Source organism: Kocuria sp. CH-021, from assembly GCF_049716185.1.
In the GTDB taxonomy this organism is placed as follows: Bacteria; Actinomycetota; Actinomycetes; order Actinomycetales; family Micrococcaceae; genus Kocuria; species Kocuria cellulosilytica.
Genome location: NZ_JBNAFK010000007.1, coordinates 113,554 through 169,440, shown reverse-complemented (window position 1 = coordinate 169,440; position 55,887 = coordinate 113,554). Strand labels below are relative to the sequence as shown.

Here is a 55,887-nt window from a genome sequence, read left to right as displayed (position 1 = left end):
CAGCCGGCGGCGCGGGCGGCGTCGAGCAGCGCGGGCAGGTCGGCACCGACGACCACGGGCAGGTGGAAGAGGGAGCCGGCGGTCGAGCGCACGGTCTTGGGGTTGTAGACGTCCACGCTGCCGGTCGTGAGCACCACCGCGTCCGCGCCCGCGGCGTCGGCCGCACGCAGCACGGTGCCGGCGTTGCCGGGGTCCTGCACCCGCGCCAGCACGGCGACCAGCCGGGGCCGGGCCGCCAGCACCGTTCCCAGGTCCGTGTCGAGGGGTCGGCACACGACGACGACGCCCTGCGGGGTCACCGCGTCGCTCATGGCGGCCAGCACCTCACGGGTCACGAGGCGGACGAACACGGAGCGGTCCTCGGCCACCCGCTCGAGGAGCGCGGTGATGTCCGGGTGGCGGTCCAGGGCGTCCTCGGTGACGTAGACGGCGTCCGCGCACGGGGACTCCAGGTGCCGGGCGAGGGCCTCCCGGGCGTTCTGCGGGCCCTCGGCGAGGAACAGCCCGCGCTTGGCACGCGCGGAGCGCCCGGCCAGTCCCGCGACGTCCCTGACCCGATCGGCTCGGGGGTTGGACATCGGCTGGGCGGCCAGGCGCTCCGTGAGGTTCACTGCTCCGACTGGGCTCAGGCGGCGGCTTCGCGCGGCGCGGAGGTGTCCTCGGGCAGCGCGTTCTTGGCGATCTCGACGAGTCCGGCGAACGCCTTCTCGTCGTTGACGGCCAGCTCGGCCAGCATGCGGCGGTCGACCTCCACCTCGGCGGCCTTGAGGCCCTGGATGAAGCGGTTGTAGGTCAGGCCGTTGGCGCGGGCCGCGGCGTTGATGCGCTGGATCCACAGCCGGCGGAAATCGCCCTTGCGCTTGCGGCGGTCGTTGTAGCTGTAGACGAACGAGTGGGTGACCTGCTCCTTCGCCTTGCGGTACAGGCGCGAGCGCTGGCCGCGGTAGCCGGAGGCCTGCTCAAGGATCTCCCGGCGCTTCTTGTGGGCGTTGACCGCCCGCTTCACACGTGCCACGTGTGTACTCCTTCGCTTCGGTCCCGGCCGGTCGGCCGGGAGGTCAAATCTGTGGGGGCGGGGAGGCTGGCTCCCCTGCGGATGCGGTGGGGGCTACTTGCCCAGCATCTTCTTGATGACCTTGGCGTCGCCGGGGGCCACGATCTGGTCGGAGGCCAGGCGGCGGGTCAGCCGGGAGGACTTGTGCTCCAGGTAGTGGCGGCGGTTGGCCTGCTGGCGCTTCACCTTGCCGCTGCCGGTGAGCTTGAAGCGCTTCTTCGCCCCGCTGTGGGTCTTCATCTTCGGCATCTGGGCCGCTCTCCTTGCGATTCTTCCGGTGGTGGTCACCGGAGGGCACGGCGACGTCCGCCGCACCTCCACGGTGCCCCCGGGCGCAGCCGGTCCCGGCTGCGCCCGCGGGCGCTGTCAGTTCTGCTCCGCTCGCGCGGAAGGTCGTGCGCCGCTCAGGCCTGGGGCCCGGGCTTGGCACCCGGCTTGGGGCCGGGCCGGGGGGCCTTCGGCGCCGCGGCCGGAGCCTTCGGCGCCGGGGCCTGGGGCGCCGGCGGCTTCGGGGCCGCCTGCGGCGCCGGGGTCTCGACGACCTCGGGCTCCGGGGCCTCGGCGGCCGCAGGCGCCTCGACGACCTCGGGGGCGGCGGGCTGCGCCGTCTCCGGGGCCGGCTGCTGGGCCTCGGGCGCCGGCTGCTGCACCGGCTCCTCGGTCCGGCCGGCCTGCTCGCGCAGCTCGGCCGGGAAGGCGTCCCCGATCGTCTGGGTCACGGGCGCCGCGGAGGACGTGTCGACCTTGTCCTTCGCCTTGCGCTCGTTCTCGGCCTTCGCCTCGTCGCGCTGCTTCTGGCGGCGCGCCTCGGCCTTGGCCTCGGCCTTGTTCTTCAGCGGGCCCACGACCATCACCATGTTGCGGCCGTCGACCCGGGGGCTCGACTCGACCGCGCCGACCTCGGCGACGTCGTTCGCGAAGCGCTCGAGCAGGCGGACACCCATCTCGGGGCGCTGCTGCTCGCGTCCGCGGAACTGGATCATGGCCTTGACCTTGTCACCGGCCCCGAGGAACCGCTTGGCGTGGCCGACCTTGGTCTCGTAGTCGTGGGTGTCGATCTTGAGCCGGAACCGGACCTCCTTGAGGACCGTGTTCGTCTGGTTCTTGCGCGACTCCCGGGCCTTGACCGCGGCCTCGTACTTGTACTTGCCGAAGTCCATGAGCTTGGCCACCGGCGGCTTGGCGTTGGGCGCCACCTCGACCAGATCGAGATCCGATTCGCGGGCCAGCCTCAGTGCGTCCTCGACGCGGACGATGCCGACCTGCTCGCCTGCGGGTCCGACGAGACGGACTTCGGGGACTCGGATTCTGTCATTGATACGTGGATCGCTAATGCCGTGCTCCTGATGTCTGGCGTGATCGCCCGGAGGTTTCCGGGGACCTCATGGTTCGGTCCGGTCCGCAACGACAAAAGCCCCCGCTGCGGTCGGCAAGCGGAGGCTCATCGGTGCGCCGCCCGAGGGTGGCGCATTGCGTGACGGTGCGGACGAGGGATGCCCCGGCCGTGCCGTCGTGCGGACGATGTCGTCGCGGACCCGGGGGCCGTGCTCCGGTCCTCCGAGAGGCTCGCAGGACCGTGGCCGGCGCGGGTGGGAGTCTCCTCCACTTGCACACTGCCGACCAGTCTAGCCCATGGGCCGCCTGTTCGGGAAACGACGGCCGCGCCGGCGTCTCACTCGTCCTCGGTGCTGTGCAGGGCCCGGCGGGCCGAGAGCAGCTCCGTCTCCGGCCGGGCGGCGACGAAGCGCTCGACCTCGTCGAGGACCTCGACGAGGCGGGCGGCGTCCGCGGCGACCACGGCGGTGCCCACGAGGGCGCGCCGGTGGAGCTCGAGGTGGCCGACCTCGGCGGCGGTCACCGGGAACCGGCGGCGCAGCTCCGCCACGAGGGGCCGCACCACGGAACGCTTGGCCTTGAGGGAGTGGACGTCCCCCAGGAGCACGTCGAACTCGATCCACCCGATCCACACGGTGCTCCGCCTCCTTCCGGCCGGCGCCCGGCCTCCCCTGCAGGATAGTGCGCAGGGCCGCTGGGACGGTCCGGGCGGCGACCGGCGGTGTGGCAGAGTTGGGCCATGACTTCCGAGAACACCTTCCGCTTCGACGACGACGCCGCACGGTCCGGCCAGGAGATCCCGCAGGAGACGGTCAGCGCCGTCGACGAGCAGATGCGCGACATCGCGGAGGTCCCCGCCATCGAGGTCATCACCACCGCGGCCGTGCACCTCATGAGCGCGGCCGCCGTGAAGTGCGGGCTCGCCGCCGGCGAGGACGCCGAGGAGCTCAAGGACCTCGACGAGGCGCGCAAGCTCATCACCGCGCTGGCCGGTTTCGTCACCGCCGCGGCGCCGGAGATCGGCTCGCAGCACGCCGCTCCCCTGCGCGACGGCCTGCGCACCCTCCAGCTCGCGTTCCGCGAGGCCTCGCGCTTCCCGGACGCCCCCGGCCAGGGGCCCGGCGAGCGGTTCACCGGCCCGGTCAGCTGAGCACCGCCGCCTCCGTCCGTCGCGGGCTGGTCCGGGCTTCCCGGGTCAGCCCGCCGTCGTGAGGCGCAGCTGCATCGAGTCGACGTCCTCAGCGAGGGCCGGCTCGACGCTCAGCCGGGCCTGGAACCGGGCGACGACGTCGTCCAGCTGCCCCTGGTCGAGCCCGGCCTGCAGGGACAGCACGACGGCGAGCTCGGGGCCGGCCCCGCCGCCCCGGACGAGCGTCCCGTCCGCGACGCGCACGGCCACGCCGTCGCCGGGGGCGGTCCCCACCCCGACGACCCCGGGCAGCCCGGTGGCGCAGCGCCGGACCGCCGCCTCGACGTCCGGGCTGCGGTAGGAGGGGGTCCAGGCCCTGCCCCGGGCCAGCGCCCAGAGGGCCGGGCGGCGCACCACGAACGGGAGGTCGGTGCCGGGGTCGAGCACCAGCAGCTGGGTGCCGTCCTTGACCGCGGCCACGGCGGCCCGGCGGAGGTCCGTGGCCACCGGCCGCGCCCGGGCGTGCCAGTCCGCGAGCGCCGCCGTGGAGCTGAAGACCGGCAGCACCTGCCGGCCGTCCGCGGCGCGCAGGGACACGAGCGCCATGTCGGCCTCCTTGTCGGCCACGAGACCGGCCTCCGTCACGGTCGAGGACGAGACCTCGGCCACGACGGGCACGAACACGCGGGTGCCGGCGAGCGCGGCGACCACGGCGGACTCGTCCCCGGTGCCCGCCCGCAGGGCCCGGAGGGCCTGCAGCACGGCGGGGGCGGCGGCGCCGTCGTCCCCGGGGAACCGGTGGGTGTGGCTGGTGCCCTCCCCCAGGTTGCGCCCGGCCCAGGCCTGGCCGCCGGTGTCCTCGGTGCCGCCGGCGCCCGCGAGCTGGGCGGCGATGTGCTCCGGCAGGGGCCGCTCCGTCACCGCGCTCCCGGCCGGCCCGCCACGTCGAGGGCCTCCTCGAGGGTGAACCGGCCCGCGTAGAGGGCCTTGCCCACGATCGCGCCCTCGACCCCCGAGGGCACGAGCGTCCGCAGGGCGGAGAGGTCGTCGAGGGAGGAGATCCCGCCCGAGGCGACCACGGGCTTGTCGGTGCGGGTCGCGACCTCCTTCAGGAGCTCGAGGTTGGGGCCCTTGAGGGTGCCGTCCTTGGTGACGTCGGTGACCACGTAGCGGGCGCAGCCGTGGTCCTCGAGGCGGTCCAGGACCTCCCAGAGGTCCCCGCCCTCCTCGGTCCAGCCGCGGGCGGCGAGGACGGTGCCGCGCACGTCGAGGCCCACCGCGATGACGTCGCCGTGCTCGGCGATGACCTTCTGCGTCCACTCCGGGTTCTCGAGGGCCGCGGTGCCCAGGTTGATCCGGGCGGGGTCCAGGGACAGCGCCCGCTCCAGGGACGCGTCGTCCCGGATGCCGCCGGACATCTCGACCTTCAGCTCGAGCTCGGCGGCGACGCGGCGGAGCACGTCGATGTTGTCGCCGCGGCCGAAGGCGGCGTCGAGGTCCACGAGGTGGATCCACTCGGCGCCGGCCTCCTGCCAGGCGAGGGCGGCCTCCAGCGGGTCACCGTAGCCGGTCTCGGAGCCGGCCTCGCCCTGGACCAGGCGCACGGCCTGGCCGTCCGCGACGTCGACGGCGGGCAGCAGCTGGAGGCGGGGGGTCTCGCTCAAGGGCATGGGATCTCTCTTCTCGGGTTGCGGGGTCTCGGACGGACGGACGGGCGGACGGGACGTGCTCAGCGGCCCTGGAACCAGGCGTACCCGCCGTAGCCGATGAGGGCCGCCGCGACGGCGGCCAGGAGCACGACCGTCCAGACGGGCTTCTGCTGCTGCTGGAAGGAGATGGCCCCGCCGGCGAGGAACGCGCCGAGGACCATCACGAGGACGGCGGCGCTCACGCCGCGCCGTCCCCGGCCTCCAGGGTCGGCCGGCCGGCCAGGGTGTCCCCGCCCAGGGGGTCACCGGCCTTGAGGTGGTCCAGGCGTCCCGTGCGCGGCAGGGTGCCGAGCCAGTTGCGCAGGAGCTGGATGCCGGCCTCGGAGGACTTCTCCGGGTGGAACTGGGTGGCGCACAGCGGCCCGTTCTCCACGGCCGCGACGAAGCGGCCCCCGTGGTCGGACCAGGTGACCTGCGGCGCCCGCATCTTCTCGATGTTCTGCGGGAAGTCCCACTCCTGCACCCCGTAGGAGTGCACGAAGTAGAACCGCTGGTCCTCGATCCCCCGGAACAGCACCGAGTCCTCGGGCGGCTCGACCGTGTTCCAGCCCATGTGCGGGACCACGTCGGCCTTCAGCCGTTCGACGACGCCGGGCCACTCGCCCATGCCCGCGGTCTCCTGGCCGTGCTCCACGCCGGAGTCGAAGAGGACCTGCAGCCCCACGCAGATGCCCAGCACGGGGCGGCCGCCGGCGAGGCGGCGGCCGATGAGGCGCAGGCCGTCCACGGAGCGCAGTCCTTCCATGACGGCGGCGAACGCGCCGACGCCGGGGACCACGAGGCCGTCGGCGTCGAGCACCGCCTCGGGGTCGGCGCTGAGCACCACGTCCGCGCCGGCCGCCTCGAGGGCGCGCACGGCCGAGCGCACGTTGCCCGCGCCGTAGTCGAGGACGGTGACGGTGGGCCGGGAGCCGCCGGGGCCCGTGGTGCTGTCCTCGGTGCTCACAGGGCTCCCTTCGTGGACGGGATGCCGTGCACCCGGGGGTCGGGCTCCACGGCCTGGCGGAGGGCTCGGGCCACGGCCTTGAACTGGGCCTCGGCGATGTGGTGCGGGTCCCGGCCGGCCAGCAGCGTGACGTGCAGGCAGATCCCGGCGTGGTGGGCCAGGGACTCGAAGACGTGCTGGACCATGGAGCCGGTGAAGTGCCCGCCGATGAGGTGGTACTGCTGGCCCTCGGGCTCGCCCGTGTGCACCACGTAGGGCCGCCCGGAGATGTCGACCACGGCGTGGGCCAGGGCCTCGTCCAGCGGGACCGTCGCCTCGCCGAAGCGGCGGATCCCGGCCTTCTCGCCCAGCGCCTGGCGCAGGGCGTCCCCGAGGACGATCGCGGTGTCCTCGACGGTGTGGTGGACGTCGATGTGGGTGTCGCCGGTGGACCGGATCCGCATGTCGATCAGGGAGTGCTTCGACAGCGCGGTCAGCATGTGGTCGTAGAACGGCACGGAGGTGTCGATGTCGTTCTCGCCGGTGCCGTCGAGGTCGATCTCGACGGACACCGAGGACTCGCTCGTGCGCCGGTCCAGGGCCGCGCGGCGGGGCGCGCGGGTGCCGGTGGGGGTCTGCTCGCTCATTTCGGTGGGAACTCCTCGCGGACGCGGCGCCGCCCTCGGCGGGCCGCGGTTGGTCCGGGCCGGGCCGCGGGCGGCGGCTCGGGCCCAGGGGTGGTCTGCTTCCATGCTATCCGGGCCGGGGCACGCCCCGGCCCGGGCTGCTCAGGCGCCGGAGAGGATCCGCTCCAGGCTGGTCAGGAACGCTGTGGTCTCCGCCTCGGTGCCGGCCGTGACCCGCAGGTGGCCGGGGATCCCGACGTCCCGCACGAGCACCCCGTCCTCGAGCAGCGCCTCCCACATGCCCCGGGAGTCGGCCATGCCGCCGAAGAACACGAAGTTCGAGTCCGACGCGGCGGGCTCGAGCCCGAGCCGGGTCAGCCCCTCCACGATCCGGTCGCGCTGGACCTTGATGTCCTCGACGTTGGCCAGCAGCGACCCCGAGTGGCGCAGCGCCGCGAGGGCCGTGGCCTGGGTGACGGCCGAGAGGTGGTAGGGAAGCCGGACGAGACGCACGGCGTCGGCGACCTCCGGCGCGGCCGCGAAGTAGCCGAGGCGGGCGCCGGCGAGCGCGAACGCCTTGCTCATGGTGCGGGAGACGATCAGGCGGGGCCGGCCCTCGAGCAGGGTGAGCGCGGTGGGGGTGCCGCCGTGCGAGAACTCGGCGTAGGCCTCGTCCACCACCACGACCGTGCGGAACTCCTCGCCCGCCTCGTACACCGCGGTCACCACGTCCGCGCCCAGCGCCGTGCCCGTCGGGTTGTTGGGCGAGCACAGGAAGACGACGTCCGGCCGGTGCCGGCGCACCTGCTCGGCCGCGGACTCCGGGGACAGCCCGAAGTCCGCCGCCCGCTCCCCCGCGACGAAGGCGGTGTGCGTCCCGGAGGCCAGGAGCGGGTACATCGAGTAGGTGGGGACGAAGGTGAGCAGGGTGCGGCCGGGGCCGCCGAAGGCCTGCAGGATCTGCTGCAGGATCTCGTTGGAGCCGTTGGCCGCCCACAGGTTCTCGGCCCCGAGCCCGTGGCCGAGGTACGCGGCGAGCTCCTCGCGCAGGGCGGTGAACTCGCGGTCGGGGTACCGGTTGAGGGCCCAGGCCGCCCCGGTGACCTCCTCGACGATCGCCGCGTGCACGTCCGCGGGGACCGGATGGGTGTTCTCGTTGGTGTTGAGCGCCACGGCGACGTCGAGCTGCGGGGCGCCGTACGGCGTCCTGCCGCGCAGGTCGTCGCGGAGCGGGAGGGCGTTGAGTCGGTCCAGGTTCTGCGTCACCCGGACAGTTTAGTGCTCCACCCGGACCCTCCGGCCCAGGAGCCGGTCACGGGCCCGGGGCTCCCGCGGCGACTCGGGGCCACCCGCGGCCGGCCGGACCGGGCGGGCGGCTCAGGCGGCTGGGACCTCGAGCAGCTGGCCGGCCACGAGCACGGAGCTGTCCAGGTCGTTGAGCTCCACGATCTCGTCCATGACCTCCCGCGGGTCCCGGTCCGGGTCCGCGGTCACGGCGAGCTCCCACAGGCTCTGCCCGGGGAACACGGTGGCCTGTTCGGTCCCGGGGCCCGGGACGGGCTCGCTCGTGGCCGTGGCCGTCGAGGGGACGAGGAAGATCACCGCCAGCACCACGAGGGCGGCGGAGCCGGCGAGGACGGGCAGGCCCAGGAACACCAGGCGGCCGCGGCGGGTCAGGGTCAGCGGGGTGCGGAAGCCGGAGCCTGCGGGGCGGGCCCGCCGGGCCGCACGGCCGCGGCCGCCCGCCGCCGCGGTTCCGCGGCGGCGCTCGACGACGGCGCTGAGGGTGGCACTGGCACTCATGACATGAACTCCTTGACGTTCCCGCACGGGCGGGCGATCTCGAACACCGGTCCGGTCGACGGCCCGTGCGGGCCTCCATTCGATCGAACATACTTTCGAATACCGATGACCCATGTCTAGCACGTGCCTGCGAACGCTGTCGACACCGGCTCGTACATATGTTTGAACACCCACGGCGTGTCGCCTAGGCTGAGGACGTGTTCGGGCCTCGGGCCGGCGCGCGCTGCGGACCCCCTGCGCGTGCCGACCGGGATCCATCGAACCACCCGGGTCCGACATCGGAACCGGGACCGTGAGGACCGGCGGCACCGGCAGCCGGACGGGAAAGGACGACGCTCCCATGGCCCAGCCCCCCACTCCCGAGGAGCCCCGCGCCCGGGGCGCCCGCCCCGGGGCGCGCTCGCGCAGCCGCGGGCTCAGCGTGCGCCAGCGCACGATCCTCGAGGCCATCCAGCGCTCCATCGCCGAGCACGGCTATCCGCCGTCCATGCGGGAGATCGGTGACCTCGTGGGCCTGGCCTCGCTCTCGAGCGTCACCCACCAGCTCTCCCAGCTCGAGAAGCTGGGCTACCTGCGCCGCGACCCCAAGCGGCCCCGGGCCATGGAGGTGCTCACGCCGCTGCAGCTGCGCGGGACCGCCGGCGCGGAGGCCCCCGAGCCGCCGGCCGAGACCGCGGCGCACGCCCGCCGCGCCGCGGGCCCAGCGGTCCACGATCCCGTGGCCGAGCTGTCCACCTCGGCCGACGTGACGATGGTCCCGCTGGTCGGCCACATCGCCGCCGGCGGGCCGATCACGGCCGAGCAGGCCGTCGAGGACGTCCTCGCGCTGCCCCGCCAGCTGGTCGGGCACGGCGAGCTGTTCATGCTGCGCGTCAAGGGCGACTCGATGATCGACGCCGCGATCTGCGACGGCGACTGGGTGGTGGTGCGACGGCAGAGCGCCGCCGACAACGGGGACATCGTGGCGGCCCTGCTCGACGACGAGGCCACGGTCAAGACCTTCCGCCAGCGGGACGGCCACACGTGGCTGCTGCCGCAGAACACCCGCTACGAACCGATCCTCGGCGACCACGCCACCGTGATGGGCAAGGTCGTCTCGGTGCTGCGCAGCCTCTGAGCCGCCGCGCTCCCCGGTGCCCGGGCCCCCGCCGTCGGCGGGGGCCCGGTCTCGTGCGGCCCGGCGTCGTGCGGCCCGGTGTCGTACGGTTCCCTGTCGAACGCGCCGGCCGGGCCCGGCCGGTGCCGGGCCTGCTCAGCCCGTGGCGAGCCGCTGCAGGGCCCCGAGCACCACCGAGCGGTCCGTGGTGGTCCACAGCGGCGGCAGGGACCCGCGGAGGAAGCCGCCGTAGCGGGCGGTCGCGATCCGTGAGTCCAGGATCGCCACGACGCCCCGGTCCCCGCCCGAGCGGATGAGCCGCCCGGTCCCCTGGGCGAGCCGCACGGCCGCGTGCGTCGCGGAGACGGACATGAAGCCGTTGCCGCCGGCCCGCTCCGCGGCGCGGCTGCGGGCGCTCGCCAGCGGGTCGTCCGGGCGGGGGAAGGGGATCCGGTCGATCATCACGAGCCGGCAGGAGGCCCCCGGGACGTCCACGCCCTGCCACAGGCTCATCGTGCCGAACAGGCTCGTCGAGGGGTCGTCGGTGAACTCCTGGACGAGGCCCGCGAGCGAGGACTCCCCCTGGCACAGGATCGGCAGGTCGGTGCGCGCGCGCAGGGCCTCGGCCGCCTCCTCCGCGGCCCGGCGGGAGGAGAAGAGCCCGAGGGCCCCGCCCCGGGAGGCCTCCAGCAGCGCCAGCATCTCGTCCAGCTGGGCCTCCGTGAGCCGGCGGCCGGGCTTCTCCAGGTGCTTGGCGAGGTACAGGATGCCCTGTCTCGGGTAGTCGAACGGGCTGCCGACGTCCACGCCCTCCCAGCGCGGGGCGCCCTCGCCGCGCAGGCCCAGGGCACCGGCGGCGGAGTCGAAGGACGAGCCGACGGACAGGGTCGCCGAGGTGAGGACCACGGTGCGCCCGTCGAAGAGCCCCTCCCGCAGGGTGCCGGCCACGCTGAGCGGCGCCACGTGCAGGGTCGCCGGATCGGTGTCCTCGGCGGGCACGTAGCCGCGGCCGGGCTCCCAGCCGCCCTGCCGGGAGATCCACAGCACCTCGCGGTGCTCCTCGGCGGCGAGGATCCGCTCGGCGAGGTCGAGGACGTCGCTGACCCGGGAGCGGGCCAGCTGCCGGCCGGCGTCCCCGTCCTTCTCCCCCGCACCGGCCTTCGACTCGGTCATCACGGTGCGGGCGGCGTCCCGGATCTGGGCCACGGCCGCCGCCTGGGCGTCCCCGAGGCCCCGGTGCAGCAGCTCGGCCGCAGCGCCCGTCAGCGCGGCCTCGAGATTGGCGGCCCCGGCCGTGAGGGAGTCGGCGCTCGCAGAGGTGTGCTTGCGCACGGACGCGGCGGCCGAGCGCACCATGGCCGCGGAGAGCTGGCCGGTGACCGCACCCGTCACCCGGTCCTGGAGCTCGTGGGCCTCGTCGATGACCACGACGTCGTGCTCGGGCAGCACGGTGATCCCCTCGAACGCGTTGATCGCGAGCAGGGCGTGGTTGGTGATGACGATGTCGGCCTCGCCGGCCCGCTGCTTGGCGAGCTCGGCGAAGCAGTCCTCGACCAGGGGGCAGCTGCGGCCCAGGCACTCCTTGGCGGTGACGGACACCTGGCGCCAGGCGCGGTCGCTGACACCGGGGAGCACCTCGTCCCGGTCCCCGCTCCCGGTGTCCCGGGCCCACTCGCGCAGGCGCTGGACCTCCTGGCCCAGCCGCCCGGGCTGCTCGGCGGCCTCCGGCTGCGGCGCGCCGGGGTGCGGGGCGGCGTCGGGCAGGGCGAACAGCGCGCCGGGGTCGTCGTCGGACGGATAGCCGCCCTCGATCTTGTGCAGGCACGCGTAGTTGCTGCGGCCCTTGAGCAGGGCCACGTCCACGTCGCGCTCGAGCTCGCCCTCGAGGGCGGCCAGCAGCCGGGGCACGTCCCGGCCCACGATCTGCGACTGCAGCGCGAGCGTCGCCGTGGCCACGACCACGGGCTTGTCCGCGTGCTGGGCGTGCTCGACGAGCGGTGCCAGGTACGCGAGGGACTTCCCCGTGCCGGTCCCCGCCTGGACCAGCAGGTGCCGGCCGCGGTCCAGGGCCTCGGCGACCTTCGCGGTCATCAGCCGCTGGCCGTCCCGGACCTGCCCGCCCATCGCGGTGACGGCGGTGTCCAGCAGGGCCAGGGCGTCCTTCGCCCCGGGCAGGGTCTCGGGGCGCACGTCCGGGACGGCGTGCCCGGACTCCTCCACGGATGCGGCGGCCACGCGCTCAGGCGCTCTCGGCGCCGAAGCCGGGAGCGCGCTCGGGGGCGAACTCCGCGAGCTCGGCCGCGAGGTCCTCGCGGACCTTCACGAGCAGGTGCGTGCCCTCGGCCAGGTGCTCGGTGCGCAGGATCTCGGCGTCCCAGTCGTGCAGCCGGCTGACCACGTCGCCGCGCTGGTACGGCACCAGCAGCTCCAGCACCGTCTCGGGGCGCGGGATGGACTCGCTGATCCGCTGCCGGAGCTCGTCGATGCCCTCCCCCGTGCGGGCGGAGACGACGACGACGTTGCGCTCGCGCTGCTTGATCCGCTCGACCACGAACGGGTCGGCGGCGTCCACCTTGTTCAGGGCGATGATCTCGGGGATGTTCTGGGCGTCGATGTCCGTGAAGACCTGGCGGACCGCGCGGATCTGGCCCTCCGGGTCCGGATGGGAGGCGTCCACCACGTGCAGGATGAGGTCGGAGTCGGCGACCTCCTCGAGGGTGGAGCGGAACGCCTCGACGAGCTGGGTGGGCAGCGAGCGGACGAACCCCACCGTGTCCGAGAGCGTGTAGCCGATGCCGTCCGGGGTCTGCGCGCGGCGGACCGTGGGGTCCAGGGTGGCGAACAGGGCGTTCTCCACGAGCACCCCGGCGTCCGTGAGCCGGTTGAGCAGCGAGGACTTGCCCGCGTTGGTGTAGCCGGCGATCGCCACGGAGGGCACGGAGTGGCGGCGGCGGTTGAGCCGCTTCGTCTCGCGCGCCGGCTTCATGGCGGCGATCTCGCGCCGCAGCTTGGCCATGCGGGTGCGGATGCGGCGGCGGTCCAGCTCGATCTTGGTCTCACCGGGGCCGCGGGAGCCGATGCCCTCACCGGCGGCGGCGCGGCCGCCGGCCTGGCGGGACAGGGACTCGCCCCAGCCGCGCAGGCGCGGCAGCAGGTACTCGAGCTGGGCGAGCTCGACCTGGGCCTTGCCCTCCTTCGACTTGGCGTGCTGGGCGAAGATGTCGAGGATCAGCCCCGTGCGGTCGATGACCTTGACCTTCACGACGTCCTCCAGCCCGCGGCGCTGGGAGGGGGCGAGCTCGGAGTCGACGACGACGGTGTCCGCGCCGGTCGCGGCGACGATGTCCCGCAGCTCCTTGGCCTTGCCGGAGCCCAGGTAGGTCGCCGGGTCCGGCTTGGTCCGGCGCTGGACGATGCCGTCGAGCACCTCGGAGCCCGCGGTCTCGGCGAGCGCGGCCAGCTCGCGCAGGGAGTTCTCGGCCTCGGCGAGCGTGCCGTCCGTCCACAGCCCCGCGAGCACCACGCGCTCCAGGCGCAGCTGCCGGTACTCGAGCTCGGTGACGTCCTCGAGCTCGGTGGACAGCCCCGCGACGCGGCGCAGGGCGCGGCGCTCCTCAAGGTCCTGCTGCTCGCCGTCGTGGACGGTGTGCCCGTCCTCGGCGTCGGCGAGCTCACGGGCCCGGCCGGAGAGCCGGCCCGGCGTGCTGGGGTCGTCCACGGGCGCGGCGTCCTGGCCGGCGGCCTGCTCCCGGGCGCGGGCCCGGGACAGCACGCGCTCGACGACGTCCTCCAGGTCCTGCCGGCTCAGGCCGTTCTCGGGCTCCGCGGCGGCGCGGGGCTCGGCAGGGGTTTCACGGGGGTGGGTCATGGTTCCTTTCGAAACGGGCTGCTGATCGGCCCAGTCTAGTGGCGGCGCCGGACATCCCGGCGGCGGAGGCGGTGGTCCCCGCCCGGCCCGCGCCGAGGGCCGGCCCGGCTCGCGGTGCGGGGGCCGGCGGGCACTGTCGGTAGCATGGGGCGCTATGGCACCGCGTCCCGACTCCCCCGATCCCGTGGCCGGCCCGGCGACCCCGAACCCGGGGACCGAGCACTACTTCTCCGAAGACCCCTCGGCGCCCGAGGTGCGGCGCTCCGTGGCCGTGACCCTGCGGGGGCGGGAGGTCGTGCTGCAGACCTCCAACGGGGTGTTCAGCCCGCGAGGCCTCGACAAGGGAACGTCCGTGCTGCTGGAAAATGTTCCCGATCCCGCCGGTGCGGAGCTCCTCGACATCGGCTGCGGCTGGGGTCCGATCGCCCTGGGCCTGGCCGCCGCCGCCCCGGGGGCCCGGGTCACGGCCGTGGACGTCAACGAGCGCTCGCTGGGGCTCACCCGGGACAACGCCGCGGCCCTGGGCCTGGCCGGCGTGGAGGCGCTGCTGCCGGAACAGGTGCCCGCGGACCGGCGCTTCGACACCATCTGGTCCAACCCGCCCATCCGGATCGGCAAGCAGCAGCTGCACGAGCTGCTGCTGCAGTGGCTGCCGCGGCTGGCCCCCGGCGGCACGGCGTGGCTGGTGGTGCAGAAGAACCTCGGCGCGGACTCGCTGCAGAAGTGGCTCGGCACCGCGCTGGGCGGCGGCTTCCGGGTCTCCCGGCACACGACCGACAAGGGTTTCCGGGTTCTGCTGGTCGAGCGCCGGGACTGAGCCGAGCGCCGGGACCGAGCGGCTGTCCCGGGCGGCACCCGCGGCCGGGCCCCGGCGGCAGCCCCGGTCCGGGTCGAATCCTGGGCAATGGCGGACGGGACCGGGCGCCCGCTCCGGTGCGGGGCGCCGGGCCGGACGCGTCAGACGAAGGTGCCGTCCGCCACCAGCACGGCCGGTCCGGCGAGCACCACGTGCTCGGCGCCGTCGGGCGCCGGCACGAACGTCACGGAGACGACCCCGCCGGGCACCTGCACGAGCCACTGGTCGGGCGCCGTGGCGCCGCCCCAGAAGCGGGTCGCCGCCGCCGCGGCGCACGCGCCGGTCCCGCAGGACTGCGTCTCGCCCACGCCGCGCTCGTGCACGCGCATCCGCACCCGGCCCACCCCGTCGTCGTCGCCGTCGGCGGGGACCACGAACTCGACGTTGGTCCCGTCCGCGGGCTCCGGGCGCACGACCGGGGCGGTGTGCAGCTCCAGCTGGTCGAGCTTCTCCCCCTCGGCGAGCGCCACGACCGTGTGCGGGTTGCCCATGCCGATCGACAGCGCGGGGCGGGACACCGTCAGCCCGCCGGCCGTCACGACGGCGTCCGAGCCCCGGGTCCGGGCGGCCTCGCCGTCGAGGAAGGTCCACGGCCCCATGTCCACGGCCCAGCCGGAGTCGGTCCGGGCCACGGTCTTCACGCCGGCGCGGGTGCCGATGCGCAGCACGTCCCCCTCCGGGACCTCGGCGAGGCCCCGCTGGACGAGGTAGTGGACGAACACCCGCACCCCGTTGCCGCACATCTCGGCGACGGAGCCGTCGTTGTTGCGGTAGTCCATGAACCACTCGGCGTCGGGCGCCTCCGCGAGGACGGCCCTGCCCTCGGGGATCGCCTCGGAGCGCACGGCGCGGATCAGCCCGTCCCCGCCGATGCCCCGGTGCCGGTCGCACACCAGGGTCACCAGCTCCGCGTCCAAGGCGAGCTGGGCGTGCGGGTCGGTCAGCAGCACGAAGTCGTTGCCCGTGCCGTGGCCCTTGGCGAAGCGGCGGCCGCCGAGCTCACCCCACGGGCCGGCGTCGGCGCCCGGAACGGCGTCCGGGGCGGGGCGGGTGTCGTGCGTCGGGGCGGGGCTGGTCCGGGCGGAAGTCACCCGACCATGATACGCGGCCCCGGACGGGGTCCTGGGCTGGGTCCTGGGCTGGGTCCTGGGCTGGGTCCTGGGCGGGGTCCCGCCGGCCGGGCCGCACTCCGGGACGCGGAGGGCGCCGCGGGCCGGGGCGCGCTCGGTGCCGTGGGCCGGGCCACGGGGCGGGCAGCGGCTCAGCGTGCGGCGCCGGTCCGTTCGACGGTCCGCACAGCGCGCTCCACGAGGCCGGGCTCGGCGGGGTCCAGCCAGTGCACCCGCGGGTCCGCGCGGAACCAGGTCCGCTGGCGGCGGGCGAACCGGCGGGTGGCCGTCACCGTGGCCTCGACCGCCTGCGCCACGGTGGCGCGCCCGTCCACGACGTCGAGGAACTGCCCGTACCCCAGGGCCCGGGACGCCGTGCGGCCCTCGCGCAGCCCGCGGGCCGCCAGAGCGCGCACCTCGGCCTCCAGCCCGGCCTCGACCATGGCCCCGACCCGCCGGGCGAGCCGGTCGTGCAGCGCGGCGCGGTCGACGTCCAGGCCGATCTGCACCGTGGGCTCCACGTGCTCGCGGCGCGGCATGAACGCGGTGAAGGGGCGGCCGGTCAGCTCCCACACCTCCAGGGCGCGCACCAGCCGCCGGTCGTCCCGCAGGCGGGCGGCGGACTCGGGGTCCACCTGCCGCAGCCGCTCCCGGAGGGCACCGGGGCCCTGCTCGGCGAGCTCGTCCTCGATCCGCGCCCGCACCGCGGGATCGGTGCCGGGCAGCTCGAGCACGTCCAGGGCCGCGCGCACGTAGAGCCCCGAGCCGCCCACCAGGACGGGGACCCGCCCGCGGGAGCGGATCCGGGCGAAGCACGCCCGGGCGTCGCGCTGGAAGTCCGCGACCGAGGCCTCCTCGGTGACGTCCAGGACGTCCAGGAGGTGGTGGGGCACCCCGCGCCGCTCCGGCACGGTCGCCTTGGCGGTGCCGATGTCCATGCCGCGGTAGAACTGCATGGAGTCGGCGTTGACCACCTCCCCGCCCAGCCGCAGCGCGAGCTCGACGCCCAGCGCCGTCTTGCCGGTGCCCGTGGGACCGACGACGGCGACGACCGGCAGGTCCGCGCCGGTCACCGGACGGGCAGGCCCGGCATGCCCAGGCTCACGGGTCCGGGGCCGGTGGCGGTGCCCGGGGCGGCAGGAACGCCGCAGGACGCGGCCTGGCGGCGGTCCCAGGCGTCCCCGGCCCGCGAGCGCCGCAGCGCGTAGTCCTGCGGGGAGCGCGGGTCGGCGACGAGGTGGTAGGCGGCGGCGCCGGTGACCTCGACCGTCACGAAGTCGCCGGGACGCGGGACCTCGGCGCCCTCGGGCACGGAGAAGTGCACGAGCCGCTGGTCCCGGGCGCGGCCCGAGAGCCGGTGGGTCTGCTCGGACTTCTTGCCGGCCTCCGCGGTGACGAGCAGCTCGACCTGCCGGCCGACGACCGCCCGGTTCTCCTCCGCCGCGATCCGGTCCTGCAGGGCCACGAGCCGCTCGAAGCGCTCCTGCACCACGGCCTTGGGGACCTGGTCCGCCATCTCGCCCGCCGGGGTCCCGGGCCGGACGGAGTACTGGAACGTGTACGCGGAGGAGAAGCGGGAGGCGGCCACGACGTCGAGGGTGGCCTGGAAGTCCTCCTCGGTCTCCCCCGGGAAGCCCACGATGATGTCGGTGGTGATGGCGGCCTCCGGGATCCGTTCGCGGACGGTGTCCAGGATGCCGAGGAACCGCTTCGAGCGGTAGGAGCGGCGCATGGCCTTCAGGATCCGGTCGGAGCCGGACTGCAGGGGCATGTGCAGCTGGGGCATGACGTTCGGGGTCTCCGCCATGGCGTCGATGACGTCGTCCGTGAACGCGGCCGGGTGCGGGCTCGTGAAGCGCACGCGCTCGAGGCCCTCGATCTGCCCGCACGCGCGGAGCAGCTTCGCGAACGCCCCGCGGTCCCCGAACTCGACGCCGTAGGAGTTCACGTTCTGCCCCAGCAGGGTGACCTCGACGGCGCCGTCGTCGACGAGGGCCTGCACCTCGGCGAGCACCTCCCCGGGCCGGCGGTCCTTCTCCTTGCCGCGCAGGGAGGGGACGATGCAGAACGTGCAGGTGTTGTTGCACCCCACGGAGATCGAGACCCACCCGGAGTAGGCGCTGTCCCGCTTGGTGGGCAGGGTCGAGGGGAAGACCTCGAGGGCGTCGAGGATCTCCAGCTGCGCCTCGGCGTTGTGCCGCGAGCGCTCCAGCAGGGCGGGCAGGGAGCCGATGTTGTGGGTGCCGAAGACCACGTCCACCCACGGGGCCCGCTCGAGGATCGTGTCCTGGTCCTTCTGCGCGAGGCAGCCGCCGACGGCGATCTGCAGGCCCTGGTTGCGCTTCTTGGCGGGCACGAGCTGGCCGAGGTTGCCGTAGAGCTTGTTGTCGGCGTTCTCGCGCACGGCACAGGTGTTGAACACCACGAGGTCCGGCTCGCCGCCGGCGGCGGGGACGTAGCCGGCGGCCTCGAGCAGACCCGTGATCCGCTCGGAGTCGTGCACGTTCATCTGGCACCCGAAGGTGCGCACCTCGTAGGAGCGCGGGGCGGGCGCGGCGGAGGACGCGGTCGGGGACGGGGCTGCGGGGGTCGACATCACCGGACAATTGTACGGGCCCGGTCCGGTCACGGGGTGTCCAGGTGCTCCTCGCCGATCCCGTCGTCCTGGACCGGGGTGCCCGAGCGCGCCTCGAGCTCCTCCTTCACCACGGCGAAGGCCAGGCCGGGCGGGTAGCCCTTCCGGCCGAGCATGCCGACCAGGCGCCGCACGGCCTTGTCCCGGGCGGCGCGATCGGCGGGGTCCAACCCGGCGGGGAGCTTGCGGCGCACCAGCTCGGCGGCGTCCTCCCGCTCGTCCTCGTCGGTGCGCTGCTCGAGCGCCGACTCCGCGATCTCCCCGGTCACGCCGCGGGTGGCGAGCTCGCGGCGGATCGCGGAGCGGGAGAGCTTGCGGGAACTCGCGCGCGAGCGGACGTAGAGCTGCGCGTACTGGGCGTCGTCGACGAGGTCGACCTCCTCGAACCGGTCCAGCACCTCCCGGGCCACGTCCTCGGGGACGTTGCGGTCGGCGAGCTTGTCCTCGAGCTGCTTGCGGCTCTTCGCGGAGGCGGTGAGCTGACGCAGGACGATCGCCCGGGCCACCTCGCGGGGGTCCGGCTCGGCATCCTGCGCCGGGGACGACGACGACGCCGGGCCCTCCGGCCCGCGGTGGCGGGCGGAGGACCGGCGGCGCCGGCGTGCGTACGGGCTCTCGGTCACGGGCCCGCTCAGAAGGCCGGGCCGGGGACCTCGGTGGGCAGGCCGGCGACCGGCGGCTCCGCCGCGGTCTCCTCGGCCGCCTCCGGCTCCTGGACGACCCCGAGCTTCACCAGGATCCGGCGCTCGATCTCCTCGGCCAGCTCCGGGTTGTCCTTGAGGAACCGGCGGGAGTTCTCCTTGCCCTGTCCCAGCTGGTCGCCCTCGTAGGTGAACCACGCCCCGGACTTCTTCACGATGCCGTGCTCCACGCCCATGTCGATGAGCCCGCCCTCGGTGGAGATGCCCTCCCCGTAGAGGATGTCGAACTCGGCCTGCTTGAAGGGCGGGGCCATCTTGTTCTTGACGATCTTGGCCCGGGTCCGGTTGCCCACCGGGTTGGCCCCGTCCTTGAGGGTCTCGATGCGGCGCACGTCCACGCGGACCGAGGCGTAGAACTTCAGCGCCTTGCCGCCGGTGGTGGTCTCGGGGCTGCCGAAGAACACGCCGATCTTCTCGCGCAGCTGGTTGATGAAGATCGCGGTGGTGTTGGAGTGCGAGAGCCGGCCGGTGATCTTGCGCAGCGCCTGGCTCATGAGGCGGGCCTGCAGGCCCACGTGGCTGTCGCCCATCTCGCCCTCGATCTCGGCCTTGGGCACCAGGGCCGCCACCGAGTCGATGACGATGATGTCGATGGACCCGGAGCCCACGAGCATGTCCATGATCTCCAGGGCCTGCTCGCCGGTGTCCGGCTGGGAGACCAGCAGGCTGTCCGTGTCCACGCCGAGCTTCTCGGCGTAGGCGGGGTCCAGGGCGTGCTCGGCGTCGATGAAGGCGGCGATCCCGCCGGCCTTCTGGACGTTGGCCACGGCGTGCAGGGCCACGGTCGTCTTGCCGGAGGACTCCGGGCCGTAGATCTCCACGACGCGCCCGCGCGGGAACCCGCCGATGCCCAGCGCGACGTCCATCGCGATGGAGCCGGTGGGGATGGTCTCGATCTTGGTCGCCGGGCGGTCGCCCAGGCGCATCACCGAGCCCTTGCCGTAGTTCTTGTCGATCTGCGCGAGAACGGTCTCGAGAGCCTTCTCGCGGTCGCTGCCGAACTGCTGGTCGGAGCTCTGCTTGTTGCCCTTGGCTGCCATGGTTCACCTCGTGGTCGGGGGGCTCCGCCGGTGCGGCCGGAACCGTTGCTGCTGGTCTTTTCGTGTTCCACGGTATCGCCGGGGTCGGACACCGTAAGGCGTTCGCGCGGGGTCTGGGGAGGATCGGCGAGCACCGTCCCGGACGGCACGGGCTGTGCAGTCCGCCCTCGGTCTTCGAATATACCTTCGAAGCGCCCCGGGGTCCACGACCGCGCCGGGGCGAGCCCCGCGCGTCAGTCCCGGGGCGGGCGGTCCACGCCCCACCAGCGGGTCTCGGGGACGTCCTGGGCCCGGCAGAGGGCGAACCACACGGTCCGCGGGTCGACCCCGGCCTCGATGGCCTCGGCGGCCGTGCGGTGGTCCAGCTCCCCGAGCACCAGGTCCCGGGCCAGGACCTTGCTGTAGCCCGCGCCGAACTCGTCGGCCATGAGCTGCCAGAAGCTGCTCAGCCGCATCCGCGTCCTCCTTCGTCGTGCCCCCGCCCGGCGGCGTGCCGGGCGTCGTGCCCGTCCATCCTGCCATCCGCGGCCCGGCCGCCGCAGACCGGAGGGCCCGCCGGTCCTGGGACCGACGAGCCCTCGGGGACGTCGTGGACGGGCGGCGGGCCGCCCGGGCGGATCAGCGGGCGCCGGCCGCGGCGGCCTCGCCGCCGTTGACCCGGCCGAACTCCCGCGAGTACTGCTCGGTGAGGTCGCTCGGCACGGTGTCCGGGACCAGGAGGCCCTCGGCGTAGGCCAGGCGGTCCGCGACCTCGCGCAGCATCTGGGACATCGGGATGTCGAGCGCGGCGCAGATCGACGCGAGCAGCTCGGAGGAGGCCTCCTTCTGTCCGCGCTCCACCTCGCTGAGGTAGCCGAGGGACACGCGGGCGCTGTGGGAGACCTCTCGGAGGGTGCGCCCCTGGCGCTGGCGAACGCTGCGCAGAACCTCACCGATCTCCTGGCGGAGTACACCCATCTTCATGTCCTTCGTCTCGGTGCTGTCGTCCTCGTCCAGGCCCACGTCCTTCCAACGGACGACGCCATTGACGGACACGGGTTGCTTGGTCATGTGAATCGCTTGTCTCCTCGTGTGTACGGCAGCTTCACCGCCTGGTGCGGGCGGTGCCCCGGCGCCGGCCGGTCGACGCCTTGACGTCCACCGGCTCAACTCGAGCCTGCGATCATTGCTAACCCCGCTGACGGTTCCATTCTTCCCCCCGGGAGGCCTTTTTTCACTGGGAGTTGGCTGGGAGCACCATCGCCGCGGTGAGCCGCTCCAGCGCGGCGTGCACCGCGGCCGCCCGGACCGCCGCCCGGTCCCCTTCCGCGGCCAGCTCGTGGACCGCGGAGCCGGCCGGTCCCGCGATGCCCAGGTAGACGGTGCCCACGGGCTTGCCGTCGTGCGGCTCGGGGCCCGCGACGCCCGTCGTGGAGACGGCCCAGTCCGTGCCGAGGCGGCGGCGGGCGCCCTCGGCCATGGCGACGGCGACGTCCGGGTCGACGGAGCCCCGCTCGGCGAGCAGCCGGGCCGGGACGCCGAGGACCTCGGTCTTGACCCAGTTCGAGTAGGACACGACCCCGCCCTCGAAGCAGGCCGAGGCCCCCTGCACGTCCACGACGGCGGCGGCGAGCGCGCCCCCGGTGAGGGACTCCGCCGTGGCGACCGTGAGCGCCCGCCGGACGGCCTCCTCGACGAGGGCCCGGGCCGCCGGCCGCGGTTCCGTCACGCCGCGTCCCGCTCGGCCAGCGCCCGGCGGCGCAGCTGCACGGCCTTGACGACGTAGTCCACGCCGGTCACGACCGTGACCACGAGGGCCGCGCCCATCACGGTCCAGCCCAGCCACGGCCACCACTCACCGACCAGCGGCACCAGCGGGAGCAGCAGGAGCAGGAGCGCCACGGTCTGCAGGACCGTCTTGAGCTTGCCGCCCTTCGAGGCCGCCATCACCCCGTAGCGGATGACGACGAAGCGCATCAGCGTGATCCCCCACTCCCGGACGAGGATCACCACGGTCACCCACCACCACAGCTCGCCGAGCATCGAGAGCACCACGAAGGCGGCGCCGGTCAGCAGCTTGTCCGCGATGGGGTCCGCGATCTTGCCGAAGCTCGTGATCAGCCCGCGCGCCCGGGCGATGTCGCCGTCGAGCTTGTCCGTGTACATCGCGACGGCGAAGACGGCCAGGGCCGCCCACCGCATGCCCAGGGAGTCCTCCCCCTGGGTGCCGCCCGCCCACAGGAACCAGACGAAGAAGGGCACCAGCACGATGCGCAGGGCGGTCAGCGCGTTCGGGAGGTTGAGGTTGGACGCCGGGTCGGCGGGGCTCATCGTGTGCTCGCTTCCAGGTGGGGTGGGGCCGGCTCAGCGGCCGGTCAGCTGCCAGGCGTCCTCGGAGCCCTCGGGGTCCTCGGCGCCGTCGCCGTGGTCGGCCGCGGTCCGGGCCAGCGAGGCCTCGACCGGGTCCTCGCCGTAGTCCACGGATCCGCCCTGCGGCGCGGGCGGGTCCTCGCCGCGGATCACGGCGAGGGTCGCGGCGAGGTCGTCCGGCTTGACGAGCACGTCGCGCGCCTTGGACCCCTCCGAGGGGCCGACGACGCCGCGGGACTCCAGCAGGTCCATGAGCCGGCCGGCCTTGGCGAAGCCGACGCGCAGCTTGCGCTGCAGCATGGAGGTCGACCCGAACTGGGTGGTCACCACGAGCTCGGTCGCCTGCAGCAGGACGTCGAGGTCGTCCCCGATGTCCTCGTCGATGGTCTTCTTGGGGGCCTCCTGCACCACGTCCTGGCGGTAGTGGGCCTTCATCTGGCCCTTGACGTGGTCGACGACCTCGTGGATCTCGGACTCGGAGACCCAGGCGCCCTGCACGCGCATCGGCTTGGAGGCGCCCATGGGCAGGAACAGGGCGTCGCCCTGGCCGATGAGCTTCTCGGCGCCCGGCTGGTCCAGGACCACGCGGGAGTCGGTGACCGAGGACGTCGCGAACGCCATCCGGGAGGGCACGTTGGCCTTGATCAGCCCGGTGACCACGTCCACCGAGGGCCGCTGGGTGGCGAGCACCAGGTGGATGCCGGCGGCGCGCGCGAGCTGGGTGATCCGCACGATCGCGTCCTCGACGTCGCGCGGGGCGACCATCATGAGGTCCGCGAGCTCGTCCACGATGACCAGCAGGTACGGGTACGGCCGGATCACGCGCTTCGAGCCGGGCTCGGGCTGGACCTTGCCGTTGCGCACGGCCTTGTTGAAGTCGTCGACGTGCTTGTACCCGTAGTGGGAGAGGTCGTCGTAGCGGGCGTCCATCTCCCGCACGACCCACTGCAGCGCCTCGGCGGCCTTCTTGGGGTTGGTGATGATCGGCGTGATCAGGTGCGGGACGCCCTCGTAGGCGGTGAGCTCCACCCGCTTGGGGTCGACCATCACCATCCGCACCTCGTCCGGGGTGGCGCGCATCAGGAGCGAGACGATCATCGAGTTCACGAAGCTCGACTTGCCCGCGCCGGTGGCGCCGGCGACCAGCAGGTGCGGCATCTTCGCGAGGTTGGCCACCACGTAGCCGCCCTCCACGTCCTTGCCCACGCCCATGACCATGGGGTGCTCCGTCTTGCGGGCGTTGTGCGAGCGCAGGACGTCGCCCAGGGACACGGTCTCGCGGTCGGTGTTCGGGATCTCGATGCCGATCGCGGACCGGCCGGGGATCGGCGAGAGGATGCGCACGTCCGCGGAGGCCACGGCGTAGGCGATGTTCTTGGACAGGGCCGTGACGCGCTCCACCTTGGTGCCGGAGCCGAGCTCGATCTCGTACCGGGTGACGGTGGGCCCCCGGGAGAAGCCGGTGACCACGGCGTCCACGTTGAACTGGTCCAGCACGCTGGTGAGGGCGGCGACCACGGCGTCGTTGGCCTCGGAGCGCTCCTTCGGCGGCGGCCCCTGCACGAGGGCCCCGGGCGCCGGCAGGGAGTAGGCGATGTCGCCCTCGAGCTTGAGCTGCTCCGCGCGGGCGGGGATGGGCGACTCGGGGGTATGGGTGCGGGCGGTGACGGCCGTGGAGCCGGTGGGCTCGGCGGCCACGTCCTCGAGCGCCGGCGAGCCGGAGCCCGCCGCGGTGTCCGCGGCCGGCTCCAGGCCCTGCTCCCGGCGGAGCCGGCGGGCCGCCAGCTGCTCCTGGGTGGGCCGCTTCTGGCCCGGCCGCGGAGTCCCGCCGCCGTCCTCCGCGTCCGCCGGAGCGGCGGCCGGTCCGGCGGGCGCGGCCGCCGGACCCGTCCCCGCCGCGGCGGCCCGCTGCCGGGCGGCGCGCGCGGAGTCGACGTCGAAGACCCGGGTGGGCGCCTGGCCGTCGGCGGCCTCCTCGTCGACGACGGCCCGCTCGAACGCCTCGTCCCCGCGGTAGCCGTCGAGGGCGCGCCGCTCGGCCTCGGCCTCCTTGCGCTCGCGGCGCTTCTCGCGGCGGGTCTTGGCCGCCTCGGCGCGCGCACGGTGCTCGTCCAGGTAGGAGCGGTCGTGCCGGGCGGCGGAGACGTCGGTCGCGGAGACCGGGCCGTCCTGGCCCATGAGCCGCCAGTAGCCCTGCCGCAGGCGCGGCAGGATGAGGTTGACGGGCGTCGCGGTGACCACGAGCACCGACAGGAACAGGGCCGCGACGAAGATGGCGCCGGCGCCGGCCGGGGTGATGAGGGCGCTCAGCGGGTCCGCGGCGAGGAAGCCCACGTAGCCGCCGGCGCTCCGCAGCGCCTCCTGGCCCTGGCTCGGGGACGGCCGGCCCAGGAGCACGTGCGCCAGGCCGGAGCCCGCGACGACGGCGGCGCCGAGCCCGATCGCGATGCGGTTGTTGGCCGAGGTGTCCTCGGGGTGGCGGAAGCGGCGCAGCGCGAAGCCCACGAGCGGCAGCGGCAGCACCAGGGCCGTCCAGCCGAAGGTCCCGGCGAGCACCTCGTGCACCGCGACCGCGGGGACCGCCAGCCACGGCGCCGAGGCGCCGGGCAGGTTCCACCACTCGACGGCGGCGGCGAGCAGGCCCAGCAGCAGCAGGAACAGGGCGCCGCCGTCCCGCAGCGACTCCGCGGGCACGTCGGTGCGCAGGGTGCCCATGCGGCGCACGGCGCCGCCGACCACGTGGGCGATGGCCGTCCAGAGCCCTCCGACGAGGCGGGCGCACCACGCCAGGGCGGCGCCCAGCCCGTGCAGCACCCGCGGGGAGGCCGGGGCGGGGGCGCCCCGCCCGGCGGACGCGGGACGGCGGGAGGAGGTGGACCGGCTGGATCCCGACGACCGCGCAGAAGACGTGCTGTTCTTGCCACGCGACGTCGAGGCGCCCTTGCGGGCGGGGGAAGTACGAGTCGCCATGCTCCCAGGGTAGACCACGGTCCCCTCCCGCCCGCGGTGCCGCACGGGCGGGAGGGGACCCGGCGCTCAGGCCTCGATGACGACCGGCACGATCATCGGCTTGCGGCGCAGCCGGCGGCTGACCCAGGAGCCGATGGTGCGGCGCACCACCTGCTGGAGCTGCTGGGTGGTGTGGTTCTTGCCCGAGTGGTTGATGGCGTCCTCGAGCGCGGCGGTGATCTTCGGCTTGATCTCGTCGAACACGCTGTCGTCCTCGGCCACGCCGCGGGCGTGCACGTCCGGGCCGGTGACGACCTTGCCGGTGTCCCGGTTCACCACGGTGATCACGGAGATGAAGCCCTCCTCGGCCAGCACCAGCCGGTCCTTGAGGTCGGCGTCGGTGATGGTGCCCACGGAGGAGCCGTCCACGTAGACGTAGCCGCACTCGATCTGGCCGGTGATCCGCGCCTGCCCGGCGGCCATGTCCACCACGGTGCCGCCCTCGGCCATGAGCACGTGGTCGGTGGGCACCCCGGTCTCCTCGGCGAGCTTGCCGTTGGCGATGAGGTGGCGGACCTCGCCGTGCACCGGCATGACGTACTCCGGCTCCACGATGTTGTAGCAGTACAGCAGCTCGCCCGCGGCCGCGTGCCCGGAGACGTGGACCCGGGCGGTGCCCTTGTGGACCACGGTGGCGCCCAGCCGCATCAGCCCGTTGATGATCCGGAAGACCGAGTTCTCGTTGCCGGGGATGAGCGAGGACGCGAGGATCACGGTGTCGCCCTCGGTGAGCTGGACCTTGTGGTCGCCGTTGGCCATCCGCGACAGCGCGGCCATCGGCTCCCCCTGCGACCCGGTGCACATGATGACCAGCTCCGAGTCCGCGTGGTCGTCGATCCGCTTCTGGTCGACCAGGGTGTTCGGCGGGACCTCGAGGTAGCCGAGCTTCTCGGCGATGGTCATGTTGCGCACCATGGACCGGCCCATGAACGCCACCTTGCGCCCGTGCTCGGCGGCGGCGTCGAGCACCTGCTGCACGCGGTGGACGTGCGACGAGAAGGACGCCACGACCACGCGCTTCGGCGCGCGCCCGATCACGTCCGCGAGGACGGGGCCGATGTGCTTCTCCGTGGGGGTGAACCCGGGGACCTCGGCGTTGGTGGAGTCGGTGAGGAACAGGTCCACGCCCTCCTCCCCCAGCCGCGCGAAGTGCCGCAGGTCGGTGATCCGGCCGTCGAGCGGCAGCTGGTCCATCTTGAAGTCGCCGGTGTGCAGGACGGTGCCGGCCTTCGTGCGCAGGAACACCGCGAGCGCGTCGGGGATCGAGTGGTTGACGGCCACGAACTCGCACTCGAACTCGCCGAGCCGCTCGACCTGCCCCTCGCGCACCGCCATGGTGTAGGGCTTGATCCGGTGCTCCTGGAGCTTCGCCTCGATGAGCGCGAGCGTCAGCCGGGACCCGATGACCGGGATGTCGGGGCGGCGCTTGAGCAGGTACGGGACGGCGCCGATGTGGTCCTCGTGGCCGTGGGTCAGCACCACCGCCACGACGTCGTCGAGCCGGTCGACGATGTGGTTGATGTCCGGGAGGATCAGGTCCACGCCCGGCTGGGTCTCCTCGGGGAAGAGCACGCCGCAGTCGACCACGAGCAGCTGCCCGTTGATCTCGAACACCGTCATGTTCCGTCCCACCTCGCCCAGCCCGCCCAGCGGGACGACGCGCAGGACGTCCTTGCCGAGGGCGGGCGGGGCCGACAGGTCAGTGTGCCACTGGGTCATGTGACCTCTTTCGTCAGTCGATGGTCTCGAGGAGGGTGTCGGAGATGACCGAGTCCGCCAGGTCCGCGCGGATCAGGGCGGCCTCGGCCTCCGTGGGCGGGACGTGCGGGAGCCGCACGGTGTTGTGCGGCAGGCGGCCCTGCCACTTGAGGATCGTCTTGGCCGCGACGGCGCCGGGGGCGCGGGTCATGGTCGCGCGGACCACGGGCTCGAGCTCGCTGTTGATCCGCTGGGCCGTGGCCAGGTCCTGGGCGCGGACCGCGTCGACGAGACGGCGGTACCGGGCGGTGGCCACGTGGGTGGTGACGCCGATGAGCCCGGCGGCGCCGATGGCCATCCAGGGCAGGGTCAGCCCGTCGTCGCCCGAGTAGTACAGCAGGTCGGTCTCGGCCAGCACCCGGGTCGCGGCGACCAGGTCCGCCTTGGCGTCCTTGACGGCCACGATGTTCGGGTGCCCGGCGAGGGAGACGAGGGTCTCCGTGGCGATCGGGATGCCGGCGCGGCCCGGGATGTCGTAGAGCATGATGGGCAGGTCCACGGAGTCGGCGAGGCTGCGGAAGTGGGCTTCGACGCCGGCCTGGGAGGGCTTGTTGTAGTACGGGGTGACGATGAGCAGCCCGTCCATGCCGATCTTCTCGGCGGCCCGGGAGAGGTACCGGGAGTGCTCGGTGTCGTTGGAGCCGGTGCCCGCCAGCAGGGGCACGCGGGAGCCCACGGCGTCCTTGACCACGCGGAACACGGAGAGGTTCTCGTCGTCGGTCATGGTGGAGTACTCGCCCGTGGTGCCGCACACCACCAGGCCGTCGCAGCCGTCGTCCACGAGTTGCTCGGCCATGGTCGCGGTGGCGTCCAGGTCCACGGAGCCGTCCTCGGCGAAGACGGTGATCATGGCGGTGAGCAGCGTCCCGAACATGGGCTCGGACCGGGTCGCGGGCAGGTCGGCGGGGGAAGGCGAGGCGTTGGCAGTCATGGGTGCCAGGTTACCGTCTTCGCTGCGGGCGCACCGCCGGGGGACGCGTCCGGGCGCACTGTGCCCGCCACGGGCTTCAGGCCCGCTCCCCGCCCGGGGGGTCGGCGGGCTCCGTGCCGCGGGCGGCGCGCCCGCGGGAGAGGGCCACGGCGTCGCGCATCGCGGCGCGGGCGCGGGTCCGGTCCCCGGCGGCCGCGTAGGCGAGGGAGAGCCGGTACCAGTTGCGCCACTCCCCCGGGTCCTCCTCGGTCTGCGCCCGGTACGTCCCGAACCGCTCGTCGGCGGCCTCGCGCACGATGCGCCCGCCGGGGGTGCGCGGCAGGTCGTCGGGCGGCAGCCCGCCCTCCTCGTGCAGGGTCCGGCCGAGCTGCTCGGTCCGGACGCCGAAGAGCACCTCGCGCACCAGCGCCCACACGCCCACGGCCGGCAGCACCAGCATGGCCACGCCGAAGGCCTTGGCGATCCAGCCGTCCGTGCCCAGCAGCAGCACGGCGCGGTGCAGGCTCAGCCCCAGGTAGACGACGAGCAGCGACACCATGGCCGCGGCGAGCAGCTTCGCCTTGCTCGTGGACTCCAGGAGCGTGAAGACGCCCGCGAAGACGAGCACCGCGAGGATCCACAGCTTCGAGCCGCCGGGGATCGGCAGCAGCCACAGGGTCAGCAGGGCCACCGCGAACAGGCCCAGGACCCAGGTCCGGATCGAGTCCATCGGCGCTACAGGCCCAGGTCGAGGTAGTCCTCGAGACCGTGCGTGAGCCCGGGGTGGGAGACGACCTGCCGGACGCCGAGCACCACGCCGGTCATGAAGGAGATGCGGTCGAAGGAGTCGTGCCGGATGGTGAGCTGCTCGCCGAGGTTGCCGAGCAGCGTCTCCTGGTGGGCCACCAGCCCCCGCAGGCGCACCGAGTGCACGCGGACGTCGTCGACGAGAGCCCCGCGGGCCCCGTCCGGGTCCTGCTTCGTGGCGTCGGGCGAGGGCGCGACCCCCGCGGCCCGCCGGGCCTCGCCGACGAGGGCGGCGGTGCGGGCGGCCGTGCCCGAGGGGGCGTCGACCTTGTCCGGGTGGTGCAGCTCGACGATCTCGACGGACTCGAAGAACCGGGCGGCCTGCGCGGAGAAGCGCATGGCCAGGACCGCGCCGATGGAGAAGTTGGGGGCGATGAGCACGCCCACGCCCCGGTGCCGCTCGAGCAGCGCCCGGGTCCGGTCCAGGCCCTCGTCGTCCCAGCCGGTGGTGCCCACCACGCAGTGGATGCCGTGCTCCACGGCGAAGCGCACGTTGTGCTCGGTGACCGACGGCACGGTGAAGTCGATGACGACCTGCGCGCCCGCCGAGACCAGGACCTCCAGGGAGTCCTCGTGGTCGAGCTCCGCGACGAGCTCCAGCCCCTCGGCGCGGCGGACCGCCTGCGCGGCCTCGCTGCCCATGCGGCCGCGGGCGCCGAGGACGGCGACCCGGAGCCCGCCGGTGGTGGTCGCCGCGGCGGTGGTGGTCTCGGTGGCTGTGCGCTCGGTCATGGCTCCAACTCTAGGTTACGGGCTCGCGGGTCACGGTCCCTGGGTCGCGGGGCGGGCGGGCCCCGGCGGCGGGGCGGGCTCAGCGCCGGGTGGGCGCCACGATGGTGGTCACGACGGGCCCCTCGGCCAGCCAGGCGGCGAGCTCCCGGACCTGCTCCGGCGTCACGGCGCGCACCCGGTCCAGGGACTCGTCGATGTCGAGGAACTCCCCCGACTTCAGTTCCGCGGAGCCCAGCCGGGACATCCGCGAGCCGGTGTCCTCGAGGGCGAGCACGGTGCCCCCGCCCAGCTGGCCCACGACCTTGCGCAGCTCCTCCGCGCCGATGCCGTCCCGGGCGAGCGTCTCCAGCTCGCCCGTCATGAGCGCCACGACCTCGTCGGTGCGCGCGGGCAGGCACCCGGCGTACATCCCGAAGTAGCCGGCGTCCGAGTAGGCCCCCGAGAAGGAGAACGTGCTGTAGGCCAGGCCCCGCTTCTCGCGGATCTCCTGGAACAGGCGGGAGGACATCCCGCCGCCCAGGGCCGCGTTGAGCACCGTCATCGCGAACCGGCGGTCGTCCCCGGACACGAGCCCGGGCCGGCCGACGACCACGTTGGTCTGCTCCACGGGACGCTCCAGGAAGTGCTCGCCCCAGTCGGGGGCCAGGGGCGCCGGGGTGCGCTCGCGCCGCGGGACGGGCGCCGCGGGGACGGCGGGGTCCCAGCCCGCCCGCTCGAGGGCCTCGGCGACGAGGGCGACGACGACGTCGTGCTCGAGCCCGCCCGCCGCCGTCACCACGAGGCCCTCGGGCCGGTAGTGGCGGCGGTAGTGCTCGACCACCGCGTCGCGGGGCACCTCGAGGATCTCCTCGGGGGTGCCGCCGATGGGCCGGCCCAGGGGGTGGTCACCGAGCACGCGCTGGGTGAACTCCTCGAAGGCCACGTCCTCGGGGTCGTCCTTGTCCATGGCGAGCTCCTCGAGGATGACCCCCCGCTCCCGCTCGAGCTCCTCCGGGTCCAGGGCGGCCGACGTCACCATGTCGGTGATGACGTCGATCGACATCGGCAGGTCCTCGGCGAGCACCCGCGCGTAGTAGCACGTGTGCTCCTTGGCCGTGGCCGCGTTGGACTCCCCGCCCACCTCGTCGAAGGCCTCCGCGATCTGCAGCGCCGAGCGCCGGGCGGTGCCCTTGAACAGCAGGTGCTCGAGGAAGTGCGTGGAGCCCAGCCGGCCCGGCTGCTCGTCCCGGGAGCCGACGCCGACCCAGAAGCCGACGGTCACGGCCCGCTGGGCGGGCATCCGCTCGGTGAGCACGCGCGTGCCGCACGGCAGGACCGTGCGGCGGACCACGTTGCCGCCCGCGCCCTCGTGGAGGGTGTGGCTGAAGCCCGCGGCGGCCGTGGTCAGGGCCGCCGCCGCGGCGGAGGGGGAACTGCGGGGAACCGCCGAGAGGCGGGCGTCCGGGCCCGGGGTGCTCCCCGGGCCGCGGTCGCCCGCCTCCAGCGGCAGATCGACTGCCGTCATCCAGCTGTGCTGCCTTCTCTGCTCGTGCGGTGCTGTGCGCGGGACGGGCCCGGCTCAGGCCTCGGTGTCGTCGTCGTCCTCCGGGAAGACGTTCGGCTCCTCGGCGACCACGGGGGCCAGCGAGAGCTTGCCGCGGTCGTCGACCTTGGTGATCTCGACCTGGACCTTCTGGCCGACGCCCAGGACGTCCTCGACGTCGGTGACGCGCTTGCCCTCGTTGAGCTTGCGCAGCTCCGAGATGTGCAGCAGGCCGTCCTTGCCGGGGGTGAGGGACACGAAGGCGCCGAAGGTCGTGGTCTTGACCACGGTGCCGAGGTAGCGCTCGCCGACCTCGGGGACCTGCGGGTTGGCGATCGCGTTGATCGCGGCCCGCGCCGCCTCGGCCGAGGGGCCGTCGGTGGCGCCGATGTAGACGGTGCCGTCGTCCTCGATCGAGATGTCGGTGCCGGTGTCCTCCTGGATCTGGTTGATCATCTTGCCCTTGGGGCCGATGACCTCGCCGATCTTGGAGACGGGGACGGTCACGGAGATCACGCGCGGGGCGAACTCGCTCATCTCGTCGGGCTGGTCGATGGCCGCGTTCAGGACGCCGAGGATGTGCAGCCGGGCCTCGCGGGCCTGGGTCAGCGCGGCGTCGAGCACCGAGGAGGGGATCCCGTCGAGCTTGGTGTCGAGCTGGATCGCGGTCACGAACTCGGAGGTGCCGGCGACCTTGAAGTCCATGTCGCCCAGCGCGTCCTCGGCGCCCAGGATGTCGGTCAGCGCGGCGTAGCGGGTCTCCCCGTCCACCTCGTCCGAGACCAGGCCCATGGCGATGCCGGCCACCGGCGCGCGCAGGGGCACGCCGGCGTTGAGCAGCGACAGGGTCGAGGCGCAGACCGAGCCCATCGACGTGGAGCCGTTGGAGCCCAGCGCCTCGGAGACCTGGCGGATCGCGTAGGGGAACTCCTCGCGGGAGGGCAGCACCGGGGTGATGGCCCGCTCGGCCAGCGCGCCGTGGCCGATCTCGCGGCGCTTCGGGGAGCCCACGCGGCCGGTCTCGCCGGTGGAGTACGGCGGGAAGTTGTAGTGGTGCACGTAGCGCTTGTGCTTGACCGGGGACAGCGAGTCGATCTGCTGCTCCATCTTGAGCATGTTCAGCGTGGTCACGCCCATGATCTGGGTCTCGCCGCGCTCGAAGATCGCGGAGCCGTGCACGCGGGGCAGGACCTCGACCTCGGCGGTGAGCCGGCGGATGTCCGTCAGGCCGCGGCCGTCGATGCGGACCTGCTCGGTGAGGATGCGCTGGCGCACGGTCTGCTTGGTGAGGGCCTGGTAGGCGCCGTTGACCTCGTCCTGACGGTCGGCGAAGGGCCGGCCCTCGCCGGTGAGCTCGGCCAGGGTGGCCTGGTGCAGCTCGTCGGTCGCGGCCTCGCGCTCCTGCTTGTCGGCGATCGAGTAGACCTCGGCGAGCCGGGACCCGACGGAGGCCGCGACGGCCTCCCGGACGTCGTCGCCGAAGCCGCCGAAGCGGGGCAGCTCCATCTCCGGCTTGCCGGCGCGGGCACGCAGGTCGGACTGGGCGTCGCACAGCGCCTTGATGGCCGGCTTCGCGGCCTCGAGGCCCTGGGCCACGAGCTCCTCGGTGGGGGCCACGGCGCCGTTGTTCTTGATGAGGTTCCAGGAGTTGTCGGTGGCCTCGGCCTCGACCATCATGATCGCGACGTCCTCGGAGCCGTCCTTGCCGGTGACGACGCGGCCGGCCACGGCCATGTCGAACACGGCGTTCTCGAGCTGCGAGTGCTTGGGGAAGGCGACCCACTGGTGCTGGCCGTTCTCCCCGGCCATGAGGGCGACGCGGACGCCGCCGACGGGGCCCTGGAAGGGCATGCCCGACAGGGTCGTGGCCATCGACGCGGCGTTGATCGCGACGGTGTTGTAGATCTCGTCCGGGTTCATGGACAGGATCGTGACGACGACCTGCACCTCGTTGCGGATGCCCTTGCCGAAGGCGGGGCGCAGCGGGCGGTCGATGAGCCGGCAGGTGAGGATCGCGTCCGTCGAGGGACGGCCCTCGCGGCGGAAGAACGAGCCCGGGATGCGCCCGGCGGCGTACATCCGCTCCTCGACGTCGACCGTCAGGGGGAAGAAGTCGAAGCCCTGGCGGGGCGACTTGCCCACCGTGGTGGCGGCGAGCATGGTGGTGTCCTCGTCGATGGAGACGAGGGTGGAGCCGGCGGCCTGCTTGGCGAGGCGGCCGGTCTCGAAGCGCACGACGCGCTTTCCGTAGGAGCCGTTGTCGATGACGGCTTCGGCGTACTGGATCTCGGGACCCTCCAAGGGTCACCTCCGTTTCGTGTCGGCGGGACCGTCCGCGCGTCACCCGGTCTTCGATCGAGATCCACGGAAGGGCCGGGGCCGCGAGGGCCGTCCGGTGTCCGGAGATCACTACCGAGGACCGCGAATGATCGGCGCGGTGGCCCCGTCTGGTGTTCGATGGTGCTGTCTGTGGTGGTGCACCACGCCCGTCCGGCTGCCGTGCCGGGCGGGCCCGGTGCTCCGGCGGCGTCCTCCCGTTGCCGGGCGGACGCCGCCGGGTGCCGACTAGCGGCGCAGGCCGAGCCGCTCGATGAGCGTGCGGTAGCGCGTGATGTCGGTGTCGCGCAGGTAGGTCAGCATGCGGCGGCGGCGACCGACCAGGGCCATCAGGCCGCGGCGGGTGTGGTGGTCGTGCTTGTGCTGCTTCAGGTGCTCCGTCAGATCGGCGATCCGGCGGGTCAGGACCGCGATCTGCACCTCGGGCGAACCGGTGTCGCCCTCGTGGGTCGCGAAGTCCTTGATGATCTCCTGCTTGATGGCGGCGTCGAGTGCCACGTGTAACTCCGTTCGAGTCAGTACCGTGCGGCCCGGACGACGGGCTCGTCGCCGGGTCCCGGGGCTCCCCGGGGGTCCGACAACCACGGACTGCAGTCGGACCGCCGTCCAGTCTAGCGGACGCGGGCGCGCCGCCCCACCCTCGCCCCGCGCGGCGCGCTGGGCTGGGCGCGCCCCGGCCGGTGGGCCAAGATGGGAGGGACACGACGGCGGGGTCCCGGCGCACGGGCGCCGGGACGAGCAGCACGAGACGAGCAGGAGCAGCGCGTGAGCAAGGACGAGAAGGACGGGCGGGGGACGGCGGTCGCCGACCGCACGCACACGATGCGGGACGGCCGGCGGATCCCCGCGATCGGGCTGGGCACCTATCCGATGGACGACGCCGCGGCCGAGGCCGACGTCGCCGAGGCCCTGATGCGGGGGTACCGGATGGTGGACACCGCGGTGAACTACGGCAACGAGACGGGCGTGGGCCGCGCGGTCGCGGCCGCCGGCGTGCCGCGCGGCGAGCTGTTCCTCACCACCAAGCTGCCCGGCCGGGACCACGGCACGGACTCGGTGCGGCGCTCGCTCGAGGGCTCCCTGCGCCGGCTGGGCACCGACCACGTGGACCTCTACCTCATCCACTGGCCGAACCCCTCGGTCGGCCGGTACGTGGAGACGTGGCGGACGATGCTGGAGCTGCGCCAGGAGGGCCTGGTCCGCTCGGTGGGGGTGTCCAACTTCACGCCCGCCCACATCCGGCGCCTGATCGAGGAGACCGGCGAGACGCCGGCGGTCAACCAGGTGGAGCTGCACCCGCAGTACCAGCAGGAGCGGCTGCGGGAGTTCCACGAGGAGCACCGCATCGTCACCCAGGCCTGGTCCCCGCTGGGCCGCAAGACCGACCTGCTCCAGCACGAGTGGATCGCCCGGATCGCCCGGCAGACCGGACGGACCCCGGCCCAGGTCGTCCTGCGCTGGCACCTGCAGTCGCACACCGTCCCGATCCCCAAGAGCTCCGACCCCCGGCGCATGGCCGAGAACCTCGACGTCCTCGACTGGGAGCTGGACGAGGACCAGATGCGCCGGATGCGGATGCTGCACACCGGGATCAGCGGCTCCGGCTTCGACCCGAACACGCACGAGGAGATGTAGCCGGCGCGGGCACGGCCGAGGGGGCGCCGCCGGGCGGTGCGGGGCGGCGGCGCGGGCCGCCGGGGCTCAGGCCTCGGCGGCCAGGATGCCCCGGGTGCGCTCGACGTCGTCGTCCATCTGCGCCACGAGCTTGTCCACGCCCTCGTAGGCGACCATCCCGCGCAGCCGGGCGACGAACTCCACGACCACCTCCTGGCCGTAGAGGTCGAAGTCCTCGACCCGCTCCTCGGGGCGGTCGATGACGTGCGCCTCGACCTGCCGGGGCACGTTCTCGAAGGTCGGGTTGGACCCCACGGAGATCGCGGTGGGCCAGCGGGTGCCGGAGGCGTCGACCAGCCACCCGGCGTACACCCCGTCGGCGGGCACGAAGCCGGCCGCCTCCGGGGAGAGGTTGGCCGTGGGATAGCCCAGCTCCCGCCCGCGGGCGGCCCCGTGCACCACCTCCCCGCGCATCCGGTGGTGGCGCCCGAGCAGCCGGGCGGCCGCGCGCACGTCCCCCGCCTGCAGGCAGGCCCGGATCCACGTGGAGGAGCAGCGCCGCTCCCCCGCGGTCGTCACGGCCGGGGCGTGCTCCGGGTGCTCCTCGTGCAGCGCGTCGAGCAGGTCGTCGACCACCCGGACCTCGAAGCCGTGGCGCTCCCCCAGCTCCCGGAGCGTGTCGATGTTGCCCGTGTTGTCCTTGCCCAGGCGCGTGTCCTCCCCCACCACGAGGCAGCGGGCGCCGAGCGGCCCCACCAGGGTGCTCAGCACGAACTGCTCCGTGGACTGGTCCGCGAACTGCAGGGTGTACTCCAGCACGAGGGCGGCGTCCGCGCCGGTCCGCTCGAGGGCGTCCAGCTTGTCCTCGGTGCCCATGATCAGTCCCGGGTGGCTGCCGGGACGGTGCACCTGTGCGGGGTGCGGGTCGAACGTCACGACCACCGAGGCCCAGCCCCGCTCGCGGGCCGCGTCGACGAGCTCGGACAGCACCCGCTGGTGACCCCGGTGGACGCCGTCGAAATTGCCGATGGTGACCACCGACGGGCCGAAGCCCGGGGGGACGTCAGAGAGATCTCGCCAGCGGAACACGGTTCTCCTCGCAGGAACGACAACAGGCAGGTACGGGTGGGGCTCGTCAGCGCGGGCCGGGTCGGTGCGGGCCGCCGGGCTCCTCCGCGGGCGCCGCGGACGGGGACGGCGGGCCGTCCCACGGGGTCTGCGGAGTGCGGGGGTCCTCGGCGCCGAGGGTCAGGATCCAGGCGTCCACCGAGGCGCCGCGCTGCTCCATGAACCCGTCGATCCGCACCGGGGAGCGGAAGCCGAGCCTCCACGCGAGCTTGCGGCTGGCCCAGTTGGGGACCTTGGCCATCCAGTAAGCATAGGTGAGGCCCAGGGACCCGAACGCGTGCTCGAGCAGCAGCCGGCAGGCGGCCTCCGCCGCGCCGGAGCCGCGGGCGTGCGGGCCGAAGTTGAGCCCGATGTCGGCCGTGGTCCCGCGCAGGGCGTTGAGCCCCACCGTCCCGTGCAGGCGGTCGGTCCGGGCGTCCGCCACGGCCCAGTTGTACTCGCGGCCGGCGCGCCAGGCCGCGGGGACGAACTCCTCGACGTACCAGCGGGCGTCCGCCTCCGTGTAGCCGAGCGGCACGGTGGTGAACTCCGCCGCCGCGGGGTCCGCGCAGTTGCGGGCCAGCTGCGGGACGTCGCGCTCCTCGAGCCGGCGCAGCACCACGGTGCCGTCGGTGAGGACGGGGACGTCGTAGTCCTCGGCGCCGTCGGGGCGTACGGGCATCGGCGGGAATCCTTTCGAACGGCGTGCGGCGCGGGGCGCTGCGGCCCGCGACCGAGCCTACCCGGTGCGTGCCGGGGCGCCGCGCGGGGCAGGACCGGCGTGCGGTCAGGGCGGGGCGGGCGGTCAGGCCGGGGCGCCCCCGCCGCGGGGCCGGGACCGGCGGAGCCAGGCGAGGCCGACCACCGGCAGCACCAGCGGCACGTGACCGTAGTCCTGCCCGAAGCGGGACCACACGCTGGCCTCGGGGAACAGGGCCGGGGCGAGCACGGAGAGCAGCCCCACGCCGAGCACCCCGAGCAGCTCCACGCCCACGGCCGCCGTGGCCAGGCGGTGCCACCGGGGGCCGGGCCGGGCGAGGGCCACGGTGGCCACCACGTAGACGGCCGCGGCGAACGCGGAGAGCAGGTACGGCAGCGGCGCGGTCCCGAAGCCGGTCAGGATCTGGTACAGCGAGCGGACACCGGCCGAGAGGGAGAAGACCGCGTAGACCACGACCACCAGGCGCCCGAAGCCCGAGGACTTGCGGTCGCCGCGCGCCGTGCCGGCGCGCGGCCCGAAGCGCTGCTGCAGCCGGGTGGGCCCGCTCTCCGGGGCGTCGTGCGTCATCGGGGTGCCTCCTGCGGGGTCGGGGCGGTGCGCGGGCTCACTGGTAGTACCAGATGAAGTTCATGCGGTAGACCATGATCGCCACCACGGGGCCCGCGGCCGCGAGCACCCAGTTGGACCAGCTCGAGCGCTCCACGAGCGACCACACGAAGGTGCCCGCCGGGACGAGCAGCGCGGTCAGGAGGTAGCCCCAGTGCTCGAGGGCCGAGCCGGTGGGCCCGGGACCCAGCACGTGCATGACCACCGTGCCCACCGCGTGGACGAGCAGGAACGCCTCGAGCAGCAGCACGGAGCCCTGGGTCCAGTCGTCGGGCCGCCGTCCGCGCACGGCCTGCACGGCGCACACCAGGAAGGAGAGGCCGCCCAGCAGCACCGCGGCCCAGAACCAGCCGTCGTAGCCCCACAGCATCAGCGCTCCCCCGGCGGGGTCCCCGGCGGCCCGGGAAACCGCTCCCCGGGCAGGAAGACGAGCACGGGCTTGGCGGTGCGCTCCCCGCGGTGGCCGCGGTCCGAGAGCAGGGCCACGAGCCGCCCGTCGGGGGCGAAGCCGCCCGTGACGGCCTCGTTGTCGAGCGGACCCGCACCGGGGTCCACGGTGCTGGCGCCGATCCGGCGGCCGTGGGCGACGTCCTCGGCCTCGGCCGCCGTCAGCCGGCGGACGGCGAACAGTCCCGCCGCGGCGTCCTCGAGGCTCGTCACGGGCAGCGGGCGGCCGGCGGCCACCTCCTCGGCGAGCTCCTCGAGGGTCGAGGCGTCCTCGAGGCCCCACGCGCCCACCCGGGTCCGGCGCAGGGCGGTGAGGTGGCCGCCGACCCCGAGGTCGGCGCCGAGGTCCCGGGCCAGGGCCCGGACGTAGGTGCCGGAGCTGCAGGTCACGGTGACGTCGACGTCGAGGACGTCGCGCCCGGCGTCGTCGCGGGTCCGCACCAGCCGGTGCACGGCGAACTCGGACACGGTGACGGGGCGGGCGGCGAGCTCGACGTCCTGCCCGGCCCGGACCTGCGCGTAGGCGCGCCGGCCCTCGACCTTGATGGCGCTGACCTTCGCGGGGACCTGCTGGAGGTCACCGGTGAGCCGGGCGACGCCGGCGGCCACCGCGTCCTCGTCCACGGCGGCGACGGCTCCGGGGCCGGCGACGTCGAGGACCTCGCCCTCGGCGTCGTCGGTGACGGTGGTCAGGCCGAGCCGGATCGTCGCGGCGTACGTCTTGTCCCGCCCGACGACCCAGGTCAGGAGGCGGGTGGCACGGTCCACGCCGAGGACCAGGACGCCGGTGGCCATGGGGTCCAGGGTCCCGGCGTGGCCGACCTTGCGGGTGCCCGCGAGGCGCCGGGCGCGGGCGACGACGTCGTGGCTGGTCCAGCCGGCGGGCTTGTCCACGACCACGAGCCCGGACGGCGTCGGCAGGGACGGGTCCGGGCTCGGGACGTCAGGCTTCGTGCGGGTCACTTCCCCGGTGCCTCCGCCCGCTCAGCGGTCCCGGGAGGACTCGTCGTCCTCCTCGGCCGGCTTCCGGTAGGGGTCCTCCCCCGCGGCCCAGCTGGCGCCGGCCGCCTGGGCCGCGACCTGGGCGTCCTTCTCCTTGGCCGCGCGCAGCACCTCCTCGAGGTGCGAGGCGTTGACCGGGATCTCGTCGGGGACGAAGGTCAGCGTGGGCGTCAGGCGGGCCGTGATGTTGCGGCCGACCTCGCTGCGCAGGACGCCCTTGGCGGACTCCAGGGCGGCGCGGGTGCTCTCCTGCTCCTCCGCGGTGCCGAACACCGTGTAGTACAGGGTGGCGTGCTGGAGGTCGTTGGTGACGCGGGCGTCCGTGATGGTCACGAAGCCCAGCCGGGGGTCCTTGACCCGGCGCTCGAGCGCCTGGGCCACGACGACCTTGATCCGGTCGGCGAGTCGGGCGGCGCGTGCTGCGTCAGCCATGGTGGATGCTCCTCGGGTCGGGACGGTGCACGAAGCGGTGCTGGAAGGGTCGCGGCGGCACGGGCGGGCGCTGGGCCCGCCCGTGCCGCCGCGGGCGTCCCGCGCGCGGGGCGCGGGACGCGGGACGGGTCAGGCGCGCGGCTTCTCGCGCATCTCCCACGTCTCGATGAGGTCGCCCTCGTGGATGTCGTTGAAGGAGCCGAGCCCGATACCGCACTCGTAGCCCTCGCGGACCTCGGTCGCGTCGTCCTTGAACCGGCGCAGCGAGTCGATCGTGAGGTTGTCCGCCACGACGCTGCCGTCCCGGACGAGCCGGGCCTTGGCGTTGCGCCGGATGGTGCCCTTGGTGATGTAGGCACCGGCGATGTTGCCCCACTTGGAGGACCGGTAGACCTCGCGGATCTCGGCGGTGCCGAGCTCCACCTCCTCGTACTCCGGCTTGAGCATGCCCTTGAGCGCGCTCTCGACGTCGTCGATGGCGTTGTAGATCACCGAGTAGAACTTCATCTCGACGCCCTCGCGGTCGGCCAGCTCCGTCACGCGCTCGGCGGGACGGACGTTGAAGCCGATGATGATCGCGTTGTCCACGGTCGCCAGGTTGACGTCGTTCTGCGTGATCGCGCCGACACCGCGGTGGATGACGCGCAGCTGGACCTCCTCGCCCACGTCGATCTTGAGCAGCGAGTCCTCGAGCGCCTCCACGGCACCGGACACGTCGCCCTTGATGATGAGGTTGAGCGTGTCGATCTTGCCGGCGGCCACGGCCTCGTCGAAGGACTCGAGCGTGATCCGCTTGCGGCGCTTGGCGAGCAGGGCGTTGCGGTCCGCCGCCTGGCGCTTCTCGGCGATCTGGCGCGCGGTGCGCTCCTCCGGGGTGGAGAGGAACGTGTCGCCGGCCCGGGGCACGGAGTCCAGGCCCAGCACCTGCACGGGGCGCGAGGGACCGGCCTCGTCGACGGCCTGGCCGTTCTCGTCGAACATGGCGCGCACGCGGCCGTACGCGGCGCCGGCGACGATCGCGTCGCCGACGCGCAGCGTGCCGGACTGCACGAGCACGGTCGAGACCGCACCGCGGCCCTTGTCCAGGTTCGCCTCGATGGCCACGCCGCGGGCATCCTTGTTCGGGTTCGCCTGCAGCTCGAGGGCGCCGTCCGCGGTCAGCACGATCGCGTCCAGCAGCTCGTCGATGTTGAGGTCCTGGCGCGCGGAGACGTCGACGAACATGGTGTCGCCGCCGTACTCCTCGGGGACCAGGCCGTACTCGGTGAGCTGGCCGCGGATCTTGTCCGGGTTCGCCTCGGGCTTGTCGATCTTGTTGACCGCCACCACGATCGGCACACCGGCGGCCTGGGCGTGGTTGAGCGCCTCGACCGTCTGCGGCATGACGCCGTCGTCCGCGGCGACCACGAGCACGGCGATGTCCGTCACCTGCGCACCACGGGCACGCATGGCGGTGAACGCCTCGTGGCCCGGGGTGTCGATGAACGTGATCTGCCGCTCCTGGCCGTCCAGCTCGGTGCTGATCTGGTAGGCGCCGATGTGCTGGGTGATGCCGCCGGCCTCGCCCTCGGTCACCTTCGTGTTCCGGATGGCGTCGAGCAGGCGGGTCTTGCCGTGGTCGACGTGGCCCATGACGGTGACGACCGGCGGGCGCGCCTCCAGGACGTCGTCGCCCTCGGCCGCGGCCTCGGCCTCCAGGTCGATGTCGAAGGACTCGAAGAGCTCCCGCTCCTCGTCCTCCGGCGAGACCACCTGGATCCTGTACCCGAGCTCGGCACCCAGCAGCTGGAAGGTCTCCTCGTCGAGGGACTGCGTCTGCGTGGCCATCTCGCCGAGGTGGATGAGCACCGTGACGAGGGAGGCCGGGTTCGCGTTGATCTTCTCGGCGAAGTCCGTCAGGGACGCGCCGCGGCGCAGCCGCACGACCGTGGTGCCGTCGCCGTGGGGCACGGAGACGCCGCCGACGGACGGGGCCTTCATCTGCTCGAGCTCCTGGCGCTTCGCCCGCTTCGACTTGCGCTGCTTGCCGCGGGCGCCGCCGCGCCCGAAGGCGCCCTGGGTGCCGCCGCGGCCGCCGCGGCCGGGGCCGCCGCCGGGACGGGAGAACCCGCCCCCGCCGCCGGGACCGCCGCGGCGCGGACCGGCGCCGCCGCCGGCCGGCCGCGAGCCGATCGGGGCCACGCCGGTGGTGTGGCCGGGCATCATGTTCGGGCTGGGGCGCGCCCCACCGGGACGGGGACCGCCCTGGGGACGGGGTCCGCCCTGGCCCTGCGGACGGGGACCGCCCTGACCCTGGCCCTGCGGACGAGGTCCGCCCTGGCCCTGGCCCTGGGGACGGGGACCGCCCTGGCGCTCGGGACGGCCCGAGCGCATGCCCTGCTGGGCGGCGAACGGGTTGTTGCCCGGGCGGGGGCCCGCCGGGCGGGGTGCGCCGGGGCGCGGCGCGGCCGAGCCCGGACGGGGCGCGGTGCCGCCGGGGCGCGGCGCGGCGGAGCCCGGACGGGGCGCCCCGCTGCGGCCCATGCCCTGCTGGCTGGCGAACGGGTTGTTGCCCGGGCGCGGGCCCGGGGCGGGTGCCTTGGCGCCCGGGGACGCCGGGCGCTGCGGGGCCTGCTCCGCAGGCTTCTGCTCGGGCGCCTGCTCGACCGGCTTCTGCTCGGCGGGCTTCTGCTCGGCGGCCTTCTCGGGCGCCTTCTCCGCCGGCTTCCCGGCGGGCCTGGCGGCAGCCGGGCCCGGGGCGGGGGCGGCGCTGCCGGGCTTGGACGACGTGCTGGGCTTCGGCGCGGGCCTGCCGGCCGGCGCAGCGGCGGCCGGGGCGGACTTCTCCGCCCTGCCGGCGAGGGCCGAGCGCAGCTTCTTGGCGACGGGCGGCTCGACGGTCGAGGACGCGCCTCGGACGAACTCACCCAGGGTCTGAAGCGTGGAAATCGCTTCCTTGGACGTTATTCCGAGCTCTTTCGCGAGCTCGTGAACGCGGGGCTTGGCCACTTCTCTCCTGTCTCGGTCCGCACCGAAACAGGCACGAACCACTTATTTTCCGTTGAGGCTCCCGGAGCGTCGGCCGTCGAGGACGGCGCGGGGTCGCGGGAGGCCGTTGGCAGAGCACAACGAAGCACTCATCGCTGGGCACTCATCGGTTTTCCATCGGTTCTCTGACTCGCTTTCCAGTTCTGCACCCGCGTGCGGACGTGGTCACCGGTCCGGTCGGACCGCGCGGGCTGCCGTCCGGGGACGGCTGTGGTCGGCACTCGTGCGCCCGGTCACGGGGCTGCCCTCGTGGACAGCAGGGCGTCCAGTCCGGGGGCGACCGCCTCCGTGTCCACGACCGCCCGGAACGCGCGCCGGAAGGCGCGCCGGCGCAGGGCCGTGTCCAGGCACTCGTGGGAGGGGTGGAGCCAGGCTCCGCGACCGCCGAGGCGCCCCGTCCGGTCGACCACGGCCCGGAGGCCGCCGTCGGTCGGTTCGGTCACCACACGTACGAGCTGGTCAGGGTGTTCGGTGGTCCGGCATCCGATGCACGTGCGACGGGAGTCTGCACTCACTCGCTCCGCACTCCTCGTCTCGCGCCGGGACGTCGGGGACGTCCCGTGCGGGCCGGGAGCCGGCGCCGGACAGGGACCACCAACGGTCTGACCGCTGTCCAGTCTATCCCGGGGACCGCCCTGGGCCGAAACCGGGCGCGCGCGGGATCCCGGGACGGGCCCCGGTGCGGGGCGCCGGGGCCCGCGCCGGGGCCGGTCTCAGCCGCGCTCGGCGGCCTTCGACTCGGGGACGATGTCGATCTTCCAGCCGGTGAGCTTCGCGGCCAGGCGGGCGTTCTGGCCCTCCTTGCCGATGGCCAGGGACAGCTGGGTGTCGGGGACGACGGCGCGGGACGAGCGGGCCCGCTCGTCGAGCACGCTGACCCGGGACACCTTGGCCGGGGACAGCGCGTTGGCGATGCACCGGGCGGGGTCGTCCGACCAGTCGACGATGTCGATCTTCTCGTCGTGCAGCTCGTTCATCACGGCGCGCACGCGGGAGCCCATCTCCCCGATGCAGGCGCCCTTGGCGTTGATCCCGGCCTGGGTGGCGCGCACGGCGATCTTCGTGCGGTGCCCGGCCTCGCGGGCCACGGCCATGATCTCCACGGTGCCGTCGGCGATCTCCGGCACCTCCATCTCGAACAGGCGGCGCACCAGGTCCGGGTGGGAGCGGGACAGCGTGATCGAGGGGCCCTTCATGCCGCGCTTGACTTCGACGACGAACGCGCGGATGCGGGCGCCGTGGGGGTACTTCTCGCCGGGGGCCTGCTCGTGCGGGGGCAGCACGCCCTCCACGGTGCCCAGGTCCACCTGGACCATGTGCGGGTTGTGCCCCTGCTGGATCTGTCCGGAGACGATCTCGCCCTCGCGGCCCTTGAAGTGGCCCAGCACGGCGTCGTCCTCGACGTCGCGCAGCCGCTGGAGGATGACCTGGCGCGCCGTGGAGGCGGCGATCCGCCCGAAGCCGGCCGGGGTGTCGTCGAACTCCCCGACCGCCTCGCCGTCCTCGTCCAGCTCGGGGGCCCAGATGGTCACGTGGCCGGTCCTGCGCTCGATCTCCGCGCGCGCGCCCGGGAGCGCGCCGGCGGTCTTGTGGTACGCCAGCAGGAGGGCCTGCTCGATGGTGGGGATGAGCAGGTCCACGGGGATGTCGCGCTCACGCTCCAGCAGTCGGAGGGTGCTCATATCGATGTCCATGTCCGGCCTTCCTCACCTCTCGACCCCGGGGGCGGAGCGGCACGCCGTCGGGGATGACGGGGCGCCGTCACGGGTCGTGCTCGCACGATCGTCGTCGCACCCGGTGGTCGTCGCACTGCGGACCGCGGCGCCGGTGGGCGCCGCGGCGTCAACGGCACATCTTACACTCGTGCCGGGTCCGGGCGGGCCGTCAGTCCGTGAACTCGACCTCCACCTTGGCGCGGCGCACGGCGTCGAAGGCCCAGCGCTCCGGGTCCAGCAGCCGGGGCGGCATGCCCTTCTTCACCTGGTGGCTGCGCTGCAGGACCACGCCGTCCGGCTCCACCTCGAGCAGGCGGGCCGTGAACTTCTCGCCCTCCACCGGGGTGACGCGCACCAGCCGGCCGATCGAGCGCCGCCAGTGCCGCGGCGCCGTGAGCTCCCGGGTGGCCCCCGGGGAGGAGACCTCCAGCTCGTAGGCGGAGCCCGGCACGGGGTCCGTGCGGTCGAGGAGCTCGGACACGGCGCGGGAGACCGTGGCGATCCGGTCGATGTCCACGCTGGCCGTGCTGTCCTCCGGGAGGTCCACGAGCACCTGCAGCACGAGGCCGGTGCCGGTCGGCTTCAGCGCGACGCCCTCCAGGACCAGCCCGGACTCCTCCACGGCGGGGCCGATCAGCTCGGCCAGCCGCCGGTCGTCGTCGGGTCCGGGGGTGCTGTGCTCGCTCACGGGGTCTCCTCGTGCTGTCGGGACGGCGGGGTCGGTCCTGGAGATCCTATGATGAACCCGCCCCCTCTCCCGTGCCCGTCCCCCAGGAGCCGTCCGGTGACCGATCCGCGCACGACCGCTTCCCGGGTGCTCCCGCTGCTGCTGGGCGTCCTGCTCGTGACCGGCGGCGCCGGGGCGTGGTGGCTGGAGTCCGCCCGCCCGGTGCCCCCGGACGAGGTCGCGCGCGCCGACGCGTGGCTGCGCACCCGGGCCGTGCTCGCGGTCCCCTCCCCCGGGCCGGTGCCCGCCGGCCGGCGGGAGGGCGTGCGCGCGGACCTGGCCCGGCAGCTCGAGGCCCTCGGCCCCGCGCCCGACGACCGCACGGGCGCCGCCGCCCGGGCGCGGCGCCCGTCCCCCGCGGACGTCGTGGCCGCGGACGGCACGGCGTCCACCGCGCTGCGCACGACGGCGACGGCCCTGGCCCGGGACGCCCTGACGGCCGAGGACCCCGCCCTGGCGCGGGTGCTCGGCGCCGCGGCGGTCTCGCGCGCCACGGCGGCCCGGCAGCTGGACGGCCCCGGGCCCCCGGCCCCGGACGGCGGCGCGCTGTGCGACGCGGCCGCGGCACCCGCGCCCGGCGCCCCGAGCGCACCGGGCGCCGTCCTGTGGTCGGCGCTGGACCGGGCCGGCTACGCCTTCGAGGCGCTGGCCGCCCGCACCGGCGCCTCCGCCGGCGGCTCCGTCCCCGACGGGCTCCCGGCCCGGGGCCGGGAGGACGTCGAGGACCTGCTCGAGCTCCCCGCCGCCCGGCAGGTGCTCGCGGCCGACCCGGGGCTGCCCGCGGGCGCCTACGTGCTCCCCGGCGACCTGCGGGCGCACCCCGGCCGCGTCGCGGAGACCGCGGTCCGGGACGTGCAGGAGGCCGCCGCGCACGTGCTCGCCCGGGGGGACGCCGGCACGCGGTGCTGGGCGCTCGTGGCGCTCGAGCGCGCCACCGGGCTGCAGGCCGAGCTCACCGGGGACGTGGAGGCCCTGCCCGGGGTGCTGCGCGACCCCGGCCCGCAGTGAGCGCGCGGACCGTCGGGGCCGCTCAGGCCCCGCGCAGGACGTCGACGCCCAGCTTGAGGATCAGCAGCGAGACCACGGTCAGGAACACGACCCGGATGAAGCGGCTGCCGCGGGCCACGGCGGTGCGCGCCCCGAGGTAGCCGCCGAGCATGTTGGACAGCCCCAGGACGAGGCCCAGGCCCCACAGCACGGAGCCGTGGCCGAAGAAGAAGACGAGGGCGCCCACGTTGGTGGCGAGGTTGACGATCTTGGCCTTGGCGCTCGCGGCCAGGAAGCTGTAGCCCAGCAGCGTGATCATGGCGATGACCAGGAACGACCCGGTGCCCGGGCCCATCACGCCGTCGTAGAAGCCGATCACGGTGCCGATGACCATCGCGGTGCCGTAGTGCCGCGCCCCGCTGTGGCGCAGCTCGGTGAGCTGCCCGACGGTCGGCCGCGCCACGGTGAAGAGGAGCACGGCCACGAGCGCGGCGAGGATGATGGGCCGGAACACCTCCTCCGGCAGGGACGCGGCGAGCGCCGCCCCGCCGAAGCTGCCGACCAGGGCGACGCCGGCCATGGGCAGGGCCGTGCGCAGGTCGGGGGACGTGCGGCGGTAGAACGTCACCGCGCTCGTCGCCGTGCCGAACACGGAGCCCATCTTGTTGGTGGCCAGGGCCTGGACCGGGCTGATCCCCGGGACCATCAGGACCACGGGCAGCTGCAGCAGCCCGCCGCCGCCGACGACGGCGTCCACGAAGCCCGCTGCGAGTCCGGCGGCCACCAGCAGGGCGACGACGCCGGGGTCCATCTGCTCCAGGCCCGAGGGCCCGAGCCAGGCGCCGAGCCCGTGCACGGGCTCAGCCGCGCACGGCTGCGGCGACCACCGCGGCGACGCCGTCGCGGGCCACGTCCTCGCTGGACCCGCTCGCGCGGTCCTTGAGCTCGAGGACGCCGTCCTTGAGGCCCCGGCCGACCACCAGCACGGTGGGCACGCCGAGCAGCTCGGCGTCGCCGAACTTCACGCCCGGGGAGACCTTGGGCCGGTCGTCGAAGAGCACCTCGAGTCCCTCCGCCTCGAGCTCGGCCACGACCTTCTCGGCCTCCTCGAGCACCTCGGGGCCCTTGCCGGTGGCGACCACGTGGACGTCCGCCGGGGCGACCTGGCGGGGCCAGATCAGGCCCTTGTCGTCGTGGTAGGCCTCGGCCAGGGCCGCCACCGCCCGGGTGACGCCGATCCCGTAGGAGCCCATCGTCACGGTGACGAGCTTGCCGTTGCGGTCCAGGACCTTCAGTCCCAGTGCCTCCGCGTACTTGCGGCCGAGCTGGAAGATGTGGCCCATCTCGATGCCGCGCGCCGCCTCGAGCGGGCCGGAGCCGTCCGGCGCGGGGTCGCCCGCCCGGACCTCGGCGCACTCCAGGACGCCGTCCCAGGCGAAGTCGCGCCCGGCCGTGAGGTCGTAGACGTGCTGGCCGGCCACGTTCGCCCCGGTGACCCAGCGGGTGCCGCGGACCACGCGCGGGTCCACGAAGAAGGGGATGCCGGTCGCGGACTCCTCGCCGAGCACGGCCTGGTCGAGGGACAGGCCGGGACCGATGTAGCCCTTGACCAGCAGCGGGCAGGCGCGCAGGTCGTCGTCGCCGGCCTGCTCCACCAGCAGCTCCCCGGAGACGTCCAGTGCCGCGCCGATGCCGGCCTCGATGCGCTTGAGGTCCACCGCGCGGTCCCCGGGCAGCCCGACCGCCACGAGACGGCGCTCGCCGTCGGGCAGGATGACGGCCAGCACGACGTTCTTGAGCGTGTCGGCGGCGGTCCAGGCGCCCTCGGCGCGCGGGTGCAGCTCGTTCGAGCGCTCCACGAGCGTGTCGATCGTGGGGCTGTTCGGGGTCTCGAGCACCCGGGCCTCGGGGGCCTCGGCGGGGTCGCGCTCCTCGGGCACCACGGTGGTCACCGCCTCGACGTTGGCGGCGTAGCCGCCGGGCGAGCGCACGAACGTGTCCTCGCCGATGACCGTGGGGTGCAGGAACTCCTCGGAGCGGGACCCGCCCATCGCCCCGGACTGGGCCGAGACGGCGACCACGGGCAGGCCGAGGCGCTCGAAGATCCGGACGTAGGCCTCGCGGTGCCGGGTGTAGGACTCGTCGAGCCCGGCGTCGTCGACGTCGAAGGAGTAGGAGTCCTTCATCACGAACTCGCGCCCGCGCAGCAGGCCGGCGCGGGGGCGGGCCTCGTCCCGGTACTTCGCCTGGATCTGGTAGAGGGTGACGGGGAGGTCCTTGTACGAGGAGTACAGGTCCTTCACGAGCAGCGTGAACATCTCCTCGTGCGTGGGCGCGAGGAGGTAGTCGGCCTCCTTGCGGTCCTTGAGGCGGAAGAGGTTCTCGCCGTACTCCGTCCACCGGTTGGTGACCTCGTAGGGCTCGCGCGGCAGCAGCGCCGGGAAGTGCACCTCCTGGGCCCCGATCGCGCCCATCTCCTCCCGCACCACCTGCTCGACCTTCCCGAGCACCCGCAGGCCCATCGGCAGCCAGGTGTAGATGCCGGGCGCGGCACGGCGGATGTACCCGGCGCGCACGAGCAGCTTATGGCTGTCCACCTCGGCGTCGACGGGGTCTTCGCGGAGGGTCCGCAGGAACAGGGAGGAGAGGCGCAGCGCCACGTGGGCTCCGTTTCTCCCGGGGAGCGCGGCGAGGTGCGTCCGGGCCCGGGCGTCATGAGGGTGGGCGGCGCCGACGGCGCCGCGGATTCCGGTCAAATCTACACCCCCGGCCCGGCGCGCCGCGCCGGGATCGGCCGGCCCGACGGCTCAGAGCAGCACGGTGGCGAAGGTCCCGACGCGCTCGAAGCCGACCCGCCGGTAGGTGGCGAGGGCCCGGACGTTGTAGTCGTTGACGTAGAGGCTGACCACGGGGGTGCGCAGGCGGGCCAGGCGCACGGCGGCGGCCATGCAGGGCGCCGCCAGCCCCCGGCCGCGGTGCGCCGGGTCGACCCACACGCCCTGCACCTGCGCCACCCCGCGCACCACCGAGCCGAGGTCGGCCTTGAACACCACGCGGCCGCCGTCGTCGGTGAGCACGAGGCAGCGCCCCGCCCCGACGAGCGCGGAGACCCGGTCCCGGTATCCGCGGTCACCTCCCGTGTACGGGGAGTAGCCGACCTCCTCCTCGAACATGGCGGCGCTCGCCGGGAGCACGGCGGGGAGGTCCTCGGGGCGGGCGACGCGGACACCGGGGTGCGGGTCGGGCAGCGGGTCCCGGTCGATCGCCAGCAGGGGCTGGACGGGGCGCACGTCGAAGGGCCGGGGCCAGGAGCGCTCCACCCGGGCCCACAGACCGAGCACGAGCTCGGCGGGCCCGAACAGCGAGGCGTGCCGGGACCCGCCGCGCCGCAGGTGCCCGCCCACGAGGTCCAGCCCCTGGGCGTCGAGGGCCACGGGCACCACGTTCGTGCCCACCCAGCAGGCACCGGTCAGCTCCCCGTCCGGCCCGGCGGTGCCCACCACGGGCGGGATCCGCGAGCCCTCGGCGCCGCGGCAGGACTCCACGTGGGCGGCCACGAACGCGTGCGCGACGGGGTCCGCGCCGAGCAGCCGGTCCAGCTGGGCCGCATCGACCTCCCCCGCCGGCACCAGCCGCGGCGCCGTCCTCCGCTGCGTCCTCAACCGCCCGTCACCGGCCCGTCAGCTGACGCTCACGACGGGGCTGCCCGCGGTGCTCTCCCCGTTCTCGTCCGTGTCCATCTCGGCGGCGATGCGGTTGGCCTCCTCGATCAGGGTCTCCACGATCCGGTCCTCGGGGACGGTCTTCACGACCTCGCCCTTGACGAAGATCTGGCCCTTGCCGTTGCCGGAGGCCACGCCGAGGTCGGCCTCGCGGGCCTCGCCCGGGCCGTTGACGACACAGCCCATCACGGCGACCCGCAGCGGGACGGTGAGCCCCTCGAGGCCGGCCGTCACCTCGTCGGCGAGGGTGTAGACGTCCACCTGCGCGCGGCCGCACGAGGGGCAGGAGACGATCTCGAGCTTGCGGGGGCGCAGGCCCAGGGACTGCAGGATCTGGTTGCCGACCTTGACCTCCTCGACCGGCGGCGCCGAGAGCGAGACCCGGATCGTGTCGCCGATGCCCTGGGAGAGCAGGGCGCCGAAGGCGGTGGCGGACTTGACGGTGCCCTGGAAGGCGGGGCCGGCCTCGGTCACGCCGAGGTGCAGGGGCCAGTCCCCGCGCTCGGCGAGCAGCTGGTAGGCCCGGACCATGGTGACGGGGTCGTTGTGCTTCACGGAGATCTTGAAGTCGTGGAAGTCGTGCTCCTCGAACAGGGACGCCTCCCACACCGCGGACTCCACGAGCGCCTCCGGGGTGGCCTTGCCGTACTTGTCCATGATCCGCTGGTCGAGCGAGCCCGCGTTCACGCCGATCCGGATGGACACCCCGGCGGCCTTGGCCTCGCGGGCGATCTGACCGACCTGGTCGTCGAACTTGCGGATGTTGCCGGGGTTCACGCGCACGGCCGCGCAGCCGGCCTCGATGGCGGCGTAGACGTACTTCGGCTGGAAGTGGATGTCGGCGATCACCGGGATCGGGGACTTCATGGCGATGATCGGCAGGGCGTCGGCGTCGTCCTGGGACGGGCAGGCCACCCGGACGATGTCGCAGCCGGTGGCGTTGAGCTCGGCGATCTGCTGCAGGGTGGCGTTGATGTCCGTGGTGGGGGTGGTCGTCATGGACTGCACGCTCACCGGCGAGTCGGAGCCGACGCCCACGGACCCGACCCGGATCTGCCGGGTCTTCCGGCGCGGGGACAGGACGGGCTGGGGCGCGGCGGGCATGCCGAGGCTGACCGGGGTCAAGGAGTTCCTCCGAGGTTTCGGGAGCAGGTTGCGGGAGCAGGGTTCGAGGGCAGGTTCTGGGGTCGTGGCGCCGGGGACCGGTCGCCGGGCCCGTCGCCGGTTCCCATTGTGCCCCATGCTCCGGGGCGGTCCCCGGCGCGCGGGGCGGAATTCCTCCCTGGCCGAACGCCGGGCGGCCGGGTCCCGGGGCTCCGGGGCCGGGCTCAGAAGAGCCGGACGGGCTTGACGATGTCCGCGTAGACCAGCAGCACGGACATCCCGATCATCAGCACGGCCACCGCGTAGGTCACGGGCAGCAGCCGGGCCGGGTCGAACGGGCCGGGGTCGCGCCGGCCGAGGAGCCGGGCGCCGCCACGCCGCAGCCCCTCCCACAGGGCCCCGGCGACGTGCCCGCCGTCCAGCGGCAGCAGCGGGAGCAGGTTGAACACGAACAGCGCCAGGTTCACGGAGCCGACGAGCCCCACGAGGGTGGCGGCCTTGTCCCGCAGCGCGATCTCCTCGTGCGCGGCGATCTCCCCGGAGATCCGCCCGATCCCCACCACGGAGATCGGCCCGTCCGGGTCCCGCGGCGCGTCGGAGAACGCGGCCTCCGCGACCTCGTAGATCCGCTGCGGCAGGTGCAGGACGACGCCGGCGATCTGCTGCAGGCCGTCGAGCACCGCCGGGGGCACCGCGCTCAGCGGCTGCCGGACGGGCTCGGTGGTCGGGCTGATCCCGATGAAGCCGACCTGCTCGTAGCGGGGGGCGCCGTCCTCGCCGGCCACCGCGGCGCCGGAGTCGTCCAGCACGGGACGCGACGACAGGATCGGGGTCAGCTGGGTGGACACGGTCCGTCCGTCCCGCTCCACCAGCACCGGGATCCGCTCCCCGGCCCGGTCCCGGATGCGGCCGGTGAGCTCGTCCCAGGAGGCGACCGGGGCGCCGTCGACGGCCGTGACGACGTCCCCGGGGCGCAGCCCGGCGGCGTTCGCGGGGGCCTGGGGGTCCTCCGGGCGGCACTCGGTCTGCCCGGCGGCCTGGCGCTCGGCGGCCACCACGCACTCGGAGACCCACGCGACCGTGGTGGTGGGCGTCGCGGTCCCGAAGCCGGAGAGCAGCACGGCGAGGCACAGGGCCCCGAGCAGCAGGTTCATCACCGGGCCGCCGAGCATGATCACGATCCGCTTCCCCACGGGCAGGCGGTAGAACGCGCGCTCCTCGTCCCCGGGAGCGAGCCCGCCCGCGGCGCCGCGGGCCTCGGCCGCCAGCTGCTGGAACACGCCGGTGCTCGAGGCCCGGGCCGTGGCGCCCGCGCGCGCCGGCGGGTACATGCCCACCATGGAGATGTAGCCGCCCAGCGGGACCGCCTTGAGCCCGTACTCCGTCTCGCCCCGGCGGCGGGAGAACACGGTGCGCCCGAAGCCGACCATGTACTGCGTGACGCGCACGCCGAAGAGCTTGGCCGGCACCAGGTGGCCGATCTCGTGGAGGGCGATGGAGACCGCGATGGCGACCGCGGCCAGCAGCACGCCCACGAGGAACAGCACGACGCCCATCCGTCGGACCTCCCGGGATCGTCGAGGGTCCCCGGCGGGCGCCGGGGACGGCGGGGCCGTGCGCGCGGCACGGCGAGGACCAGTCTGCACCACCATCCTGGACGGCGGGTGGCAGGCGCACCGGTCCACGACGACGGCCGGTGCGCCTCCCGGGAGGAGACGCACCGGCCGTCGCGGGGTGCCCGGGCGGGGGCCGCCTCAGCGGCGCAGGATCCGGCGGGCCAGCCGGTTGCCCACCACCTGCACGAGCTGGACCAGGACCACGATGACGGCGACCGCCGCCCACGTGACCTCGTCGTTGAACCGCTGGTAGCCGAGCCGCAGGGCGAAGTCGCCCAGGCCGCCGGCTCCGATGGCCCCGGCCATCGCGGACATGTCCGTGATGCCGATGACCAGGAAGGTGTAGCCGAGCACCAGGGGCCCCAGCGCCTCGGGCAGGATCACCGTGCTGATGATCCTGCCGCGGGAGACGCCCATCGAGCGGGCCGCCTCGACGACACCGGGGTCCACGCTCATGAGGTTCTGCTCGACGATCCGCGCCACGGCGAACATCGCGCCGATGGTCATCGCGAAGATCGCCGCGTTGGGCCCGAGCCGGGTGCCGACGACGTCCTGGGTCACCGGTCCGAGCGCGGCCAGCAGGATGATGAACGGGATCGGCCGGACGAAGTTCACCACGAGGTTGAGGCCCTCGTGGACCGCGCGGTTCTCCAGGATGTTGCCGCGGCGGGTGACGTAGAGGCCCACGCCCACGAGCAGCCCGAGCAGGCCGGCGAGCAGCAGCGTGACGGCCACCATGTACAGGGTCTCCCCGAGCGCGGCCAGCAGCTCGGGTCCCAGGACGGACCAGTCGTTCACGCGGCCACCTCTCTCAGGGTCGTGATGCGGGACATCTCGTCGACCACGGCCTGCACGGCCGTGTCCTCGCCCGTCAGCTCGAAGGTCAGGGACCCGAAGGACTGCTCCTGGAGCACGCTGATCCCGCCGTAGGCGATGGTGAAGCGGACCCCGCGGGCGGCGCCGTCGGAGAGCACGCCGCCGATGTCCACGCCGTCGCCGACGTCGACGATCACCAGGCGCCCGCGGTGGGAGCGGCGCAGCCGCTCCACCTCGCGGGCGTCGGGCTCCGAGTGCAGGACGGAGGAGACGAAGCGGTGGGCGGTCTCGGTGCGGGGCCGGGCGAAGATGTCCACGGTCGAGCCGTGCTCCACGACCTTCCCGTCCTGCATCACGGCCACGCGGTCGGCGATCGCCCGGACCACGTCCATCTCGTGGGTGATGATCACGATGGTGATGCCCAGCTCCCGGTTGACCCGCTGCAGCACCTGCAGCACCTCCTGCGTGGTCTCCGGGTCGAGGGCGCTCGTCGACTCGTCGGCCAGGAGCAGCTTCGGGCTGGTCGCCAGGGCGCGGGCGATGCCCACGCGCTGCTTCTGCCCGCCGGAGAGCTGCTCCGGGTAGTTGCCGGCGCGCGCGGACAGGCCCACGAACTCGAGCAGCTCGGCCACCCGCGCCCGGCGCTTCTCCTTCGGCCAGCCGGCCCGCTTGAGCGGGTACTCGACGTTGCCGGCCACGGTGCGGGAGGTGAAGAGGTTGAACTGCTGGAAGATCATGCCGATCTCCTGCCGCACCGGCGCCAGCTCGGTCTCGCGCCGGCCGGCCACCTCGAAGCCCTCCACGGTCAGGGAGCCGGAGGTGATGGGCTCGAGCCCGTTGATCAGGCGCACGAGGGTGGACTTGCCCGCCCCGGAGTAGCCGATCACGCCGAAGATCTCGCCGCGGCGGACGTCGAGGCTCACGTCGTCGACCGCCACCACCTCGCGCGCCGCCCGCCCCGAGCCGGTGCGGAAGGTCTTGGAGACGTTGCTGAAGCGCACGAGCACCTCGTCCGGGCGCCCGGGTGCGGACGGCCCGGTGGGGACCGCCGCGCTCACTGCTCCTGGTCCTTGAGCTCCTGCTGGTAGCGCTCCGTCAGCTCCTGCAGCTCCTGCTGCTCCAGCTGCAGCGGCACGGCGGTGTCCTTGGTCTCCGTCATCTCGGCGTCGAGCACGGGCTGCTCGTGGTACAGGTCGGCCACCTGCCGGAGGGTCTCGTCGTCGGCGAGCTCCTCGGTCGTGGTGAACAGGTTGACGTAGGCGCGGGAGCCCTCGGCGTCGGGGTCGTCCTGGGCGAGCGCGGACTTCGGGTCGATGTCCGCCCGGGAGAGGAAGTCGTTGTTGATGACCGAGCCGGCCACCGAGTCGAGCGAGAGCACCGTCTGCTCCGCGGAGACCGGGGTGACCGTCACCGTCGAGGCCTCGGTGTCGACGTCGAGCTCGGTGGGGATCAGGGTGTCGGAGGTCAGCTCCACCAGCCCGGCGGCCTCGAGCACCAGCAGCGCGCGGGAGAGGTTCACGGCGTCGTTGGGCACCGCGATCTCGTCGCCCTCCTGGAACTGCTCCACGGAGTCGTACTGGTTGGAGTACAGGCCCAGCGGGTAGATCGAGGTCGACCCGACGGGGGTGATCGAGCCCCCCGCGGAGTTGTTGTAGTCGGCGAGGAACGGGATGTGCTGGAACCAGGTCATCTCCACGTCGCCGGACTCGTTGGCGGGGTTCGGCTGGTTGTAGTCGGAGAAGTCGACGTACTCGACGGTGATGCCCTGCTCCTCGGCCAGCTGCTTGAGGGCGTCGTGGGTCGGGTCCGTGCCCACGACACCGATGGTGACCTTGTCGTCGGCGAGGACGCCCTCGCCGGAGGACTCCCCCGCGGAGCCGCCGCAGGCGGTGAGGGTGAGGCCGAGGGTGGTGGCCAGGGCGAGGAAGGGGAGGCGCTGCGATCGCATGTGGTGCCTTTCCGTGGGTCCGTAGGTGTCGGAGGTGTCCACCAGGGCCGGGATCCGGCGGCGTCGGCCGATCGGCGCGCGGAAGGGCGCGGGAGGCGTCGAGCCGTACTTGCCGCCGGCCGTCGTCGGCCGTGGCCGGATGGTTCACCTGGGGCACCCCACTACGGGAGAGGGTTGCCGCCCAGCCAGCCAGGGCTTCGTGCTGGGACTCGTCATCCGGCCGACAGACTAGCACGGGGACGCCGTGGCCCGGGGGCCCGGTCAGCGGGCGAGGACCTCGCGGGCCCGGCGGCGGGCCCAGTGCTCGGCCGCCAGGACGGCCTCGAGCTCGAGCGGGCCGTCGTCGTCGTGCCCGTCCAGCACCGCCTCGACCGTGTCCACGATGGCCGGGAACCGGATGCGGCCGTCGTGGAAGGCGTGCACCGCCTCCTCGTTGGCCGCGTTGAACACCGCGGGGAAGGTCCCGCCCCGCTCCCCCGCCGCCTTGATCAGCTCGACGGCCGGGAACGCCACGGGGTCCAGGGGCTCGAAGGTCCACTCGGCGGCGCGCGTCCAGTCGCACGCCGGGGCGGCCCCGGGCACCCGGTGCGGCCAGGCCAGGCCGAGGGCGATGGGCAGGCGCATGTCCGGGGGCGAGGCCTGGGCGAGGGTGGAGCCGTCCACGAACTGGACCATGGAGTGGACCACCGACTGGGGGTGGACCACCACGTCGATCCGCTCGAGGGGGACGTCGAAGAGCAGGTGGGCCTCGAGCACCTCGAGGGCCTTGTTCACCATGGACGCGGAGTTGGTCGTCACCATCAGGCCCATGTCCCACGTGGGGTGGCGCAGCGCGTCCTGCGGCGTGACCGCCTCGAGCTCCGCCCGGGACCGGCCGCGGAACGGCCCGCCCGAGGCCGTCAGCACGAGCCGGTCCACCTCCCCGACGGAGCCGCCGCGCAGCGCCTGCGCGAGCGCCGAGTGCTCGGAGTCCACGGGGATCAGCG

At 74.0% G+C, this 55,887-nt stretch carries 55 protein-coding genes and 1 riboswitch (2 of these 56 cut by a window edge); of the genes, 5 read left to right on the top strand and 50 right to left on the bottom strand.

Annotated elements, in window-relative coordinates; translation table 11 throughout:
• The 5 genes from ACPYN7_RS07485 to ACPYN7_RS07465 form a co-directional block, all read right to left on the bottom strand.
• A protein-coding gene (locus ACPYN7_RS07485; protein ID WP_424347208.1) for a TrmH family RNA methyltransferase crosses the window boundary here: on the bottom strand, positions 1-611 show its 5' portion. The gene continues 298 nt to the left of window position 1, outside the view; 611 of the gene's 909 nt are visible here — the first part of the coding sequence; its start codon is at positions 609-611; the stop codon falls past the left edge of the window.
• Between the two features lie 14 nt (positions 612-625).
• Positions 626-1,015, bottom strand: coding sequence for a 50S ribosomal protein L20 (gene rplT / locus ACPYN7_RS07480; protein WP_058873525.1), 390 nt, complete (start codon positions 1,013-1,015; stop codon positions 626-628).
• Positions 1,016-1,108: 93 nt separating this feature from the next.
• Positions 1,109-1,303: a 50S ribosomal protein L35 gene (rpmI, locus tag ACPYN7_RS07475; protein WP_058873524.1), complete on the bottom strand. Its 195-nt coding sequence runs from the start codon at positions 1,301-1,303 to the stop codon at positions 1,109-1,111.
• A 155-nt stretch (positions 1,304-1,458) separates the two neighbouring features.
• Positions 1,459-2,361, bottom strand: coding sequence for a translation initiation factor IF-3 (gene infC / locus ACPYN7_RS07470; RefSeq protein ID WP_424347226.1), 903 nt, complete (start codon positions 2,359-2,361; stop codon positions 1,459-1,461).
• A gap of 365 nt (positions 2,362-2,726) precedes the next feature.
• On the bottom strand, positions 2,727-3,023 hold the full coding sequence (locus ACPYN7_RS07465) for a DUF503 domain-containing protein (RefSeq protein ID WP_058873522.1): 297 nt from the start codon (positions 3,021-3,023) through the stop codon (positions 2,727-2,729).
• 105 nt (positions 3,024-3,128) lie between these two features.
• Between ACPYN7_RS07465 and ACPYN7_RS07460 the strand changes: the two genes are divergently transcribed.
• Positions 3,129-3,539: a DUF1844 domain-containing protein gene (locus tag ACPYN7_RS07460; RefSeq protein ID WP_058873521.1), complete on the top strand. Its 411-nt coding sequence runs from the start codon at positions 3,129-3,131 to the stop codon at positions 3,537-3,539.
• A gap of 45 nt (positions 3,540-3,584) precedes the next feature.
• On the opposite strand, the gene ACPYN7_RS07455 is transcribed toward ACPYN7_RS07460, so the two are convergent.
• The 7 genes from ACPYN7_RS07455 to ACPYN7_RS07425 form a co-directional block, all read right to left on the bottom strand.
• Complete coding sequence (locus ACPYN7_RS07455; RefSeq protein ID WP_424347207.1) at positions 3,585-4,439, bottom strand: SseB family protein; 855 nt, start codon at positions 4,437-4,439, stop codon at positions 3,585-3,587.
• Entirely contained in the window at positions 4,436-5,188 is a 753-nt protein-coding gene (gene priA, locus ACPYN7_RS07450) for a bifunctional 1-(5-phosphoribosyl)-5-((5-phosphoribosylamino)methylideneamino)imidazole-4-carboxamide isomerase/phosphoribosylanthranilate isomerase PriA (protein ID WP_058873519.1), read from the bottom strand. Before priA ends, ACPYN7_RS07455 begins: the two co-directional genes overlap by 4 nt.
• A gap of 59 nt (positions 5,189-5,247) precedes the next feature.
• Entirely contained in the window at positions 5,248-5,409 is a 162-nt protein-coding gene (locus ACPYN7_RS07445) for a hypothetical protein (protein ID WP_197412654.1), read from the bottom strand.
• Positions 5,406-6,173: an imidazole glycerol phosphate synthase subunit HisH gene (gene hisH, locus ACPYN7_RS07440; RefSeq protein ID WP_424347206.1), complete on the bottom strand. Its 768-nt coding sequence runs from the start codon at positions 6,171-6,173 to the stop codon at positions 5,406-5,408. Before hisH ends, ACPYN7_RS07445 begins: the two co-directional genes overlap by 4 nt.
• Positions 6,170-6,799: an imidazoleglycerol-phosphate dehydratase HisB gene (gene hisB, locus ACPYN7_RS07435; protein WP_424347205.1), complete on the bottom strand. Its 630-nt coding sequence runs from the start codon at positions 6,797-6,799 to the stop codon at positions 6,170-6,172. Before hisB ends, hisH begins: the two co-directional genes overlap by 4 nt.
• A 141-nt stretch (positions 6,800-6,940) precedes the next feature.
• A complete protein-coding gene (locus ACPYN7_RS07430; protein WP_058873516.1) occupies positions 6,941-8,044 on the bottom strand; it encodes a histidinol-phosphate transaminase in 1,104 nt (367 codons plus the stop codon).
• A gap of 111 nt (positions 8,045-8,155) precedes the next feature.
• Positions 8,156-8,581 (bottom strand): LysM peptidoglycan-binding domain-containing protein, encoded by a 426-nt coding sequence (locus ACPYN7_RS07425; protein ID WP_424347204.1) that lies wholly within the window; start codon positions 8,579-8,581, stop codon positions 8,156-8,158.
• Between the two features lie 421 nt (positions 8,582-9,002).
• On the opposite strand from ACPYN7_RS07425, the gene lexA reads away from it, so the two are divergent.
• Positions 9,003-9,698, top strand: a complete 696-nt coding sequence (gene lexA, locus ACPYN7_RS07420) for a transcriptional repressor LexA (protein ID WP_424347225.1) — start codon at positions 9,003-9,005, stop codon at positions 9,696-9,698.
• 135 nt (positions 9,699-9,833) lie between these two features.
• Here lexA and ACPYN7_RS07415 read toward each other — a convergent pair whose 3' ends face one another.
• Together ACPYN7_RS07415 and hflX are read right to left on the bottom strand one after the other, a co-directional pair.
• The gene (locus ACPYN7_RS07415; RefSeq protein ID WP_424347203.1) at positions 9,834-11,912 is read right to left on the bottom strand and encodes an ATP-dependent DNA helicase; all 2,079 of its coding nucleotides are present in this window, start codon (positions 11,910-11,912) and stop codon (positions 9,834-9,836) included.
• Positions 11,913-11,916: 4 nt separating this feature from the next.
• On the bottom strand, positions 11,917-13,545 hold the full coding sequence (gene hflX / locus ACPYN7_RS07410; RefSeq protein ID WP_424347202.1) for a GTPase HflX: 1,629 nt from the start codon (positions 13,543-13,545) through the stop codon (positions 11,917-11,919).
• A 154-nt stretch (positions 13,546-13,699) separates the two neighbouring features.
• On the opposite strand from hflX, the gene ACPYN7_RS07405 reads away from it, so the two are divergent.
• Positions 13,700-14,362, top strand: a complete 663-nt coding sequence (locus ACPYN7_RS07405) for a class I SAM-dependent methyltransferase (RefSeq protein WP_424347201.1) — start codon at positions 13,700-13,702, stop codon at positions 14,360-14,362.
• A 140-nt stretch (positions 14,363-14,502) separates the two neighbouring features.
• On the opposite strand, the gene dapF is transcribed toward ACPYN7_RS07405, so the two are convergent.
• The 17 genes from dapF to rpsO form a co-directional block, all read right to left on the bottom strand.
• Positions 14,503-15,492 carry a diaminopimelate epimerase gene (gene dapF / locus ACPYN7_RS07400; RefSeq protein WP_058873512.1) on the bottom strand — a complete coding sequence of 330 codons (990 nt, stop codon included), beginning with the start codon at positions 15,490-15,492 and terminating at the stop codon, positions 14,503-14,505.
• Positions 15,493-15,662: 170 nt separating this feature from the next.
• Positions 15,663-16,583, bottom strand: a complete 921-nt coding sequence (gene miaA, locus ACPYN7_RS07395) for a tRNA (adenosine(37)-N6)-dimethylallyltransferase MiaA (protein ID WP_424347200.1) — start codon at positions 16,581-16,583, stop codon at positions 15,663-15,665.
• Entirely contained in the window at positions 16,580-18,106 is a 1,527-nt protein-coding gene (miaB, locus tag ACPYN7_RS07390; RefSeq protein ID WP_424347224.1) for a tRNA (N6-isopentenyl adenosine(37)-C2)-methylthiotransferase MiaB, read from the bottom strand. Before miaB ends, miaA begins: the two co-directional genes overlap by 4 nt.
• Before the next feature lie 29 nt (positions 18,107-18,135).
• Positions 18,136-18,768, bottom strand: coding sequence for a regulatory protein RecX (locus tag ACPYN7_RS07385; RefSeq protein ID WP_424347199.1), 633 nt, complete (start codon positions 18,766-18,768; stop codon positions 18,136-18,138).
• 8 nt (positions 18,769-18,776) lie between these two features.
• Positions 18,777-19,886, bottom strand: coding sequence for a recombinase RecA (gene recA / locus ACPYN7_RS07380; RefSeq protein ID WP_058873509.1), 1,110 nt, complete (start codon positions 19,884-19,886; stop codon positions 18,777-18,779).
• A gap of 233 nt (positions 19,887-20,119) precedes the next feature.
• A complete protein-coding gene (locus ACPYN7_RS07375) occupies positions 20,120-20,341 on the bottom strand; it encodes a DUF3046 domain-containing protein (protein WP_058873508.1) in 222 nt (73 codons plus the stop codon).
• 163 nt (positions 20,342-20,504) lie between these two features.
• On the bottom strand, positions 20,505-20,936 hold the full coding sequence (locus tag ACPYN7_RS07370) for a helix-turn-helix domain-containing protein (RefSeq protein WP_017832912.1): 432 nt from the start codon (positions 20,934-20,936) through the stop codon (positions 20,505-20,507).
• Between the two features lie 163 nt (positions 20,937-21,099).
• Entirely contained in the window at positions 21,100-21,594 is a 495-nt protein-coding gene (locus tag ACPYN7_RS07365; protein ID WP_424347198.1) for a CinA family protein, read from the bottom strand.
• A complete protein-coding gene (pgsA, locus tag ACPYN7_RS07360) occupies positions 21,591-22,196 on the bottom strand; it encodes a CDP-diacylglycerol--glycerol-3-phosphate 3-phosphatidyltransferase (RefSeq protein WP_424347197.1) in 606 nt (201 codons plus the stop codon). The genes ACPYN7_RS07365 and pgsA overlap by 4 nt, the downstream gene beginning before the upstream one ends.
• 33 nt (positions 22,197-22,229) lie before the next feature.
• Complete coding sequence (locus ACPYN7_RS07355) at positions 22,230-25,205, bottom strand: DNA translocase FtsK 4TM domain-containing protein (protein WP_424347196.1); 2,976 nt, start codon at positions 25,203-25,205, stop codon at positions 22,230-22,232.
• 66 nt (positions 25,206-25,271) lie between these two features.
• The gene (locus ACPYN7_RS07350; protein ID WP_058873504.1) at positions 25,272-26,963 is read right to left on the bottom strand and encodes a ribonuclease J; all 1,692 of its coding nucleotides are present in this window, start codon (positions 26,961-26,963) and stop codon (positions 25,272-25,274) included.
• Between the two features lie 13 nt (positions 26,964-26,976).
• The gene (gene dapA, locus ACPYN7_RS07345) at positions 26,977-27,933 is read right to left on the bottom strand and encodes a 4-hydroxy-tetrahydrodipicolinate synthase (protein ID WP_424347195.1); all 957 of its coding nucleotides are present in this window, start codon (positions 27,931-27,933) and stop codon (positions 26,977-26,979) included.
• Between the two features lie 76 nt (positions 27,934-28,009).
• Positions 28,010-28,642: a hypothetical protein gene (locus ACPYN7_RS07340; RefSeq protein ID WP_197412652.1), complete on the bottom strand. Its 633-nt coding sequence runs from the start codon at positions 28,640-28,642 to the stop codon at positions 28,010-28,012.
• A 5-nt stretch (positions 28,643-28,647) separates the two neighbouring features.
• Complete coding sequence (gene dapB, locus ACPYN7_RS07335) at positions 28,648-29,451, bottom strand: 4-hydroxy-tetrahydrodipicolinate reductase (RefSeq protein ID WP_058873503.1); 804 nt, start codon at positions 29,449-29,451, stop codon at positions 28,648-28,650.
• Positions 29,452-29,530: 79 nt separating this feature from the next.
• Positions 29,531-30,955: a M16 family metallopeptidase gene (locus ACPYN7_RS07330; protein ID WP_058873502.1), complete on the bottom strand. Its 1,425-nt coding sequence runs from the start codon at positions 30,953-30,955 to the stop codon at positions 29,531-29,533.
• 54 nt (positions 30,956-31,009) lie between these two features.
• Positions 31,010-33,274, bottom strand: coding sequence for a polyribonucleotide nucleotidyltransferase (locus ACPYN7_RS07325; protein WP_424347194.1), 2,265 nt, complete (start codon positions 33,272-33,274; stop codon positions 31,010-31,012).
• A 264-nt stretch (positions 33,275-33,538) separates the two neighbouring features.
• Complete coding sequence (gene rpsO, locus ACPYN7_RS07320; RefSeq protein WP_017832923.1) at positions 33,539-33,808, bottom strand: 30S ribosomal protein S15; 270 nt, start codon at positions 33,806-33,808, stop codon at positions 33,539-33,541.
• 267 nt (positions 33,809-34,075) lie between these two features.
• Here rpsO and ACPYN7_RS07315 point away from each other — a divergent pair, with 267 nt between their 5' ends.
• Positions 34,076-34,945 (top strand): aldo/keto reductase, encoded by an 870-nt coding sequence (locus tag ACPYN7_RS07315; RefSeq protein WP_424347193.1) that lies wholly within the window; start codon positions 34,076-34,078, stop codon positions 34,943-34,945.
• A 66-nt stretch (positions 34,946-35,011) separates the two neighbouring features.
• Here ACPYN7_RS07315 and ACPYN7_RS07310 read toward each other — a convergent pair whose 3' ends face one another.
• The 10 genes from ACPYN7_RS07310 to rimP form a co-directional block, all read right to left on the bottom strand.
• Positions 35,012-36,013 carry a bifunctional riboflavin kinase/FAD synthetase gene (locus ACPYN7_RS07310; protein ID WP_058873500.1) on the bottom strand — a complete coding sequence of 334 codons (1,002 nt, stop codon included), beginning with the start codon at positions 36,011-36,013 and terminating at the stop codon, positions 35,012-35,014.
• 46 nt (positions 36,014-36,059) lie between these two features.
• Complete coding sequence (locus ACPYN7_RS07305) at positions 36,060-36,713, bottom strand: GNAT family N-acetyltransferase (RefSeq protein ID WP_424347192.1); 654 nt, start codon at positions 36,711-36,713, stop codon at positions 36,060-36,062.
• A gap of 123 nt (positions 36,714-36,836) precedes the next feature.
• Positions 36,837-37,319 carry a hypothetical protein gene (locus ACPYN7_RS07300; RefSeq protein ID WP_424347191.1) on the bottom strand — a complete coding sequence of 161 codons (483 nt, stop codon included), beginning with the start codon at positions 37,317-37,319 and terminating at the stop codon, positions 36,837-36,839.
• Between the two features lie 37 nt (positions 37,320-37,356).
• Entirely contained in the window at positions 37,357-37,728 is a 372-nt protein-coding gene (locus tag ACPYN7_RS07295; protein WP_058873498.1) for a hypothetical protein, read from the bottom strand.
• Positions 37,728-38,768 carry a tRNA pseudouridine(55) synthase TruB gene (truB, locus tag ACPYN7_RS07290; protein WP_424347190.1) on the bottom strand — a complete coding sequence of 347 codons (1,041 nt, stop codon included), beginning with the start codon at positions 38,766-38,768 and terminating at the stop codon, positions 37,728-37,730. Before truB ends, ACPYN7_RS07295 begins: the two co-directional genes overlap by 1 nt.
• 21 nt (positions 38,769-38,789) lie before the next feature.
• Positions 38,790-39,239 (bottom strand): 30S ribosome-binding factor RbfA, encoded by a 450-nt coding sequence (gene rbfA, locus ACPYN7_RS07285; RefSeq protein ID WP_058873496.1) that lies wholly within the window; start codon positions 39,237-39,239, stop codon positions 38,790-38,792.
• A gap of 129 nt (positions 39,240-39,368) precedes the next feature.
• The gene (gene infB, locus ACPYN7_RS07280; RefSeq protein WP_424347189.1) at positions 39,369-42,227 is read right to left on the bottom strand and encodes a translation initiation factor IF-2; all 2,859 of its coding nucleotides are present in this window, start codon (positions 42,225-42,227) and stop codon (positions 39,369-39,371) included.
• A gap of 272 nt (positions 42,228-42,499) precedes the next feature.
• Complete coding sequence (locus ACPYN7_RS07275) at positions 42,500-42,781, bottom strand: YlxR family protein (protein WP_058873494.1); 282 nt, start codon at positions 42,779-42,781, stop codon at positions 42,500-42,502.
• 198 nt (positions 42,782-42,979) lie between these two features.
• Complete coding sequence (nusA, locus tag ACPYN7_RS07270) at positions 42,980-43,960, bottom strand: transcription termination factor NusA (protein ID WP_058873493.1); 981 nt, start codon at positions 43,958-43,960, stop codon at positions 42,980-42,982.
• Positions 43,961-44,150: 190 nt separating this feature from the next.
• The gene (rimP, locus tag ACPYN7_RS07265) at positions 44,151-44,669 is read right to left on the bottom strand and encodes a ribosome maturation factor RimP (RefSeq protein WP_424347188.1); all 519 of its coding nucleotides are present in this window, start codon (positions 44,667-44,669) and stop codon (positions 44,151-44,153) included.
• Positions 44,670-44,765: 96 nt separating this feature from the next.
• Here rimP and ACPYN7_RS07260 point away from each other — a divergent pair, with 96 nt between their 5' ends.
• The gene (locus tag ACPYN7_RS07260; RefSeq protein ID WP_424347187.1) at positions 44,766-45,716 is read left to right on the top strand and encodes a hypothetical protein; all 951 of its coding nucleotides are present in this window, start codon (positions 44,766-44,768) and stop codon (positions 45,714-45,716) included.
• Between the two features lie 22 nt (positions 45,717-45,738).
• Here ACPYN7_RS07260 and ACPYN7_RS07255 read toward each other — a convergent pair whose 3' ends face one another.
• The 9 genes from ACPYN7_RS07255 to dxr all read right to left on the bottom strand — a co-directional run.
• On the bottom strand, positions 45,739-46,506 hold the full coding sequence (locus tag ACPYN7_RS07255) for a TSUP family transporter (protein ID WP_058873558.1): 768 nt from the start codon (positions 46,504-46,506) through the stop codon (positions 45,739-45,741).
• A gap of 49 nt (positions 46,507-46,555) precedes the next feature.
• Positions 46,556-48,355: a proline--tRNA ligase gene (locus ACPYN7_RS07250; protein ID WP_424347186.1), complete on the bottom strand. Its 1,800-nt coding sequence runs from the start codon at positions 48,353-48,355 to the stop codon at positions 46,556-46,558.
• A 147-nt stretch (positions 48,356-48,502) separates the two neighbouring features.
• Positions 48,503-49,357, bottom strand: a complete 855-nt coding sequence (locus tag ACPYN7_RS07245) for a GNAT family N-acetyltransferase (RefSeq protein WP_424347185.1) — start codon at positions 49,355-49,357, stop codon at positions 48,503-48,505.
• Positions 49,358-49,375: 18 nt separating this feature from the next.
• Positions 49,376-50,542, bottom strand: a complete 1,167-nt coding sequence (gene ispG, locus ACPYN7_RS07240; RefSeq protein WP_424347184.1) for a flavodoxin-dependent (E)-4-hydroxy-3-methylbut-2-enyl-diphosphate synthase — start codon at positions 50,540-50,542, stop codon at positions 49,376-49,378.
• 203 nt (positions 50,543-50,745) lie between these two features.
• A complete protein-coding gene (locus tag ACPYN7_RS07235; protein ID WP_424347183.1) occupies positions 50,746-52,077 on the bottom strand; it encodes a M50 family metallopeptidase in 1,332 nt (443 codons plus the stop codon).
• A gap of 198 nt (positions 52,078-52,275) precedes the next feature.
• Positions 52,276-52,875 (bottom strand): methionine ABC transporter permease, encoded by a 600-nt coding sequence (locus tag ACPYN7_RS07230; RefSeq protein ID WP_424347223.1) that lies wholly within the window; start codon positions 52,873-52,875, stop codon positions 52,276-52,278.
• Between the two features lie 56 nt (positions 52,876-52,931).
• Positions 52,932-54,011, bottom strand: coding sequence for a methionine ABC transporter ATP-binding protein (locus ACPYN7_RS07225; RefSeq protein WP_424347182.1), 1,080 nt, complete (start codon positions 54,009-54,011; stop codon positions 52,932-52,934).
• Positions 54,008-54,901 (bottom strand): MetQ/NlpA family ABC transporter substrate-binding protein, encoded by an 894-nt coding sequence (locus ACPYN7_RS07220; RefSeq protein ID WP_058873484.1) that lies wholly within the window; start codon positions 54,899-54,901, stop codon positions 54,008-54,010. The genes ACPYN7_RS07225 and ACPYN7_RS07220 overlap by 4 nt, the downstream gene beginning before the upstream one ends.
• Before the next feature lie 100 nt (positions 54,902-55,001).
• A riboswitch (SAM riboswitch) is annotated at positions 55,002-55,118 on the bottom strand.
• A gap of 44 nt (positions 55,119-55,162) precedes the next feature.
• Positions 55,163-55,887, bottom strand: the 3' portion of a protein-coding gene (gene dxr / locus ACPYN7_RS07215; protein ID WP_424347181.1) for a 1-deoxy-D-xylulose-5-phosphate reductoisomerase. 550 nt of this gene lie beyond the right edge of the window; 725 of the gene's 1,275 nt are visible here — the last part of the coding sequence; its start codon lies beyond the right edge, outside the window; its stop codon occupies positions 55,163-55,165.

Bases quoted from the DNA above. Each gene is read 5' to 3' on its own strand.
- rpmI (WP_058873524.1), bottom strand. From the start codon at position 1,303: ATGCCGAAGATGAAGACCCACAGCGGGGCGAAGAAGCGCTTCAAGCTC.
- ACPYN7_RS07460 (WP_058873521.1), top strand. From the start codon at position 3,129: ATGACTTCCGAGAACACCTTCCGCTTCGACGACGACGCCGCACGGTCC.
- priA (WP_058873519.1), bottom strand. From the start codon at position 5,188: ATGCCCTTGAGCGAGACCCCCCGCCTCCAGCTGCTGCCCGCCGTCGAC.
- hisB (WP_424347205.1), bottom strand. From the start codon at position 6,799: ATGAGCGAGCAGACCCCCACCGGCACCCGCGCGCCCCGCCGCGCGGCC.
- ACPYN7_RS07425 (WP_424347204.1), bottom strand. From the start codon at position 8,581: ATGAGTGCCAGTGCCACCCTCAGCGCCGTCGTCGAGCGCCGCCGCGGA.
- hflX (WP_424347202.1), bottom strand. From the start codon at position 13,545: ATGACCCACCCCCGTGAAACCCCTGCCGAGCCCCGCGCCGCCGCGGAG.
- ACPYN7_RS07405 (WP_424347201.1), top strand. From the start codon at position 13,700: ATGGCACCGCGTCCCGACTCCCCCGATCCCGTGGCCGGCCCGGCGACC.
- miaB (WP_424347224.1), bottom strand. From the start codon at position 18,106: ATGTCGACCCCCGCAGCCCCGTCCCCGACCGCGTCCTCCGCCGCGCCC.
- recA (WP_058873509.1), bottom strand. From the start codon at position 19,886: ATGGCAGCCAAGGGCAACAAGCAGAGCTCCGACCAGCAGTTCGGCAGC.
- ACPYN7_RS07375 (WP_058873508.1), bottom strand. From the start codon at position 20,341: ATGCGGCTGAGCAGCTTCTGGCAGCTCATGGCCGACGAGTTCGGCGCG.
- ACPYN7_RS07370 (WP_017832912.1), bottom strand. From the start codon at position 20,936: ATGACCAAGCAACCCGTGTCCGTCAATGGCGTCGTCCGTTGGAAGGAC.
- pgsA (WP_424347197.1), bottom strand. From the start codon at position 22,196: ATGAGCCCCGCCGACCCGGCGTCCAACCTCAACCTCCCGAACGCGCTG.
- ACPYN7_RS07355 (WP_424347196.1), bottom strand. From the start codon at position 25,205: ATGGCGACTCGTACTTCCCCCGCCCGCAAGGGCGCCTCGACGTCGCGT.
- ACPYN7_RS07350 (WP_058873504.1), bottom strand. From the start codon at position 26,963: ATGACCCAGTGGCACACTGACCTGTCGGCCCCGCCCGCCCTCGGCAAG.
- dapA (WP_424347195.1), bottom strand. From the start codon at position 27,933: ATGACTGCCAACGCCTCGCCTTCCCCCGCCGACCTGCCCGCGACCCGG.
- ACPYN7_RS07340 (WP_197412652.1), bottom strand. From the start codon at position 28,642: ATGGACTCGATCCGGACCTGGGTCCTGGGCCTGTTCGCGGTGGCCCTG.
- dapB (WP_058873503.1), bottom strand. From the start codon at position 29,451: ATGACCGAGCGCACAGCCACCGAGACCACCACCGCCGCGGCGACCACC.
- ACPYN7_RS07330 (WP_058873502.1), bottom strand. From the start codon at position 30,955: ATGACGGCAGTCGATCTGCCGCTGGAGGCGGGCGACCGCGGCCCGGGG.
- ACPYN7_RS07305 (WP_424347192.1), bottom strand. From the start codon at position 36,713: ATGCCCGTACGCCCCGACGGCGCCGAGGACTACGACGTCCCCGTCCTC.
- ACPYN7_RS07300 (WP_424347191.1), bottom strand. From the start codon at position 37,319: ATGACGCACGACGCCCCGGAGAGCGGGCCCACCCGGCTGCAGCAGCGC.
- ACPYN7_RS07295 (WP_058873498.1), bottom strand. From the start codon at position 37,728: ATGCTGTGGGGCTACGACGGCTGGTTCTGGGCCGCGGTGCTGCTGGGC.
- rbfA (WP_058873496.1), bottom strand. From the start codon at position 39,239: ATGGCTGACGCAGCACGCGCCGCCCGACTCGCCGACCGGATCAAGGTC.
- nusA (WP_058873493.1), bottom strand. From the start codon at position 43,960: ATGGACATCGATATGAGCACCCTCCGACTGCTGGAGCGTGAGCGCGAC.
- ACPYN7_RS07255 (WP_058873558.1), bottom strand. From the start codon at position 46,506: ATGGACCCCGGCGTCGTCGCCCTGCTGGTGGCCGCCGGACTCGCAGCG.
- ACPYN7_RS07235 (WP_424347183.1), bottom strand. From the start codon at position 52,077: ATGGGCGTCGTGCTGTTCCTCGTGGGCGTGCTGCTGGCCGCGGTCGCC.
- ACPYN7_RS07230 (WP_424347223.1), bottom strand. From the start codon at position 52,875: ATGGTGGCCGTCACGCTGCTGCTCGCCGGCCTGCTCGGGCTGCTCGTG.
- ACPYN7_RS07220 (WP_058873484.1), bottom strand. From the start codon at position 54,901: ATGCGATCGCAGCGCCTCCCCTTCCTCGCCCTGGCCACCACCCTCGGC.